57 protein-coding genes (1 of these 57 only partly in view) are annotated in these 54,387 nt (G+C 68.8%); 33 read left to right on the top strand and 24 right to left on the bottom strand.

The window, feature by feature from the left end:
* Positions 1-375: the 3' portion of a response regulator FixJ gene (gene fixJ / locus PQI07_RS06345; RefSeq protein ID WP_274926278.1), read on the top strand. It extends 243 nt beyond the left edge of the window; only the last 375 of its 618 coding nucleotides appear in the window; the start codon falls outside the window, past its left edge; the stop codon is at positions 373-375.
* A 162-nt stretch (positions 376-537) separates the two neighbouring features.
* On the top strand, positions 538-1,479 hold the full coding sequence (locus PQI07_RS06350; protein ID WP_274926279.1) for a cyclic nucleotide-binding domain-containing protein: 942 nt from the start codon (positions 538-540) through the stop codon (positions 1,477-1,479).
* A gap of 138 nt (positions 1,480-1,617) precedes the next feature.
* Here PQI07_RS06350 and hmpA read toward each other — a convergent pair whose 3' ends face one another.
* Entirely contained in the window at positions 1,618-2,862 is a 1,245-nt protein-coding gene (hmpA, locus tag PQI07_RS06355) for an NO-inducible flavohemoprotein (RefSeq protein ID WP_182591222.1), read from the bottom strand.
* A gap of 94 nt (positions 2,863-2,956) precedes the next feature.
* Between hmpA and PQI07_RS06360 the strand changes: the two genes are divergently transcribed.
* Positions 2,957-3,454 carry an Rrf2 family transcriptional regulator gene (locus tag PQI07_RS06360; protein ID WP_043386753.1) on the top strand — a complete coding sequence of 166 codons (498 nt, stop codon included), beginning with the start codon at positions 2,957-2,959 and terminating at the stop codon, positions 3,452-3,454.
* 313 nt (positions 3,455-3,767) lie between these two features.
* Positions 3,768-4,034 (top strand): hypothetical protein, encoded by a 267-nt coding sequence (locus PQI07_RS06365; RefSeq protein ID WP_043345609.1) that lies wholly within the window; start codon positions 3,768-3,770, stop codon positions 4,032-4,034.
* Positions 4,035-4,307: 273 nt separating this feature from the next.
* On the opposite strand, the gene PQI07_RS06370 is transcribed toward PQI07_RS06365, so the two are convergent.
* The 3 genes from PQI07_RS06370 to PQI07_RS06380 all read right to left on the bottom strand — a co-directional run bounded on the left by PQI07_RS06370 (position 4,308) and on the right by PQI07_RS06380 (position 7,932).
* Positions 4,308-5,060, bottom strand: coding sequence for a helix-turn-helix domain-containing protein (locus tag PQI07_RS06370; RefSeq protein ID WP_053611092.1), 753 nt, complete (start codon positions 5,058-5,060; stop codon positions 4,308-4,310).
* Between the two features lie 92 nt (positions 5,061-5,152).
* Positions 5,153-5,743 (bottom strand): class GN sortase, encoded by a 591-nt coding sequence (locus PQI07_RS06375; protein WP_043353988.1) that lies wholly within the window; start codon positions 5,741-5,743, stop codon positions 5,153-5,155.
* Positions 5,740-7,932, bottom strand: a complete 2,193-nt coding sequence (locus tag PQI07_RS06380; protein WP_274926280.1) for a marine proteobacterial sortase target protein — start codon at positions 7,930-7,932, stop codon at positions 5,740-5,742. Before PQI07_RS06380 ends, PQI07_RS06375 begins: the two co-directional genes overlap by 4 nt.
* A 251-nt stretch (positions 7,933-8,183) precedes the next feature.
* On the opposite strand from PQI07_RS06380, the gene PQI07_RS06385 reads away from it, so the two are divergent.
* The 8 genes from PQI07_RS06385 (at position 8,184) to PQI07_RS06420 (ending at position 16,194) form a co-directional block, all read left to right on the top strand.
* Positions 8,184-8,915, top strand: a complete 732-nt coding sequence (locus PQI07_RS06385) for an NUDIX hydrolase (RefSeq protein ID WP_179697679.1) — start codon at positions 8,184-8,186, stop codon at positions 8,913-8,915.
* A 10-nt stretch (positions 8,916-8,925) separates the two neighbouring features.
* Complete coding sequence (locus PQI07_RS06390; RefSeq protein ID WP_043760252.1) at positions 8,926-9,912, top strand: SPFH domain-containing protein; 987 nt, start codon at positions 8,926-8,928, stop codon at positions 9,910-9,912.
* An 11-nt stretch (positions 9,913-9,923) separates the two neighbouring features.
* Positions 9,924-10,817, top strand: coding sequence for an NAD(+)/NADH kinase (locus tag PQI07_RS06395; RefSeq protein WP_274926281.1), 894 nt, complete (start codon positions 9,924-9,926; stop codon positions 10,815-10,817).
* 22 nt (positions 10,818-10,839) lie between these two features.
* Complete coding sequence (locus PQI07_RS06400) at positions 10,840-11,385, top strand: GNAT family N-acetyltransferase (protein ID WP_274926282.1); 546 nt, start codon at positions 10,840-10,842, stop codon at positions 11,383-11,385.
* Positions 11,386-11,846: 461 nt separating this feature from the next.
* Positions 11,847-12,899 carry an ABC transporter substrate-binding protein gene (locus tag PQI07_RS06405; protein WP_043760248.1) on the top strand — a complete coding sequence of 351 codons (1,053 nt, stop codon included), beginning with the start codon at positions 11,847-11,849 and terminating at the stop codon, positions 12,897-12,899.
* Between the two features lie 4 nt (positions 12,900-12,903).
* Complete coding sequence (locus tag PQI07_RS06410) at positions 12,904-13,830, top strand: ABC transporter permease (protein ID WP_274926283.1); 927 nt, start codon at positions 12,904-12,906, stop codon at positions 13,828-13,830.
* Positions 13,820-14,626 (top strand): ABC transporter ATP-binding protein, encoded by an 807-nt coding sequence (locus PQI07_RS06415; protein ID WP_274926284.1) that lies wholly within the window; start codon positions 13,820-13,822, stop codon positions 14,624-14,626. The genes PQI07_RS06410 and PQI07_RS06415 overlap by 11 nt, the downstream gene beginning before the upstream one ends.
* A gap of 26 nt (positions 14,627-14,652) precedes the next feature.
* Positions 14,653-16,194: an amidohydrolase family protein gene (locus PQI07_RS06420; protein WP_274926285.1), complete on the top strand. Its 1,542-nt coding sequence runs from the start codon at positions 14,653-14,655 to the stop codon at positions 16,192-16,194.
* 22 nt (positions 16,195-16,216) lie between these two features.
* On the opposite strand, the gene gudD is transcribed toward PQI07_RS06420, so the two are convergent.
* From gudD to kdgD, 3 genes are all read right to left on the bottom strand, one after another.
* Entirely contained in the window at positions 16,217-17,566 is a 1,350-nt protein-coding gene (gene gudD, locus PQI07_RS06425) for a glucarate dehydratase (protein WP_043386727.1), read from the bottom strand.
* Positions 17,567-17,645: 79 nt separating this feature from the next.
* Positions 17,646-19,001: an MFS transporter gene (locus tag PQI07_RS06430; RefSeq protein WP_043386722.1), complete on the bottom strand. Its 1,356-nt coding sequence runs from the start codon at positions 18,999-19,001 to the stop codon at positions 17,646-17,648.
* A 98-nt stretch (positions 19,002-19,099) separates the two neighbouring features.
* Entirely contained in the window at positions 19,100-20,014 is a 915-nt protein-coding gene (gene kdgD, locus PQI07_RS06435) for a 5-dehydro-4-deoxyglucarate dehydratase (protein ID WP_274926286.1), read from the bottom strand.
* A gap of 108 nt (positions 20,015-20,122) precedes the next feature.
* On the opposite strand from kdgD, the gene PQI07_RS06440 reads away from it, so the two are divergent.
* A complete protein-coding gene (locus PQI07_RS06440; RefSeq protein ID WP_043357021.1) occupies positions 20,123-21,025 on the top strand; it encodes a LysR family transcriptional regulator in 903 nt (300 codons plus the stop codon).
* Between the two features lie 115 nt (positions 21,026-21,140).
* A complete protein-coding gene (locus PQI07_RS06445; RefSeq protein WP_043357022.1) occupies positions 21,141-21,428 on the top strand; it encodes an MTH1187 family thiamine-binding protein in 288 nt (95 codons plus the stop codon).
* Positions 21,429-21,677: 249 nt separating this feature from the next.
* Here the strand turns inward: PQI07_RS06445 and PQI07_RS06450 are convergent, their stop codons facing one another.
* Complete coding sequence (locus PQI07_RS06450; RefSeq protein ID WP_043357024.1) at positions 21,678-21,851, bottom strand: metallothionein; 174 nt, start codon at positions 21,849-21,851, stop codon at positions 21,678-21,680.
* A gap of 156 nt (positions 21,852-22,007) precedes the next feature.
* On the opposite strand from PQI07_RS06450, the gene PQI07_RS06455 reads away from it, so the two are divergent.
* Both PQI07_RS06455 and PQI07_RS06460 read left to right on the top strand, forming a co-directional pair.
* A complete protein-coding gene (locus PQI07_RS06455) occupies positions 22,008-24,326 on the top strand; it encodes an FdhF/YdeP family oxidoreductase (protein ID WP_043357026.1) in 2,319 nt (772 codons plus the stop codon).
* Between the two features lie 45 nt (positions 24,327-24,371).
* Positions 24,372-25,742, top strand: a complete 1,371-nt coding sequence (locus tag PQI07_RS06460; protein WP_274926287.1) for a pentapeptide repeat-containing protein — start codon at positions 24,372-24,374, stop codon at positions 25,740-25,742.
* A 62-nt stretch (positions 25,743-25,804) separates the two neighbouring features.
* Here PQI07_RS06460 and PQI07_RS06465 read toward each other — a convergent pair whose 3' ends face one another.
* Both PQI07_RS06465 and selA read right to left on the bottom strand, forming a co-directional pair.
* Positions 25,805-26,275 carry a MarR family winged helix-turn-helix transcriptional regulator gene (locus tag PQI07_RS06465; RefSeq protein WP_043357030.1) on the bottom strand — a complete coding sequence of 157 codons (471 nt, stop codon included), beginning with the start codon at positions 26,273-26,275 and terminating at the stop codon, positions 25,805-25,807.
* A gap of 123 nt (positions 26,276-26,398) precedes the next feature.
* Positions 26,399-27,841, bottom strand: a complete 1,443-nt coding sequence (gene selA / locus PQI07_RS06470) for an L-seryl-tRNA(Sec) selenium transferase (RefSeq protein ID WP_274926288.1) — start codon at positions 27,839-27,841, stop codon at positions 26,399-26,401.
* Positions 27,842-28,028: 187 nt separating this feature from the next.
* Between selA and PQI07_RS06475 the strand changes: the two genes are divergently transcribed.
* The 4 genes from PQI07_RS06475 to PQI07_RS06490 all read left to right on the top strand — a co-directional run bounded on the left by PQI07_RS06475 (position 28,029) and on the right by PQI07_RS06490 (position 33,631).
* Positions 28,029-29,459 (top strand): mannose-1-phosphate guanylyltransferase/mannose-6-phosphate isomerase, encoded by a 1,431-nt coding sequence (locus PQI07_RS06475; protein WP_274926289.1) that lies wholly within the window; start codon positions 28,029-28,031, stop codon positions 29,457-29,459.
* A gap of 130 nt (positions 29,460-29,589) precedes the next feature.
* Complete coding sequence (locus PQI07_RS06480) at positions 29,590-30,603, top strand: SDR family oxidoreductase (RefSeq protein ID WP_274926290.1); 1,014 nt, start codon at positions 29,590-29,592, stop codon at positions 30,601-30,603.
* 72 nt (positions 30,604-30,675) lie between these two features.
* A complete protein-coding gene (locus PQI07_RS06485) occupies positions 30,676-31,515 on the top strand; it encodes an alpha/beta fold hydrolase (protein ID WP_274926291.1) in 840 nt (279 codons plus the stop codon).
* 427 nt (positions 31,516-31,942) lie between these two features.
* The gene (locus PQI07_RS06490) at positions 31,943-33,631 is read left to right on the top strand and encodes a methyl-accepting chemotaxis protein (protein ID WP_274926292.1); all 1,689 of its coding nucleotides are present in this window, start codon (positions 31,943-31,945) and stop codon (positions 33,629-33,631) included.
* Between the two features lie 753 nt (positions 33,632-34,384).
* Here the strand turns inward: PQI07_RS06490 and PQI07_RS06495 are convergent.
* The 8 genes from PQI07_RS06495 to PQI07_RS06530 form a co-directional block, all read right to left on the bottom strand.
* Complete coding sequence (locus tag PQI07_RS06495) at positions 34,385-35,164, bottom strand: DUF4145 domain-containing protein (RefSeq protein ID WP_274926293.1); 780 nt, start codon at positions 35,162-35,164, stop codon at positions 34,385-34,387.
* Positions 35,165-35,259: 95 nt separating this feature from the next.
* The gene (locus PQI07_RS06500) at positions 35,260-35,547 is read right to left on the bottom strand and encodes a hypothetical protein (protein ID WP_274926294.1); all 288 of its coding nucleotides are present in this window, start codon (positions 35,545-35,547) and stop codon (positions 35,260-35,262) included.
* Between the two features lie 16 nt (positions 35,548-35,563).
* Positions 35,564-36,652 (bottom strand): helix-turn-helix domain-containing protein, encoded by a 1,089-nt coding sequence (locus PQI07_RS06505; RefSeq protein ID WP_274926295.1) that lies wholly within the window; start codon positions 36,650-36,652, stop codon positions 35,564-35,566.
* Between the two features lies 1 nt (position 36,653).
* Positions 36,654-37,295, bottom strand: a complete 642-nt coding sequence (locus PQI07_RS06510) for a hypothetical protein (RefSeq protein ID WP_274926296.1) — start codon at positions 37,293-37,295, stop codon at positions 36,654-36,656.
* A gap of 297 nt (positions 37,296-37,592) precedes the next feature.
* Entirely contained in the window at positions 37,593-37,970 is a 378-nt protein-coding gene (locus tag PQI07_RS06515; protein ID WP_274926297.1) for a hypothetical protein, read from the bottom strand.
* Positions 37,967-38,185 (bottom strand): hypothetical protein, encoded by a 219-nt coding sequence (locus PQI07_RS06520; RefSeq protein ID WP_274926298.1) that lies wholly within the window; start codon positions 38,183-38,185, stop codon positions 37,967-37,969. The genes PQI07_RS06515 and PQI07_RS06520 overlap by 4 nt, the downstream gene beginning before the upstream one ends.
* A 2-nt stretch (positions 38,186-38,187) precedes the next feature.
* Positions 38,188-38,562: a helix-turn-helix domain-containing protein gene (locus tag PQI07_RS06525; RefSeq protein ID WP_274926299.1), complete on the bottom strand. Its 375-nt coding sequence runs from the start codon at positions 38,560-38,562 to the stop codon at positions 38,188-38,190.
* Positions 38,563-38,655: 93 nt separating this feature from the next.
* Positions 38,656-38,868 carry a hypothetical protein gene (locus PQI07_RS06530; protein WP_274926300.1) on the bottom strand — a complete coding sequence of 71 codons (213 nt, stop codon included), beginning with the start codon at positions 38,866-38,868 and terminating at the stop codon, positions 38,656-38,658.
* Between the two features lie 185 nt (positions 38,869-39,053).
* On the opposite strand from PQI07_RS06530, the gene PQI07_RS06535 reads away from it, so the two are divergent.
* A complete protein-coding gene (locus PQI07_RS06535) occupies positions 39,054-39,311 on the top strand; it encodes a hypothetical protein (RefSeq protein WP_274926301.1) in 258 nt (85 codons plus the stop codon).
* Between the two features lies 1 nt (position 39,312).
* On the opposite strand, the gene PQI07_RS06540 is transcribed toward PQI07_RS06535, so the two are convergent.
* A complete protein-coding gene (locus PQI07_RS06540; protein WP_274926302.1) occupies positions 39,313-39,885 on the bottom strand; it encodes an XRE family transcriptional regulator in 573 nt (190 codons plus the stop codon).
* Positions 39,886-39,983: 98 nt separating this feature from the next.
* Between PQI07_RS06540 and PQI07_RS06545 the strand changes: the two genes are divergently transcribed.
* The 4 genes from PQI07_RS06545 (at position 39,984) to PQI07_RS06560 (ending at position 45,160) form a co-directional block, all read left to right on the top strand.
* A complete protein-coding gene (locus PQI07_RS06545; RefSeq protein ID WP_274926303.1) occupies positions 39,984-40,250 on the top strand; it encodes a helix-turn-helix domain-containing protein in 267 nt (88 codons plus the stop codon).
* Positions 40,250-40,516 carry a hypothetical protein gene (locus tag PQI07_RS06550; RefSeq protein ID WP_274926304.1) on the top strand — a complete coding sequence of 89 codons (267 nt, stop codon included), beginning with the start codon at positions 40,250-40,252 and terminating at the stop codon, positions 40,514-40,516. The genes PQI07_RS06545 and PQI07_RS06550 overlap by 1 nt, the downstream gene beginning before the upstream one ends.
* A gap of 499 nt (positions 40,517-41,015) precedes the next feature.
* Complete coding sequence (locus PQI07_RS06555) at positions 41,016-41,924, top strand: hypothetical protein (RefSeq protein WP_274926305.1); 909 nt, start codon at positions 41,016-41,018, stop codon at positions 41,922-41,924.
* Positions 41,924-45,160: a hypothetical protein gene (locus tag PQI07_RS06560; RefSeq protein WP_274926306.1), complete on the top strand. Its 3,237-nt coding sequence runs from the start codon at positions 41,924-41,926 to the stop codon at positions 45,158-45,160. The genes PQI07_RS06555 and PQI07_RS06560 overlap by 1 nt, the downstream gene beginning before the upstream one ends.
* Here PQI07_RS06560 and PQI07_RS06565 read toward each other — a convergent pair.
* From PQI07_RS06565 to PQI07_RS06575, 3 genes are all read right to left on the bottom strand, one after another.
* Complete coding sequence (locus PQI07_RS06565) at positions 45,050-45,391, bottom strand: hypothetical protein (protein ID WP_274926307.1); 342 nt, start codon at positions 45,389-45,391, stop codon at positions 45,050-45,052. The genes PQI07_RS06560 and PQI07_RS06565 overlap by 111 nt on opposite strands.
* A 2-nt stretch (positions 45,392-45,393) precedes the next feature.
* Entirely contained in the window at positions 45,394-45,624 is a 231-nt protein-coding gene (locus PQI07_RS06570) for a hypothetical protein (protein ID WP_274926308.1), read from the bottom strand.
* A gap of 143 nt (positions 45,625-45,767) precedes the next feature.
* A complete protein-coding gene (locus PQI07_RS06575; protein WP_274926309.1) occupies positions 45,768-46,565 on the bottom strand; it encodes a toll/interleukin-1 receptor domain-containing protein in 798 nt (265 codons plus the stop codon).
* A 1,246-nt stretch (positions 46,566-47,811) separates the two neighbouring features.
* On the opposite strand from PQI07_RS06575, the gene PQI07_RS06580 reads away from it, so the two are divergent.
* The 8 genes from PQI07_RS06580 (at position 47,812) to PQI07_RS06615 (ending at position 53,280) form a co-directional block, all read left to right on the top strand.
* On the top strand, positions 47,812-48,987 hold the full coding sequence (locus PQI07_RS06580) for a hypothetical protein (RefSeq protein WP_274926310.1): 1,176 nt from the start codon (positions 47,812-47,814) through the stop codon (positions 48,985-48,987).
* Between the two features lie 10 nt (positions 48,988-48,997).
* A complete protein-coding gene (locus PQI07_RS06585) occupies positions 48,998-49,606 on the top strand; it encodes a hypothetical protein (RefSeq protein WP_274926311.1) in 609 nt (202 codons plus the stop codon).
* A gap of 23 nt (positions 49,607-49,629) precedes the next feature.
* The gene (locus PQI07_RS06590) at positions 49,630-50,988 is read left to right on the top strand and encodes a hypothetical protein (RefSeq protein WP_274926312.1); all 1,359 of its coding nucleotides are present in this window, start codon (positions 49,630-49,632) and stop codon (positions 50,986-50,988) included.
* 66 nt (positions 50,989-51,054) lie between these two features.
* Positions 51,055-51,384: a septal ring lytic transglycosylase RlpA family protein gene (locus PQI07_RS06595; protein WP_274926313.1), complete on the top strand. Its 330-nt coding sequence runs from the start codon at positions 51,055-51,057 to the stop codon at positions 51,382-51,384.
* A gap of 14 nt (positions 51,385-51,398) precedes the next feature.
* Positions 51,399-52,025, top strand: a complete 627-nt coding sequence (locus PQI07_RS06600) for a lysozyme (RefSeq protein WP_274926314.1) — start codon at positions 51,399-51,401, stop codon at positions 52,023-52,025.
* Positions 52,025-52,300: a hypothetical protein gene (locus PQI07_RS06605; protein ID WP_274926315.1), complete on the top strand. Its 276-nt coding sequence runs from the start codon at positions 52,025-52,027 to the stop codon at positions 52,298-52,300. The genes PQI07_RS06600 and PQI07_RS06605 overlap by 1 nt, the downstream gene beginning before the upstream one ends.
* A complete protein-coding gene (locus PQI07_RS06610) occupies positions 52,300-52,728 on the top strand; it encodes a hypothetical protein (RefSeq protein ID WP_274926316.1) in 429 nt (142 codons plus the stop codon). Before PQI07_RS06605 ends, PQI07_RS06610 begins: the two co-directional genes overlap by 1 nt.
* A gap of 45 nt (positions 52,729-52,773) precedes the next feature.
* Positions 52,774-53,280, top strand: a complete 507-nt coding sequence (locus tag PQI07_RS06615; protein WP_274926317.1) for a hypothetical protein — start codon at positions 52,774-52,776, stop codon at positions 53,278-53,280.
* Between the two features lie 100 nt (positions 53,281-53,380).
* On the opposite strand, the gene PQI07_RS06620 is transcribed toward PQI07_RS06615, so the two are convergent.
* A complete protein-coding gene (locus PQI07_RS06620) occupies positions 53,381-53,617 on the bottom strand; it encodes a hypothetical protein (RefSeq protein ID WP_274926318.1) in 237 nt (78 codons plus the stop codon).
* Between the two features lie 320 nt (positions 53,618-53,937).
* Complete coding sequence (locus PQI07_RS06625) at positions 53,938-54,261, bottom strand: polyhydroxyalkanoic acid system family protein (RefSeq protein WP_274926319.1); 324 nt, start codon at positions 54,259-54,261, stop codon at positions 53,938-53,940.
* Positions 54,262-54,387 lie beyond the last annotated feature (126 nt).

Here is a 54,387-nt window from a genome sequence, read left to right on the forward strand (position 1 = left end):
ACAGGCCATGCGGACGTCGCGCTCGCGGTCGAAGCGATGAAGGCCGGCGCGGTGGACTTCATCGAGAAGCCCTTCGACGACGACGTTCTTCTCGCCAGCATCCGATCGGCCTTGGCGCGGGCGGATCGCGCCCGGACGCGCGACGCCAATGGGGACGCGGTGCGGGCGCGCTTGGCCGCACTCAGCGAGCGCGAGCGCCAGGTCCTGGAGGGACTGGTCGCCGGCAAGGCCAACAAGGTCATCGGGCTCGATCTCGGCATCAGCCCGCGGACCGTCGAGATCTACCGGGCCAACGTCATGTCCAAGATGCAGGCGGGCAGCCTGTCCGAGCTGGTGCGCATGGCACTGATCGCAGAAAGCCTGGAGGGCGACTGAAGACCGACGCGCGTTGCGTCCCGTCGAGATGCCGATTCCGGGATGCCTCAGCGGACGGGCTTCGACGCAGGGGCTCGCTCTTCGAAGGCATCCCCAATGCCCTCTCGGCGCCCGCCCACAGCCGGGCGCATGACTGCAGGCCCGCCTCCGCGCCGACATCGGGTGGATCGGCGCACGGCAGTCACTTCCGACCCCAGGGCGCTTGCCGGCTCCGGCGGTTCGCGTTCGCCGCGGATCGGCGGCGCGCGGTCGATGCCGGATCGGGATCGGGGTTGGGCCAAATCTGCAGTTGATATGCATCAAGGCCGGAATGCGCCCCGGTTCTCACGATGCCGAGGTCGAGTGGAAGCGCAGCTTGCCATGCGCGGAGAAGCGAACACCGATCCCGGAACGGGTGACAGCAGCAAGGAGGCACCGCGCATCCGCACCATGTTCCAGCACACGCTCGAGCACGAAGTGCCGGCGGGGACGATCCTTTTCGCGCAAGGCGAGGTCCCGACCTTCCAGATCGTCGTCCTGTCGGGATCGGTTCAGCTCTTCGGACGATCCCGCGATGGCCGCGAGGTGCTCATCGAAGTCGTGAGGGCGCCGGACCTGTTGATCCCTGCCGCCGTCGTGACCGCATCGCCGTATCTGATGCAGGGGCGGGCTCCGGAGCCGACCCGCTTCCTGCTCATTCCGGCCGATGCGTTCCGCGACGCGGTGGAACGCAACCCGCATCTGGCGAAGGCGGTTCTGGAAACGCTCGCCGAGCAGTTCCGTCGGATGGTGCGGCAGACCAAGAATCTGAAGCTGCGCTCCGCGGCCGAGCGCGTCGGATGCCATATCCTCGTCCTATCCGAACGGCAGGGCACGCCGGACCGCGCGATCCTGCCCTATGAGAAGCACATGATCGCGTCCGAACTCGGGATGACGCGCGAGTCCTTCTCCCGCGCCCTCAAAGCCCTCACCAAGATCGGCATCGGCGTTGCGGGCCAGGAGATCGTCATCCGCGACCGCGCGCGACTGACCGCCGTCGCCAAGCCCGACCCCATGATCGATCTGCCTGCCTTCGACGACACCGGTCGCCGGACCCTGGCCCTGATCGAGCGGCTGAAGGGATAGGGGCGGCAGGGCGGCCCGCGGCGCTCGACGGCGGGCGCCCGTTCCGTCGGCACCGGGCGGTCCGGCCCCCGTACGCGCGATCACGGGAGGCGGCAGCGCCGTTCGCGGCGCCGCCGACACCCGGCCGTGGCGCCACGATCAGGCGACGCGCCGCACCTCGTCCTCCAGCAATTCGTCCGCCGGCCCGAAGAATTCGAAGCGGACCCGCTCGGCCGGGACGCCGTGGCGCTGCAGGCCGTTCACGAGCGCGGCCAGAAACGGCTTGGGACCGCAGAGGTAGTAGACCGCTTCGGCCTGCGGCGTGTTCGCGACGAGCCAATCCGCCGTGATGAGACCCGCCTCGTCGTAATGTTCGCCACGCCGGTCCTGCGCGTCCGGCTGGGCGTAGAAGGTCCGGACGCGGATATGCGCGCGCCCCGAGGCTGCGGCGGCCGTCGCGTCCCGCAGCGCATGGACACGGCCGTTGAGGGCTCCGTGGACATACCAAGTCGGGCGCTCGGGCATCTCATCCGCGATGGCGGCCAGCATGCTCACCATCGGCGTCAGTCCGACGCCGCCGCTGACCAGGACCACCGGGCCGTTCGTCGACCGGTCGAGGAAGAAGTCGCCCGACGGCGGTGCCACGCGCAGGATCGTGCCGATGCCGGCCGCGTCGTGCAGCCAGTTCGAGACGACACCGGCCGGCGCACCGGGCGCGTTCTCGCGCTTGACGGTGATGCGGTAGACGCGGTCGTTCGGGGCACACGAGACCGAGTAATTGCGTTTCAGAACGCCCTGGCCTGGCAGGTCGAAGAGGAAGCCGAGGTACTGACCGGGCTGGTGGCGCAGCACGGGCCCCCCATCGACCGGCGCCAGCACGAAGGAGCGGATCGTCTCGCTCTCCTGGGTCACGCTCTCGACCTGGAACGCGCGCCAGCCGGTCCAGCCTCCAGGCTTTGCGGCGTGGTCGCGGTAGATGGCCGCCTCGCGCCCGATCAGGATCTCCGCCAGGAGCCAGTACGCGTCTCCCCAGGCCGCGCAGATCTCGGACGTCGCCGCATCGCCCAGAATGTCGCCGATCGCGCCGAGCAGCGCATCCGCGACGTGCGGATAGTGCTCGGGGAGGATGTTGAGCGCGACATGCTTCTGCGCGATGCGCTCCACCGCCCCGCCGAGAACGCTCAGATTGTCGATGTTGCGGGCATAGGCCAGCACGGCTTGCGCGAGGGCCTTCGGCTGCGAGCCCGCTGCCCCATGGTGCGACTGGTTGAAGAGGTCGCGCATCTCGGCGTTCTCGAACAGGCGCTCGTACATGCGCCGCGTGATGTCCAGGCCTCGCGCCTCCAGGGCGGGAATCGTGGCTTTGATGAGGGCGACGGTGGAGGGACTCAGCGGGGCAGGCATGGCGGTCCTCAAGATGCATATTACATGCACCTTATGACGGCCCATTTTTAAAGGTGCAATCGTCATGCACCTTAAGGGCTGTTACGGAGTTGACATGCGGCTGACCCGCTTCACCGATTACGGCCTGCGCACTCTGATCTATCTCGGCTCGCTGGGCCCCCGGCAGGGCTCCATAGCCGGCGTCGCGGCGGCCTACGGGATATCCGAGCATCACTTGGTGAAGGTGGTGCATCAGCTGGGCCGGCTGGGATTGATCCGGACGACGCGTGGCCGGGGCGGCGGCTTGCTTCTGGGCCGGCCTGCGGACCAGATCCGCGTCGGAGACGTCGTGCGGGCCATGGAGGAGGATCTGGCGCTGGTCCCCTGCTTCGCCGGTGCGGCCTGTGCGATCACGCCCGCGTGCCGCCTCAAGGGTGTCTTGAACGAAGCGCTCGCCGCGTTCCTCGCGGTCCTCGACCGACATACCCTCGCCGACCTGCTGGAGCCGAATGCCGGGCCGGATCTCGCAGCCCTCCTGGGCATCGATCCCATGCCGTCGATCGACGAGCCCGCCTCGCGCATGCCTCGACGCCCCGTCGACCCGGTGCGTTGATCGACGGTTGCTCAGCCTCGACGCCGCGATGTGATCACCAACGCCATCGCAAGGCCGGACGCCCGCAGCATCGGAGCATGGGCGAGCGTCGGCGCGCTCCGGACGCGGGCTCGGAGCCCCACCGGATGCCGACTCGCCTCGGTGATCGCGGCGCAGTCGTCGCGATCGAAGCGGCAGGTCTTCACCTCTGCCGTCGCGGCTCCGGAGCCCAGGGCAGGACCGCACCGGCGATAGGACCTCGCCCGGACGCAGGCTATAGTGCTTCTATACGATTTGATCTCTCGAACGCTTTGGGGCTGCCTGCGCGACGCCGATGGATAATTCGGCATTCAACCATCGATATCGAAAGGTCGCGATGATGAAGAATGTGCCAGAGATCCGCGAATTGACGGATGAAGAGATCGATTGTGTCGCCGGCGGCGTGAGCGACGACGCACTGTACGGGGCAGCGATCGGCCTCGCCGTGGCCAGCGTCGGCGCGCTGATCGCGGTGCCGACCATGGGAACGAGCACGACGCTCTGCGTGTGGGGGGCCTCCCTCGCCTCGTCGGCGCTCGCCTACAACATCGCGGCCCAGTAGCGCGGCCTGAACCCGGCGGCCCGCGGGGTCCGGAGAGGGTCTGCTCACGGAGCGGCCCTCTCCAAGGACGGAGGCTTCGACGGGCACCCGAACGGGCGCAGGGTCTTCGGCCGGCCGGCCGGCGCCTGCGCGAGCGCGAGGGGGCCGATCCGGCGGGGGACGCCTCCTGTCCGCAGCCGGCGCAACGCGCGGTCGGCCGAACGCGTCGGCTGCTGTGTCGACCGGCCCATCACGGCCAGGGGCGCCGGCCCATCCGCATCGCGCCCGGCCCCGTCAGGCGACACCCGTGAAGAAGGTGGCGTAGCCGTCCTCGTGCACGCGGGCGAGATAGGCGCGGTACGGTGCGAAGCCCGGCTCCTCGGGTCCGATGCGCCCGTAGCCGAACGCGCCGGCCTGCTCCGGAAGCAGCGCCAGGGGCGCCGCGGCGGGGGTCAGCTGGGTGCCGCGCCCCGCATGGAGCGTGGTTAGGACCCCGTACATCTCGCCCTGGATGTTCGGGCGGCACAGGACCGCCAGGCGGTGCTGCCCGTGCCAGTTGGTCACCAGATAGATCATGCCCGACTGGCTCGGCACGGCGACGCTGCCGGATTGCGCGAAGGGGGCGTCGAGCCGCTCGGCCTCGCGGAACACGAGGCGGGCCGACTCCGCGTCCCACGCGATCTCGGTACGGTAGGCGAAGATCGCCCCGGCCGTCCCGAAGGAGGGCCGCAGGGTGAGATAGCGGCCCTCGATCCAGGCCACGCTCTCCCGGGAGTAGGAGCCGAGTTCGTCGGGCGCGTGACGGGCCGTCTCCGGAGCCGGTCGCCCCGGTTCCTGGCGGAGGGATTGGCCCAGGGCCTCCTCCAGCCGGATCGTCGTCGCCAGGGTGAAGGGCCGGCGGCCGGAGAGCGCCTTCTCCAGGGTCGAAATGCTGATCCGGGCCTCCTCGGCCAGCGTCTGCCGGGAGATGCGCCGGCGGGCCAGCGCCTCGCGCACGGTCTGGGCAATGGCGCGGCTCTGCGCCTCGGACAGTTCGATCTCGCTCACAGGCACGGCTCGCGCGGGCTTGATCCGGACAGATCCGCACGAAACCGCACAATTGCGCAAGCGCGGCCAAGCTGGCCATCCACGGCGGCCCGTCAGGAACGCCCCGCCTCCGACGCCAGCTCCGTCTCGACGATCAGCCGGAGCGGTCCGGCCCGCAGCGCCTCCAGGGGCCAGCAGGTGACGAGGTCGAGATGCCGGCCGGCCGCCTGCGGGTCGATGCCCGAGGCGTCCCACCGCGCCACCCGCGTGCCGGTGACGCGGAAATGCCGGGTCCGGCCGTCGCGGCCCGTCACCGTGACGGGATCGCCGGGCCCGAGGCGCCCCAGCACCGCGAACTGCGTGTCGCGGTGGGCGGCGAAGATTGCGGTGCCGGGCGCGCCGGCCTCCGGCGTACCGTCCAGATGGCCCGGGCCGAAGGCCAGGGCCTGGCCGCTCCCGCCCCGCAGCACCACGAAGCTGCGGCCCGCGACCGTGAGCCGGGCGACCGGCTCGGTGTCGGCCCAGGGCCAGGGCTTGGCGGGGTGCCCCTCGGCCAGCGTGCGGGCGAAAGCGCGCTCCAGCAGCACCTGCGCCAGGGCGGCCTTGGCAGGGATCCAGGCGGCCTGCGCCGCCAGCCCGAGCCCCCCGAGGGTGAGGAGGGCCGCGAGGGCCCTCCCCAGTCCGGATACCGGGGAGCGGCTCATCGCGCGTCCCCGATCAGCCGGACGCCGCGCCGCTGCAGGCCAGCGCCCAGCAGGAGGCCCAGGAGGGCGAGGAGCAGGCCCAGGCCGAGCTGCGCCAGGATCCCGGCCCCGGTCTGCGGCAGGTCGACGCCCGCCTCGCCGGCATGGATCGGCACGATCCGGGCGGCCTTGTCGTCGGCGGGCGCTTCGCCGGTCCGGTCCGTGCCGAACACCTTGGCGAAGTCCCAGCCCGCCGGCAGGTTCAGCGGCAGGTCGGCGGCGACGAGAGGCGTGCCCGGCGCCCGGCGGGGCGTGGCGTCGATGGCCACGAGGCTGGTCAGCCGCGTCGTCAGGCCGTGCTCCAGGGCCAGCGCCAGGATGGTGGCGTCGGCCGCCTCCGCGCCGAGGCGTCCGGTAATCCGCGCGGTCTCGGTCTCGCCGATCCGGGAGCGCGCCCAGACCTTGGAGATGCCGGCGCCCGTGCCGGCCGCGGCGAGGGGCAGGGTCCGGGTCCAGGTCCGGCCGCCCACCCGGCCCGAGACGGTCACGGTCCCGTGGGCGATCCCCTCGGCCGCCTCCGGCAGCTGCGCGGCGAAGACCAGCGGCTCGCCGCGATACAGATCGGGCAGCGCGCCCGGCGTGACGGCGACGCCCGGGACCGAGAAGGTCGCGGTCAGGTCGGTGACGGCGGGGGATTCCAGCTTCTCGTAGAGCGCGCGGGTCCGTTCGCCGACCAGGGCGAGGTCGCGGATCTCCGTGAAGCTGCCGCGGCCGATCTCGGCGGCGTGGCGCATCAGGTGGCCGTTGGGCGCCGAGCCGATGCCGACCATGAACAGGCGCGTGCGCCCGAGATTGGCGTGGATCGCCGCGAAGATCCGCTCCTCGTCGCCGACGGCCCCGTCGGTGAGGAACACGACCTGGCGCACGCGCCCGTCCTCCGGATGGGGATCGGCCAGGGCCGCCTTGAGCGGCGCCAGCATCTCGGTGCCGCCGCGGGCCTCCAGGGCGGCGACGAAGCGCTCGGCTTCCGCCAGGTCCGCCCGCGTCGCCGGGACCGGCTCGGGATGCAGCGCGTCCCAGGTGTCGTCGAAGCGGATGACGTTGAAGCGGTCCTGCGGCGTCAGACGCGCGAGGCCGGCCAGCAGCCCGGCCTTGGCCTGCCGCATCGAGGCGCCGGACATCGAGCCGGAATTGTCGATCACGAAGGTGACGTCGCGCGCCGGCCGGGTGGCCGCGTCGGCCTCGAGCGCCGGCGGGTTCACGGCGGCCAGCAGGTAGGTCCGGCCGGCCACGGTCTCGCGGAACAGGCCGAGGCCGGGCACCCGGCTCGGAGCGGGCTCCCAGGTCAGCTCGAGGTCGCGGTCGGCCGGCACGACGCCGTCGGCCAGCGTGACGGTGCGCGCCTCCGAGCCGGTCTCGGTCACGCGGATCGCGTGGGTGGCGCTGCGGACGGCGCCGACGGCGAAGCCCGCCTGGAGCCGCACGGTGACGGCGACCGGGTTGGTCGGCGGGGACAGGGCCGGGTCGAGCACCGGCGGGCTGATCCGGGCGCGATCCGGAACCGGGTCGCGGGCCGCCTCGGCCACGCCGTCGAGGGAGACCGCGTCCACCGCGGCGGGGGCGGGAGTGTAGCGGGGCGCGACGACCAGCGGCAGGCGCAGCGTCCTCGTCTCGCCGGAGACGGGGATCGTCTGCTGATAGGTGATCTGGACCACCACCGTCTCGCCGGGGCCGATATTGGCGACCGCGTTGGTGAAGATGTTGGGCCGCTCCTGCGCGGTCAGGGCCGCCGACTGCCCGGCCGCCTTCGCGACCTCGTAGGCGCGCTTGGCCGCCGCCCGCTCGCGGATGTCGGCCACGATCACGCGGTTGCCGACGACGAGCTTCATCCCGTCGACGGCCGCGTCCTCCGGCAGGGGGTACACGTAGGTGCCCTCGACCCACTCCGCCGTGGTGTTGCGGAAGGCCTGGGTGACGGTGGCCCGGGCGGTCGGGCCGCTGACATCGACGCTGATGTCGGTGGCAAGCTGGACGGCCTCGGCCGGCGCGGTGCCGGCCGGCCCGCGCAGCATCAGGCCGCCCCGCGCCGTCCCCGGCGCCGCGTGGGCCGAGGCGAGCATGATGAGGAGCGCCAGCAGCGCGAGGAAGAGCGGTGACAACGCGGCGTTGCGGGGGGGCTCGACCGCGGATCGTGGAGCGAAGAACGGCATCGGGGAAACCTCCTGCGCCGGCGGATCGGGGCCGGCTCGCCGCTGAAGCTCCCGCGCCCGCCCTTCTGCCGCCACGAGAAGCTTCGCCCTTTTCCAGGCTCGGCCCGCACCCGCCGGCCGCGCCGCGGCGGATCTGTGCGGAGCCGGTGCGGAGCTGTGCGCACGGCGGCGCGTCCTGACGGATCCGCCACCGCCTTGACATATGCGCAACCTGCGTCTTAGTTATGCTCAACCTGAGTAGAAATCGAGCGATGACCGAATCCGAGTTCCTGGCAGGCTACGATCCTGCGGCCTACGAGCGGCCCGCCCTGGCGGTGGATCTCGTCCTGCTGGGGATCCGGGCGGGGCGGCTCGCCGCTCTCCTGCTGCGGCGGAGCCAGCAGCCGCAGGCGGGCCTCTGGGCCCTGCCGGGCGGGTTCGTGGGCATCGCCGAAACCCTCGACGCCGCCGCGGAGCGCGTCCTGCGCGACAAGGCCGGGATCGGGCGGGCGCGGCTCGAACAGCTCTACACCTTCGGTGGCGTGGACCGGGATCCGCGGATGCGTATCGTCTCGGTCGCCTACCTGGCGCTGCTGCCGGAGGCGGCCTTCGCCGAGGCCCTGGCGGGCGGCGCCGCGCTGACGGCGGCGACGCTGGTCGTGCCCTGGGCGGGCGAGGCCGGCGGTCCGGTCTCGGCCGTCACGGAGGACGGCGCCCCCCTCGCCCTCGCCTTCGACCACGCCGACATCCTGGCGCTCGCCGTGAAGCGGCTGCGCGGCAAGCTCGACTACACGGATGTCGGCTTCGCGCTGCTCCCGGAGCACTTCACCCTCCGCCAGCTCCAGGACGTGCACGCGGCGATCCGCGGCGCGCCCCTCAACAAATCCGCCTTCCGCCGCCGCATGCGCGACCGGGGCTGGATCGCGCCGACGGGCGCCCGCGAGGCCGGGACGGCGTTCCGCCCCGCCGAACTCTTCCGCTTCGACAGGTCGGGTCAGTTTTGAGGAGACCATCATGGCCACGGTCCGCAACATCGGTGTGATCGCCCAGCTCCGGAGCGAGGCGAGCAGCCACATCATCCGCTTCCGCAACGGCCGGGTCCGGCAGAGCGGGCGGGGGCTGGTCTTCTGGTTCCGGCCCGAGACCGCCAGCATCAGCGAGGTGCCGGTGGACGACCGCGAGATGACCCTGTTCGTCCGCGGCCGCAGCCGGGACTTCCAGACCGTCGTGGTCCAGGGGACGATCGGCTGGCACGTCGTCGATCCCGAGCTGCTGGCGAGCCGGGTCGACTTCTCGATCGACCTCCGCACCGGGCGCCTGCAGGGCGAGCCGATCGAGCGGATCGAGGCGCGCCTCGGCGGCATCGCCGGCCAGGCGGTGCTGCAATATCTCGGGGCGAGCCCGATCGGCGCCCTCCTCGACGCGGGGCCGGAGCCGCTGCGCGCCGTTCTGGAACGGGTGCTCTTCGCCGCCCCGGCGCTGGCCGAGATCGGCATCGCGGCCGTGGCGGTGCGGCTCACCAACCTCGCGCCGACCAGCGAGCTGGAGCGCGCCCTGCAGACGCCGACCTTCGAGGCCCTGCAGCAGAAGGCCGACGAGGCGACCTTCGCCCGGCGCGCGCTCGCGGTCGAGAAGGAGCGCGCCATCGCGGAGAACGAGCTCGCGACCAAGACCGAGCTGGCCCGGCGCGAGACCGTGCTGATCGCGCAAGAAGCCGAGAACGCCCGCGACCGCGCCGCCGGCGTCGCGGAGGCCCGCGGCCTGGAGGCCGCCGCGGAGGCCGAGCGGATCCGGCTCGTCGAGGGGGCCCGGGCCGAGGCGGAGCAGCGCCGCGCCGCAATCTACCGGGACATGCCGCCCGCCGTCCTGCTCGGTCTGGCGGCCCGGGAACTCGCCGGCAAGCTGGAGACCATCGAGCACGTCAACGTCACGCCCGACCTGCTGGCGGCCGTCCTCGGGGAGTTCCGCGGCGCATTGCCCGCGCGACTCGCGCCGCGCTGAGGAGGCCCGTCATGCCGGCCATCACCCCCCGGGTCGTCTTCGTGATCCGCGACACGGATTACGAGCTGCTCATCGCCCGGCACGCGACCCGCGGCCAGGTCCGGTTCTTCCTGGAGAGCCGGGGCCAGACGCTCGCGGAGGTCGAGGCGCGCCACGCCCAATTCCAGGCCGTGCTCGCCGAGGCGCGGTCCGCCGTGCCCCTGGACTGGCGGCAGGCCCTGGTGCGGCGCCCCGACCTCGACCGCTTCCTCTTCGCCCCCGAGGACGTGGTCGTGGCCGTGGGGCAGGACGGGCTCGTGGCCAACGTCGCCAAATACCTCGACGGGCAGCCGGTGGTCGGCGTCAACCCGGCGCCCGACCTCTACGACGGCGTGCTGACCCGGGCCCGGGTCGAGGCCCTGCGTGGCCTGCTGCCCGCCAGCGCGGCCGGCGCCGCGCCCCTGCAGCGGCGCACCATGGTGCAGGCGACCTTCGATGGCGGCGAGCGGCTGCTCGCCCTGAACGAGATCTTCGTCGGCCACCGCAGCCACCAATCCGCGCGCTACCGCATCGACGACGGGGCGCGGGCGGAGGACCAATCGTCGAGCGGGCTGATCGTGGCCTCGGGCACGGGCCTGACCGGCTGGGCGCGCTCGATCAGCGAGGCGACGCACCTCACCGTTGAGGTGGGCATCGAGGAGGCGGCCTTCGGCTACTGGGTGCGCGAGCCGTTCCCGAGCGTCGCCACCGGCACCGACCTGCGCGGCGGCAAGTTCGCCGGATCGCCCCTCACCGTCGTGTCGCGGATGAACGAGGGCGGCGTGGTGTTCTCGGACGGGATCGAGCAGGATTTCGTCGCCTTCGACTGGGGGCGGCGGGTGAGCCTCGCGCCGGCCGACCGCACCTTCAACCTCGTGGCCGCGTAGGGCGGCGCCGACCGGGAGCCCGATGATCGCCATCCGGACCGACCGCCTCATCCTGCGGCGCTTCAGGCCGGACGACGCCGCCGACCTGTTCGCCTACCTGCACCGGCCGCGGGCACGCTGCTTCCTGAGCAGCCGCCTCGATACGCCGGCGGACGCGGAGGCGGAGGCCGAGCGGCGCGCCAGCGACGACGAGCACGTGGCCGTGTGCCTGACCGCGTCCGGCCGGCTGATCGGCGACCTGTTCTGCCTCCCCGAACCGCCCGACACCTTCTCGGTCGGCTGGAACTTCAACGCCGCGTATGGCGGCGCGGGCTACGCCCATGAGGCCGCGGCCGCTCTGTTCGGGCACCTGTTCTCCGAGCGGCAAGCGCGGCGCCTCTACGCCTATGTCGAGGAGGACAACGCCGCCTCGCACCGCCTGTGCGCGACGCTGGGAATGCGCCTCGAGGGCCTGTTCCGCGAGTTCGTCTCCTTCGTGGACGACGATCAGGGCAACCCGATCTTCGAGAACACGATGCAGTACGCCATCCTGCGCCGGGAATGGGCAGAGCGCTCCGCGCGCGGCTGAGGCCGGTCCGGCACTGTCCGAGGACCCCGGCTGAATACGCCGGCGGCATTCAGCTGCTTTCGCGGGCGTCGGACCGGTCGAATCGCGGCGCGAAGACGGTGTCCGTCATCACGAGCGCAGCGAAGTGACCCAGGGCAGCGCGACGTTCGGAGGCCTGGCGCTGCTGGATTGCTTCGCTCCGCTCGCAATGACGGCGGTGCAGTTCTTCGACAGCGCCGACGGGCAAGGCGCGCCGCCAATACGGTCGGTCCCTGCATCTGGCACGCTTCTTGGTTCGTCTTCACCAGCGCAGCGTCGCCCCGGCGGCGGCTAGAGGTTGGCGTGCCGTCGATGTGGTGAGGTGCCGGGCGACCGGATCTCCGCGACTGCCTTGAGCCTGTCCCGAGCTCCGATCCCTCCGTTTCAGCACCGGCACGCGCCGTCCGGCGGATCGCACGATCCGCCCTCTGAGGAGAGTCGATATGTGCGACCGTCACGGCGATTATCGCGTCCCGGATTTCACGCGGTTCAAGCCCAGCCGCAGGCGCTTCCTCGGCGGGACCGCCGCCGCGCTGACCCTGGCGGTGGGTCCGGGCCTGACCGGCCCGGCCGCGGCGGCCACCGGCATCCGTGCGACCCACGGCACCGGCTTCTGCAACCTGAACTTCTTCCTCGCCGAGGCGATGCAGCTCGCCAAGGATGACGGCCTGACCATCGACTTCGTCAACACGCCGACCTTCTCGGATCAGGTCACCTTCCTCGGCATGGGGCAGGTCGATGCCGGCGTGATGCCCTACACGAGCTTCATGGCGCTCTACGACGCGGGGGCCCCCGTGAAGATCGTGGCCGGCGGCGGCATCGAGGGCTGCGTGCTGGTCGCCCAGCCCGGCCTCGACAGCCCGGAGAAGCTCAAGGGCAAGACGCTCGGCACCTTCCAGCTCGATACGCTGGAGGTGCTGCCCTACGACTGGCTGAAGAAGAACGGCGTCGCCTTCAAGGACATCACGGTCCGCTACATGGGCTCGACCCCGGAGGCCGTGGAGGCGTTCCGCGCCGGGGCGCTGGACATCATCTCGACCATCGAGCCCTACGGCACCGCGCTCCTCACCGACGTGAAGGGCGCCGTGAAGCTCTCCGACGGCACCGACATCTACGGCAAGGGCTACACCGACTGCGTGCTGGCGGTCCGCAATGAGCTGATCGCCAAGAACCCGGCCGCCGTGAAGGCGCTGATCAAGGGCATGATGAAGGCCCAGGCCCTGGCCGAGGGCGATCCCCAGGCCGCCCTGAACAAGCTCGTCGGCTCCTACTACAAGACCTCGATGAGCAACGCCCAGCTCGCCATGGGCCGGCAGCCCTCGGTGGTGGACGCCCGCAACCAGACGCAGTTCATCCTCGACCGGACCGATTCCGTCGCCGAGATGGGCTACATCAAGAAGAAGCCCGGCCGCGACGCGATCGACTGGACCCTGCTGGAGCAGGTCATCGCCGAGAACCCGGATCTCTACGGCAAGCTCAAGCTGAAGTCGGCCTGAGCGGATGGCCGTCGATCTCGCCCGCGCCGCCGTCCCGCACATCCGGCCGCGCGTGCCCTTCGGTCAGCGCCTCGCGCTGCCCGACGGGCTCGTCCCGCTCCTGCAACGGACCGGCTGGATGCTGGTCTCGGTCGGCTGCTTCGCCGGCCTCTGGGAGCTGCTCTGGGCGCTCGGCATCGCCGACGCCAAGCTCCTGCCGCCGCCGCACATCTTCCTCGGCAACCTCGCCGAGCAGGCGCGCTTCTTCAACACCGCGCAACGCTGGCAGATCGGCACCGGGATGAATGCCGGCCCGAGCCCCGCCATGGCGGTGCTGATCACCGTGCTCGCCTCCACGGGCCGGGTTCTGGCGGGCCTCGCCCTGGCCGCGACCCTGTCGATCCTCGTCGGCGTGGCGATCCGCTACGTCGTGCTGTTCGAGCGGCTGACCCTGCCGACCATCACGCTGCTGGCCCCGGTCTCGCCGATCGCGTGGCTGCCGGTGGCGATCTTCATGTTCGGGATCGGCAACGCCCCGGCGATCTTCATGGTGTTCATCGCCCTGTTCTTCACGATGGTCCTCTCGACCATCCACCAGATCGACGGGGTCAACCGGAACTACATCAACGTCGCCCGGACCATGGGGGCGACGAAGCGCCAGATCTACGTGCGGGTGATCGTGCCGGCGATCCTGCCGGGGCTGCTCGCGGTTTTGCGCCTCAACCTGTTCGGCGCCTGGATGGTGGTGCTCGTCGCCGAAGCGACCGGCGTCGGCTACGGGCTCGGCCAGGTGATCATGCTGGCGCGCAACACCTTCAACCCGTCGCTCGTCTTCTTCACCATCACGCTGATCGGCCTCCTGGGCTTCGCCTTCGACCTGCTGTTCCGGCTGGTCCAGCGGCGGATGCTCTACTGGCTGCCGCGCGACGCGGGGTCCTCCCTTGGCCTCTGATCCCGCATCCCAGGACGCCGTCTCCTGCCGGGGCGTCGCCAAGGTCTGGGCGGCCGGCACCGCTCGCGCCCACGAGGCCCTGCGCGACATCGACCTCACCGTGCGGCCCGGCGAGTTCGTGGTGTTTCTCGGCCCCTCGGGCTGCGGGAAGAGCACGCTGCTCTACCTGATCGCCGGGCTCGAACCCGCCTCCGGGGGCGCGCTCCTGGCCTTCGGCGAGGCCGTCACCGGCCCGTCGCCGGAGCGCAGCCTGATCTTCCAGGAGACCTCGCTGCTGCCCTGGCTCAGCGTCTGGCAGAACGTCAGCTTCGGCCTGTCGCTGAAAGGCGTGCCGGAGGTCGAGCGCCGGAGTATCGCGCGGGCCGCCCTCCAGCGGGTCGGCCTCGCCGAGGCCTTCGACAAGCGGCCGGACGAATTGTCCGGCGGCATGCGCCAGCGCGTGGCCGTGGCCCGGGCGCTCGCCATGCGTCCCAAGGTCCTGCTGATGGACGAGCCCTTCGCGGCGCTCGACGTCCAGACCCGCCAGAAGATGCAGGACTTCCTGCTCGACGTCTGGCGCGACAGCGGCGCCTCGGTGCTGTTCGTGACCCACCACATCGACGAGGCGGTGGCGCTCGCCGACCGGGTGGTGGTGTTCACGGCCCGGCCCGGGCGGATCAAGACCATCGTCCGCAACGACCTGCCCCGCCCGCGCGACCCGTTCTCCCTCGAGGCCGAGGCGATGCGGCGGCACCTCACCGAGCTTCTGCGCGACGAGGTCGACCGGGCCTTCGCCGAGCAGGAAGCGCTCGTCTGACCCCCTCCCCCAACACGGACACGACCATGGCCACATCGCTGATCCGCAGCCGGCGGATGATCACCCGTACCCTCGATCACGACCGCTGGGAGGAGATCGCCGACGGCGCGGTCCTGCAGAAGGACGGCGTGATCGAGGCGGTCGGCACCTACGCGGACCTGCATGCCCGCTATCCCGACGCCCCCGTGATCGGCTCCGGCCGCGAGATCCTGCTGCCGGGCTTCGTCAACGGCCACCACCATGTCGGCCTCACGCCGGTGCAGCTCGGCTCCCCCGACATGCCGCTGGAACTGTGGTTCGTCACCCGCATGGTGGCGCGCAACCTGAACCTCTACCTCGACACCCTGTACTCGGCCTTCGAGATGGTCGGCTCCGGGATCACCACGGTCCAGCACATCCACGGCTGGATGCCCGGCAGCCTGGAGGAGGTCGAGGCGCGCTCCAACGAGGTGCTGCGCGCCTATCGCGACATCGGCATGCGGGTTTCGTACTGCTTCGCGGTCCGCGACCAGAACCGCCTCGTCTATCAGGCCGACATGGATTTCGTGGCGAGCCTGCCGGCGCCGCTGCAGGACCCGATGAAGCGCTGGTTCGAGCGCTTCCAGATGTCCCTGGAGGACAACTTCTCCCTGTTCCGCAGCCTGCATGCCGGACAGGCCGGGGCGTCGCGGTCCAAGATCCAGCTCGCGCCCGCCAACCTGCACTGGTGCTCGGACGCGGCCCTCGAAGGGCTCGCCGGCCTGTCCGAATCCTACGACGTGCCGATGCACATGCACCTCGTCGAGACCGCCTACCAGAAAGCCTACGCGGAGAAGCGCGGCGGCGGCACCGCCCTGGAGTATCTCGACCGGTTCGGCATGCTCGGTCCGCGCCTGACGCTCGGCCACGGGGTCTGGCTGAACGAATCCGACATCGAGCGGGTCGCGGCGACCGGCACCTGCATCTGCCACAATTGTTCGTCGAACTTCCGGCTGCGCTCCGGCGTGGCGGCGCTCAACCGGTTCGAGGCGAAGGGGATCAACACGGCGATCGGCCTCGACGAGGCCGGCATCAACGACGACCGCGACATGCTCCAGGAGATGCGCCTCGTGCTCCGCGCCCACCGGGTGCCCGGCATGGACGAGGCCGACGTGCCGAGCATGGCGCAGGTGTTGCGCATGGCGACCGTCGGCGGCGCCCGCACCACGCCCTATGGCGATAGCCTGGGCACGATCGAGGTCGGCAAGGGCGCCGACCTCGTCCTGATCGACTGGGACCAGATCGCCTACCCGTATCTCGACCCGGAGACGCCGCTCCTCGACGCCGTGATCCAGCGGGCCAAGACCGGCGGCGTGACCACGGTGCTGTGCGAGGGCGAGGTGCTCTACGCCGACGGCCGCTTCACCCGGGTCGACAAGGATGCCGCCCTGAAGGCGCTCCACGACGACCTGTCGCGGGCGCTGTCGGACGACGAGGTCGAGCGGCGCCAGCTCTCGAAGGCGCTGCTGCCCCACGCGCGGCGCTTCTACGCCGATTACATCGACCCGTCGCGGCACGAGCCGTTCTACCGCCCGAGCTCGCGCGTCTGACGGCGCGGGCCCGGGCCGGGCTTCAGCGGACCAGGCAGGGCTTCTTGTTGTCGAAGCTCCAGCCTGGGATCAGGAACTGCATGGCGGCCGCGTCGTCGCGGGCGCCGAGGCCGTGGTCGCGGTAGAGGGCGTGCGCCTCCTCCACCGCCGCCATGTCGAGCTCGATGCCGAGGCCCGGCCGCTCCGGCACCCGCACGAGGCCGCCGCGGATCGCCAGCGGCTCCTTGGTCAGGCGCTCGCCGTCCTGCCAGATCCAGTGGGTGTCGATCGCCGTGACGTTGCCCGGGGCCGCCGCGGCCACGTGAGTGAACATGGCGAGCGACACGTCGAAATGGTTGTTCGAGTGCGAGCCCCAGGTCAGGCCGTGGTCGCGGCACAGCTGGGCCACCCGGACCGAGCCGGCGAGCGTCCAGAAATGCGGGTCGGCGAGCGGGATGTCGACGGCGCCGAGCTGGATCGCGTGGTTCATCTGCCGCCAGTCGGTGGCGATCATGTTGGTGGCGGTGGGCAGGCCGGTGGCGCGGCGGAACTCGGCCATGATCTCGCGGCCCGAGAACCCGCCCTCGGCGCCGCAGGGATCCTCCGCGTAGGCCAGCACGTGGCCCTGGCCCTTGCAGAGGCGGATCGCCTCGTCGAGGGACCACGCGCCGTTCGGGTCCAGCGTCACCCGAGCCTTGGGGAAGCGCGCGTGGATCGCGGTGACGGCGGCGATCTCCTCCTCGCCCCGCAGCACGCCGCCCTTCAGCTTGAAATCGTTGAAGCCGTACTGGTCGTAGGCGGCCTCGGCGAGCCGGGCGACGGCCTCCGGTGTCAGCGCCTCCTCGTCGCGCAGGCGGAACCAGCCGTCGCGGGCGGTCGGTGCGCGATAATCGAGATCGGTGCGGGTGCGGTCGCCGACGTAGAACAGGTAGCCCAGCATCTCGACGGCGTCGCGCTGCTGGCCCTCGCCCAGGAGGGCGGCCACCGGCACGTCGAGGTACTGGCCGAGCAGGTCGAGGAAGGCGGATTCGACCGCCGTCACCGCGTGGATGGTGATGCGCAGGTCGAAGGTCTGCAGCCCGCGCCCGCCGGAATCGCGATCCGCGAAGCGCGTCCGCATGGCGTTCAGCACCGCGTTCCAGGCGCCGAGCGGCTGCCCGACCACGAGGTCCCGGGCATCCTCCAGGGTCTTGCGGATGCCCTCGCCGCCGGGGACTTCGCCGAGGCCGGTGGCGCCGGTGGAGTCCGTGAGGATCACGAGGTTGCGGGTGAAGTACGGTCCGTGCGCGCCCGAGAGGTTGAGGAGCATGCTGTCGTGGCCGGCGACCGGCACGACCTTCATCTCGGTCACGGTGGGCGTGTTGCGCGCGGCATGACGGCTGTCGTTCGGCATGGCGTCCTCCTCGAAGATCCCCGGCCGGCCTGAGCCGGGCGCGGGGCGGGTTCGGAACGGGGCCGGCCCGGCCCGCGGGTCAGTGGGCCTTCAGCTCGACGCGGCGGATCTCGCCGACCACCACGAGGTAACAGAAGCAGGCGACGAGGGCGTTCAGGCCCACGAAGACCAGGGCGCCGTTGAACGAGCCCGTGCTCTGGACGATGTAGCCGATGGCGATCGGCGTGGTGATGCCGGCGGTGTTGCCGAAGGTGTTGAACAGGCCGCCCGAAAGGCCGCCGCTCTCCCGCGGGGAGGTGTCGGCGACGACCGCCCAGCCGAGCGCGCCGATGCCCTTGCCGAAGAAGGCGAGCGCCATCAGCCCGACCACGAGGGCATCCGCCTGGACGTAGTTGCAGCCGATGATGCTCATCGACAGCAGCATGCCGCCGACGATCGGGATCTTGCGGGCCGCCGTCAGGGAAAAGCCGCGGCGCAGGAGCAGGTCGGAGATCACGCCCCCGAGGATGCCGCCGATGAAGCCGCAGAGCGCCGGCAGCACCGCGGCGAAGCCGGCCTGGAGGATCGACAGGCCGCGCTCCTTGACGAGGTAGACCGGGAACCACGTCAGGAAGAAGTAGGTCAGCACGGTGATGCAGTACTGGCCGATATAGATCCCGAGCAGCATGCGGTTGGCGAGCAGCTGGCGCAGCGTCCGGCCGGCATCGCCCTGCCTGGTCCGGCTCTGCCCGTCCATGTCGAGCAGGGCGCCGCCGGCCTCGATGTAGTCCCGCTCCGCCTGATTCATGGACGGGTGGTTCTTCGGGCTGTCGACGACGCGCAGCCACACCACCGCGAAGGCGAGGCCGAGCAGGCCCATGCTGGTGAAGACGTGGTGCCAGCCGAAATTGTGGACGATCCACGCCATCAGCGGCGTGAACAGCACCGTGGCGAAGTACTGCGCCGAGTTGAAGAACGCCGACGCCATGCCGCGCTCCCGGGTCGGGAACCACGCGGCGACGATCCGGGCATTGGCGGGGAAGACCGGCGCCTCGGTGAGGCCGACGGCGAGCCGCAGGGCGAACAGCAGCACCACGGCGGTGAGGCCGGAGAAGAAGCCGACGGCCCCCTGGACCAGGGTGAAGCCGGACCAGAGGGCGACGGCGGCGGCGTAGACCCATTTGACGCTGTAGCGGTCGAGGAGCCAGCCGCCCGGAATCTGGGCCAGAACGTAGGACCACGCGAAGGCCGAGAAGACGTAGCCCATCTGGACCGGAGACAGGCCGAGTTCCTTGGCCATGTCGGGTCCGGCGATCGAGATGGTCGCGCGGTCGGCGTAGTTGATCGTCGTGGCGGCGAACAGCATCGCGACGATCAGCAGGCGGACGCGGGTGCGGCGACCCGCATCGGCGGCGTCGAGCAGGGTGCTCGCCGCGCCGCTCGAACTGGCACTCATGGACGTTCTCCCTGGCTCGTCGCCGCCCGGTTGATCCAGGAGGCGGGTCGTGGCCGCCGTTGGCTCGGCGGGTCTGTCGTTGGTCGTCTCGTGGGGGCTCAGCGGCGGTCGCCGATCAGCGCCGTCAGCTCGGCGCGCTCGGCCGCGTCCAATTCGGTCAGCGGCGGCCGGACCGGGCCGGCGTGGCGGCCGACGGCGCTCATCCCCGCCTTGACGATCGAGACCGCGTAGCCGCGCTTGCGGTTGCGGATCGCGATGTAGGGGAGGACGAAGTCGCGCAGCTCCCGGTAGACGGCATCGCGGTCCCGGCGGCGCACGCTGTCGTAGAAGGACAGCGCCCATTCGGGCAGGAAGTTGAAGATCGCCGAGGAGTAGGTGGTGACGCCCATCTCCAGATACGGCAGCGCGAAGGTCTCGGCGGTGGGCAGGCCGCCGACATAGGTCAGGCGGTCGCCCAAAGCGGCGTAGATCCGGGTCATCAGCTCGACATCGCCGACGCCGTCCTTGAAGCCGACGAGGTTCGGGCAGCGCTCGCACAGGCCGGCGAGCGTCTGCTCGTTGAGCTGGGCGTTGGCGCGGTTGTAGACGATGATCCCGAGAGAGGTCGCGCGGCAGACCGCCTCGATATGGGCGGCGAGACCGGCCTGCTCGGAGCCGACGAGGTAGGGCGGCAGCAGCAGAATTCCGTCCGCGCCGGCGGCCTCGGCGGCCCGGGCCATCTCGACCGCCTGGGCGGTGCCCTGGCCGGCGGGGGCGATGACCGGCGTGCGGCCGCGGGTCTCCGCGACGGCGGCGCGCAGGACCCGGTCGATCTCGGCGGGCGTCAGCGAGAAGAACTCGCCGGTGCCGCCGGCCGCGAACAGGCCCGAGACCTTGTAGTCGGCCAGCCGCCCGAGATTGTCCCGATAGGCGGTCTCGTCGAAGCCGAGATCGTCGCGGAAATGCGTGACCGGGAAGGACAGCAGGCCGGAGCCCAACACGCGCGCCATCTCGGCCGGGGTCATCCGCGCCATCGATTCCTCTCCCTGATGCGCACCGTTCGGTGTCGCGTCCGGGGTTAGGCGCAGGCTTTCGATGCGTCCAACGTTGATTTTGGCTGGATTATCCCGGATCCTGCATCAATGTTCGATCTCGGCCACGCCCGCAGCTTCATCGCCGTCGCCGAGGAGATGCATTTCGGCCGGGCCGCGGCACGGCTGAACCTGACCCAGTCGCCCCTGTCGCGGCAGATCCAGATGCTGGAGCAGACGCTGGGCGTGACGCTGCTCGAGCGGACCACCCGGGCGGTGCGCCTGACCCCGGCGGGCCGGACCTTCCTGGCGGAGGCCCACCGGGTGCTGGCGGCGGCCGAGAACGCCGCGCGCATCACGCAGCGTGCCGACCGGGGCGAGAGCGGGGTGCTGCGCCTCAGCTTCACCGCCGCCTCGGCCTACCGGACGCTGCCCCAGGTCGTCGCCCATGTCCGCCGAACCCTGCCCGAGGTCGACCTCGTGCTGGAGGAGATGGTCTCGGACGAGCAGATCCTGGCTTTGGGCGAGAACCGCACCGATCTCGCGATCCTGCGGCCAAGTCCGGTCCTGCAGGATCCGAAATCCGCGATCGCGACGGCGCCGCTCGCACGGGAACGGCTGCTGCTCGCGGTCCCGCGCGGACACCGCCTGGCGACCGCCCGCACCCCGACCCTGCGGGATCTCGACGGCGAGGCCTTCGTGACGTGGTCGCCCCGGGGTGGCCGCTACTTCATCGACCTCCTCGACAGGCTGTTCGAGGCCGGGGGCGTGCAGCCGCGGATCGTGCAGCGGGTGAATCAGGTCCACGCGATGCTGGCGCTCGTCGGCGCGGGCATCGGCGTCGCGCTGGTGCCGGGCAGTGCCCGGGGCAACAGCATGGCCGATATCCGGCTCCGGCCGATCGCCCTGCCCGCCACGACCGGGCCGGAGCTGTGGCTCGCGTGGCGCACCGACAATGCCAATCCGTGCCTGCCTTCCGTGCGCGCCGCCGCGCTCGAAACCGGCGAGGCGTGACGGCCGGCTCGGCAGCGCCCTGGAAAGTCGATGCGGCCGGCGATAGCCTGCCGGCCCGCCCCGCGTCCGGTCGCAGAACCGTGCGGGGCCGCTTCCCCCGGATCAGGCAGGCACCATGAAAGTTTCGGCCGACCTCTGCATCGTGCCGATGGGCGTCGGCCCGTCGGTCTCGCCCTACGTCCGGGCGATCAAGGACATCATCGAGGCGAGCGGGCTCACCGCCACGATGCATCCCAACGGCACGAACATCGAGGGTGAGCTGTCGGAGATTTGCGCGCTGGCCGAGCGATGCGAGGCGAAGCTCGCAGAACTCGGCGTCCAGCGGACCTTCTTCACGCTGATCTTCTCGACGCGCCGCGACAAGGACCAGTCGATGGCAGACAAGCTCGCGGCGGTCTCCTGACCGCGAGGTCGGGCACGGACGCAGAGCCGCGGCCGATCAGGTCGGCAGGGTGACGACAGCCGAGCCCGCGCCGAGCGAGGCGCGAATCCCCTCTCCCGTGCGGGAGGAGGACAGGATGAGGGGCGAGAGCTTTCCGGAAAGACCTGATCCCTCACCCCAACCCTCTCCCGCACGGGAGAGGGGGCGCGTCGCGGCTGTCTCGGCCAAAGATGCCTTCTCCAGACCGTCGCAGCGCGATTGCGAGCGGCCCTAGCCGTGGCAGGCGCAGCCGGCGTGCTCGCAGCCGGCGTGATTCTTGTGGCCGTCCGCGCAGTCGTCGCAGCAATAGGCCTTGCCGTCCCGCGACACGGCCTTGGAGACCGGAATCACGCAGACGCAATCCTGGCACGCACACTTCACCATCTCGACGTCGACGCTGGCCATGGTTTCCTCCTCCGGCGGTCGGTCCGCACGTCGACGTTAGATCCGCGCCATCGGCAAGGAAAGCCGTCCAAGAACGCGGTGACGCGCCCGTGATCCCATTCGCCCCCTCGTGCGTTCCCTTCGTCCGGTGATCGATGCGCCGGATGGGAGGACGGCATGGCCGATCAGAAGACCGACGACGTCCGGATCGAGCCCTATGACGGCCCGGCGGGCGGCTGGGGCTCGGCCCGCTCCCTCGTCGAGATCCTGACCCGTGAGGGCGTGCCGATCACCGGCTCGGCGATGCTGCTGAAGCAGAACAAGCCGGACGGCTACATGTGCACGTCCTGCGCCTGGGCGAAGCCCGCCAAGCCCCTCGCCTTCGAGTATTGCGAGAACGGCGCCAAGGCGACTGCCTGGGAGCAGACGCGGCGGCGGGCGACCCCGGACTTCTTCGCCGAACACACGGTGACCGAACTCCTCGGCTGGAGCGACTACGCCCTCGAAGAGCAGGGACGCCTCACCCATCCGATGCGGTACGATCCGGAGACGGACCGCTACCGGCCCGTCGCCTGGGCGGAGGCCCTCGCGGAGATCGGCCGGGAGCTGAAGGACCTGCGCGCGCAGGACCCGAAATCGGTGGTGTTCTACGCCTCGGGACGGGCCTCCCTCGAGACCAGCTACATGTGGGCGCTGCTCGCCCGGCTCTACGGCAACAACAACCTGCCGGATTCCTCCAACATGTGCCACGAGCCGACCTCGGTGGCGCTGCCGCAATCGATCGGCGCCCCGGTGGGCACGGTGCTGCTGGAGGACTTCGAGACCACCGATCTGATCTTCTTCTTCGGCCAGAATGTCGGGTCGAATTCGCCGCGGATGCTGCACCCGCTCCAGGAGGCGCGGCGCCGGGGCGCGCAGATCATCACCTTCAACCCCCTCCGGGAACGCGGGCTGGAGCGCTTCACCGACCCGCAATCGCCGGTGGAGATGCTGACGCGCTCCTCCACCAAGATTTCGACGCAGTATCACCAAGTGAAAGCCGGCGGGGATCTCGCGGCGCTCACCGGCCTGTGCAAGGCGCTGCTCGCCCTCGACCGGGCGGCGGACGCCGCCGGCCGGCCGGGGGTCCTCGATCGCGCCTTCATCACCGAGCACACCCACGGCTTCGAGGCCTTCGTCCGCTTCTGCGACGGGCAGGATTGGGCCGCCCTGGAGCGGCGCTCCGGCCTGACCCGGACGGCGCTGGAGGCGGCCGCCGGCGTCTACGCCCGCGCGAAGGCGGTGATCGGCATCTACGGGATGGGCCTGACCCAGCACCGCAAGGGCACCGAGACCGTCCGGATGCTCGTCAACCTGCTGCTTCTGCGCGGCAATATCGGAAAGCCCGGCGCCGGGATCTGCCCGGTGCGGGGCCACTCGAACGTGCAGGGCCAGCGCACCGTCGGCATCACCGAGAAGCCCGAACTGGCACCGCTCGACCGGCTGAAGGAACTCTACGACTTCGAGCCGCCGCGGGAGAAGGGGCTCAACACGGTGGAGACCTGCGAGGGTCTCCTCGATGGACGCGTGAAGGCGTTCATCGGGCTTGGCGGCAACTTCCTGCGGGCGATCCCCGATACCGGCCGGATGGAGCCGGCCTGGCGCCGGCAACGGCTCACGGTGCAGGTCTCGACCAAGCTCAACCGCTCCCACCTCGTGAACGGCGCCGTCGCCTACATCCTGCCGTGCCTCGGCCGGATCGAGATCGACCGGCAGGCGAGCGGCCCGCAGGCCGTGTCGATCGAGAGCTCCACCGCGCAGTTCCATGGCTCGCGGGGGGTGGCCGATCCGGTCGGTCCGCATGTGCGCGCCGAACCCTGGATCGTGGCGGAGATCGCCAAGGCGACCCTGCCGCCGAATCCCCGCATCGACTGGGATGCCTGGGTCGCCGATTACGCGCGGGTGCGCGACGCGATCGAAGCGACCTACCCGAGCGTGTTCCACGACCTGAACGGTCGGATGTTCCAGCCCGGCGGCCTGCTGAAACCGCTGGGCGCCCGCGACCGCAAGTGGGAGACCGAGACCGGGAAGGCGAATTTCGCGGTCCCCGAGGGCCTCGAGGCCGATCCGGACCTTCCAGCCCGCGGCCCGGACGTGCTCGACCTGATCACCCTGCGGTCGAACGATCAGTTCAACACCACGGTCTACGGCTACGACGACCGCTTCCGCGGGGTGAAGGGCACCCGCGACGTGCTGTTCATGAACCGGCGGGACATCGCCCGGCTGGGGCTGAGGGACGGCCTCACCGTCGCCGTGGAGACCGAGGCCGAGGACCAAGTGCCGCGGCGCGTCGGCGGCCTGCGCGTGGTGGCCTACGACATCCCGGAGGGCAACTGCGCCGGGTATTATCCGGAGCTGAACGTGCTGCTGCCGCTCTGGCACCATGACGAGCAGTCCAAGACGCCGGCCGCCAAGGCGATCGCCGTGCGGGTGGCGGCCGCGACCCAGGGCCCGTGAGCGTCGTGTCTGGCGTCCGGTCGCGCGTTCCGGCAAGGAACGACCATGGACCAAGCGACCCCACCCGATGCACGACCGGACGCTCCGGTGGAGTCGCGGCTGCGCACCCTCCTCGACCGGATCGCCGGCGGGGCGCCCCTGCATGAGCCAGGCGCGGACCTGTCGCAACTGAGCGCCGGGCCGGACGCGCTCGCCGCACAGCCGGACGCCGGCATCGGCACGGACATCGAGTCCGGCGGATTGGCGCTGGCCGGTGCGGACCTGTCCCGGGCCCGCATGGAGCAGGCCGACCTCTCCGGCGCCAACCTGCGCCGGGCACGCCTCGCCGGCGCCGTCGGACGCTCGACGCGCTTCACCGGCGCAATCCTGGAGGAGGCCGACCTGTCCGAGGCCGACCTCTCGGGGGCGGACTTCACCGGCATCGTCGCCGGTCAGGTGAAGTTCGCCGGGGCGATGCTGGAGGATGCCCGCTTCGGGCACGCCGCGATGCGCTTCGCCGACCTGTCCGGCGCCCTCCTGGACGGGACCGATTTCGCCGAGGCCGACCTCTGGGGGGCGGATTTCTCCGGGGCGGATGCGGACGACACGGTCTTCCGCGGGGCGCGTCTCGACGAGGCCAAGCTCGCCGACGCCAATCTGACCCATGCGGATTTCGCCGAGGCGAGCCTGACCAAGGCGTCGCTCGCCGGCTCGCGGCTGCGGGGGGCGCATTTCACCGGGGCGAAGCTCGACGGTGCCGATCTCTCGGGCGCGGATCTCTCGGACACCGACCTCGTGCGGCTGAACCTCGGCACCTGCCGCCTGCGGCATGCCCGCTTCGCCGGCGCCTGGCTCAACGGAACGCGGATGAGCGTGGAGCAGCTCGGCGGGGCGGTGGGCGAGGAAGTGGCCGGCGCCTACGAAGCCGCCCAGGCGAGCTACCTCGCGCTGGAGCAGAACTGGAAGAGCATCGGAAGCCACGACGCGGCGAGCTGGGCCTACAAGCGCGGCCGGCGGATGGGCCGCTTCCATGCCGGCCAGCAGGCCCGCGCCGCCTGGGGCGCCCGGGACGGGGCCGGCTTCCTGCGCCACGGCTATCGCTGGACCGCGGACCGCTTCGTCGAGTGGCTGTGCGATTACGGCGAGAGCCTGTCGCGCATCGCCCGGGCCTTCGCCCTGCTGATCGTGGTGTTCGCGGGCCTCTTCGGGCTCACCGGCGGCCTGTTCATCCTGGAGGGGCCGGAGGCGGGGCCGACCTACAATCCCCTCGACCTCCTGAGCTACAGCGCGCTCAACATGATGACCGCCAACCCGCCGGAGATCGGCCTCAAGCCCACCGGCCGCGTCACCAACCTGCTGGTCGGCATCGAGGGCGGCGTCGGCATCATCCTGATGGGGCTCTACGGCTTCGTCCTGGGCAACCGCCTGCGGCGGTGAGGCCGATCGCTCCGGCGCGGCGCAAGCGGCTCATCGCGGCTCATCGCGGCTCCGAGGGCGCCTCAGTCGCTCACGCTGAGCCGCTCGATGACGAGGCTGAGATCCTTGCGGAGGGCGCGGATCTCCGGCTCGCTGAGTTCGAGCTGGCACATCACGCTCTCGCGGACGGAGACCGCGTCGGCGCGCAAAGCGGCGCCCTCGGGCGTCAGGGCGATCTCGACCTCGCGCTCGTCGGACTGGCGGCGGGTCCGGAGCAGGAAGCCCGCGTTCTCCAGGCGCTTCAGCACCGGTGTCAGCGTGCCGGAATCCAGACGCAGGCGCCGGCCGATCTCCGACACGGTGACGCCGTCCTGCTCCCACAGCACCAGCAGGACCAGATATTGCGGGTATGTCAGTCCGAGCCGCTCGAGCAAGGGCCGGTACGACTTGGTCATTCGATGCGCGGCAGCATAGAGCGCGTAGCAAAGCTGGTTATCGAGAAGCAGCGGATCCGTCTCCGGCTCCGCCTCAGCCGTATCGGCAATATACGCCATATCGTTCGCCCATCGCGGTCCACGCACCGCCACTCTCGACCGCGACCGCAGGTCCGTCATTATACCATAACACGGGATGCCGGCGCGCAAGATCCAGACGTGTGATCCGTTCTCTCAACAACCCTATGTGGTTCGTCGCCCGTCTTCGGCGCGCGTCAGCGCCGCCAGGGCGGCGAGGAAGCCGGCCTCGTCCTCCAGGGTCCGGAGGTCGAGGCGGACGGCCTCGTCGCTGATGCGGCCGATCACCGGTACCGGAAGCCGGCGCAGATCCTCGGCGAGCCGCCGGCACCGTCCGCCGCCGCCCCGTCCCCCCGGGGCGTTCGGCGTCAGGACCAGGGCGGCGCTGGGGAGCGTCTCCACAGGCAGGGCGCCGGATCCGATCTGGCTGATGCAGTCGGCGACCGAGACCGTGGCCCGGCCGGCGAGCCGCTCCGCCACCGCGGGGGCGAGGCGCTCGGCCTGTGCGGCGATCGCGTCCCGCTCGCGGGTGAGGAGCCGCAGGGTCGGCAGCTCCGCACGCAGCCGCTCGGGATACAGATAGAGCCGCAGCACGGCTTCGAGGGCCGCGTAGGTCATCTTGTCGACGCGCAGGGCGCGCTTCAGGGGGTTCTTGCGCACGCGGGCGATCAGATCCTTCCGGCCGGCGACGATGCCGCACTGAACCGCGCCGAGCAGCTTGTCGCCGCTGAAGGTCACGACATCCGCCCGCTCCAGGGCGGCCCGGACCGTGGGCTCGGGGGGCAGGCCGTAGGCCGCGAGGTCGACGAGGCTGCCGCTGCCGAGGTCGTCCGCCAGCGGCACGCCCCGCTCCCGGCAGAGGGCGTGGAGGGCGACGGGATCCGCCGCCGCGGTGAAGCCCGCGATGGCGTAGTTGCTCGGATGCACCTTCATCACGAGGCCGGTGCGGGGCCCGAGGGCCTCGGCGTAGTCGCGCAGGTGGGTGCGGTTGGTGGTGCCGACCTCGCGCAGGCGGCAGCCGGCCCGCACCATCACGTCCGGCACCCGGAATGAGCCGCCGATCTCCACGAGCTCGCCGCGGGAGACCACCACCTCCTTGCGCATGGCGAGCGCGTTCAGCACCAGCAGGACCGCCGCCGCGTTGTTGTTGACGACCACCGCGGCCTCGGCGCCGGTCAGCCGGCAGATCAGCGCCTCGACATGGTCGTCGCGCTCGCTGCGGGCGCCGGTCGCCAGATCGAATTCGAGGTTGCTCGCCTGCACCATCACGGCGGCCACCGCCTCCGCGGCCGAGCGGGGCAGCAGGGCGCGACCGAGATTGGTGTGGAGCACCGTCCCGGTCAGGTTGAAGACCGGCCGCAGGGACGGGCGGCGCTCGGCGGCGAGCCGCGCGGACGCTTCGGCCCGGATCGCCGCCGCGTCCGGGACGGGGCGGCCCCCGGCCCGGATCCCGGCCAGAACCGTCCGGATGGCATCCGTGAAGGCCGTCCGTCCGTAGGTCTCGAGTTCCGCGGGCGACGCGGCGCCGACGAGGCGCTCCACCGAGGGGATCCGGCGCGGGGACGGCACCGGATCGTCGGCCGGGGGGGTGGGGACAGGCGCATTCATGTCAGCTCAGAGATAACCATCCCCCGGCACGGAGCCAGTCCGTTCCGGCGCGGATAATGCGCGCAGGTTGTTCAGTCTCCGCCCCGACGGTAAGGGCAGATCTGGAAATCGGCGGCCGAGAGTCCATCGCACCCGCGCGGGGCGGGCTCGGCCGCGCCCCCGCCGAGCCCTCTCGGGAGACGCCGCCATGTCCCGATCTTCGATCCAGATCCACCCGATGATCCTGTGCGGGGGGACGGGGACGCGGCTGTGGCCGGCGTCGCGGGAGAGCATGCCCAAGCAGTTCGCCCGGCTGGTGGATGCCGAGCGCTCGACCTTCCAGGCGACGCTGGCGCGGGTGTCGGACGCGTCCGTCTTCGCCAGGCCCACGGTCATCGCCTCGGCCGAGGCCCGCTTCATCGTCGCCGAGCAGCGCGACCAGCTGGGTCTTGCCGCCGACATCCTGCTGGAGCCGCAGGGCCGCGACTCGGCCGCCGCCGTGGCGGTGGCCGCGCTGCACGCCGCCGCCGCCGACCCGCAGGCCGTGGTGCTGATCCTGGCCGCCGACCACGTCGTGCCCGACACGGAGGCCTTCGTCGACGCGGTGCGGCGCGCGGCCGCCGGCGCCCAGGCCGGCTACACCATGACGCTCGGCATCGAGCCGGACCGGCCCGCCACCGATTACGGCTACATCCGCCGGGGCGAGCCGATCGCCGAGGCGCCCGGCGCGGCCCGGGTCGCCCGCTTCGTCGAGAAGCCCGACCGGGCCGGCGCCGAGGCGCTGATCACGGACGGGGCCCTTTGGAACTCGGGCTACTTCCTGTTCCGCGCCGACCTGATGCTGGCCGAGCTGGAGGCGTTCGTCCCCGAGGTGCTGGCGGCCGCGCGCGCGGCGCTGGAGGCGGCGGTGACCGACCTCGACTTCGTGCGCCTCGATGCGGCGGCCTTCGCCCAGGCACCCAAGATCTCGATCGACTACGCGGTGATGGAGCGGACCGCCCGGGCCGGGGTGCTGCCGGTGTCGTTCTCGTGGTCGGATGTCGGCACCTGGGACGCGGTCTGGCAGGTGCTGGACCACGACGCGGAAGGCAATGCCGTGCGGGGCCGGGTGTCGCTGATCGGCACGAAGAACAGCCTCGTGCACAGCCAGGGCGAGGGCCTGACCGCGGTGGTCGGGCTGGAGGACGTGGTGGTGGTCTCCACCCCCGACGCGGTGCTGGTGGCCTCCAAGGCGCATTCGGGTCAGGTGAAGGATCTGGTCAACGCCCTGCGGGCCTCGGGCGCACCGGAGGCGGACGCGCATCTGCGGATGTACCGGCCCTGGGGCTGGTACCAGCGCATCGACATCGGCGAGCGCTTCCAGGTGAAGCGGATCCAGGTGGTGCCGGGCGGGCGCCTGTCGCTGCAGAAGCACTACCACCGGGCGGAGCACTGGGTCGTGGTGCGCGGCACCGCCGAGGTGACGATCGACGACCGGGTGGTGCTGGTCCACGAGAACGAGGCGGTCTACCTGCCGATCGGCTCGATGCACCGGCTGGCCAATCCGGGGAAGATCCCGCTGGAGCTGATCGAGGTCCAGGTCGGCTCCTATACCGGCGAGGACGACATCATCCGCGTGGAGGACATCTACGGACGCTGAGCGCGCAGGACCCGACGTCCCTGCGACCCGATCGCCCGCAGACGCGCTCGGAACATGCGGCCTCCCCGATCGATAGCAAAGCGTGTGGCCGCTTCCGTGCGGCCGCGCCGGGCAGCATCGGGGATACCGCATGACGCATAAGCCGCTCCGCGCGCAGGTGATCGTGATCACCGGCGCCTCGTCGGGCATCGGCCTCGCCACGGCCCGTATGGCGGCCGAACGCGGCGCCCGGGTGGTGCTGGCGGCGCGCAGCGGCGACGCCCTGGCGCGCATCCGGGCCGAGATCGAGGGCGTCGGCGGCAAGGCGATCGACGTCGTGGCCGATGTCGGCCGGCGGGCCGACGTGCAGGCGGTCGCCGACCGGGCCGTGGCGACCTTCGGCGGTTTCGACACCTGGGTGAACGTCGCGGGCGGCTCGATCTACGGCCGGCTGCGCGAGATCAGCGACGCAGACCATGAGCGCCTGATCCAGACCAACTTCTGGGGCACCGTCTACGGGTCCCTGGTGGCGACCGAGCACCTGCGGCAGCACGGTGGCGCCCTCATCAACGTCGGCAGCATCGCCTCGGATCTCGCCTTCCCGTACCAAGGCATGTACGCGGCCTCGAAACACGCCGTGAAGGGCTTCACCGATGCCCTGCGCATGGAGCTGATGGACGAGAAGGCGCCGGTCTCGGTGACGCTGATCAAGCCGGCCTCGATCGACACGCCCCTGCCCCAGCGGGCGCGCAACTACATGGACCGCGAACCGAGCCTGCCGCCTCCGATCTACCCGCCGGAGGAGGTCGCCAACGCCATCCTGCACGCGGCCGTGCACCCGCAGCGCGACATCATCGTGGGCGGGGCCGGCAAGGCCTTCGTGGCCGGCAAGGAATTCGCACCCGGGGCCTACGACCACCTCAGCTCGGCGATCATCGCCCTGCAGAAGCGGACGGACGCGCCGCGCAATCCGGATGGCGCCCTGCATGCGCCGGTGGCGGCCGGCGAGACGCGGGGCGACCCGCCCGTCCCGGTCATGCGGACCAGCGCCTATACCCGTGCGAGCCTGCACCCCCTCGCCGCCGCGGTCGGTCTCCTCGGCGTCGGCGCGGTCACGGCCTTCGCGGTGCTCGGCCCATCGTCCGGGCGCCGGCGGCGCCTGTAAGTGGCCGCTGCCACGGAAGCTCTACCCGGCGCCGCTCGGCCGGCGCAGGGAGCCGGGGCCGATCCCCGGATCGTGCCGCGCCGGATCGTCGCTTTGGCGCAGGACCGGACGATCGCCTACGCGGAGACCGGCACCGGACCGGATCTCGTGGCGATCCACGGCACGTTGATGTGCCTGGAGGACGTCTGGCTCGGCCCCGTGCCGGCACTGGCCGAGCATTTCCGCGTGGTCGCCGTCGACCGACCGGGCCACGGCTTCAGCCGACGCCCGCGGGGCGCCGCCGCCGACATCTGGGATCAGGCCGCGAGCATCCGGGAAGCCGTGCAGCGCCTCGGCCTGCGGCGGCCGGTGATCCTGGGTCACTCGTTCGGCGGGGCCGTCGCCCTGGCGTACGGGATGCTCCATCCGGAGGAGATTGCCGGCGTCGTGGCCCTGGCGCCGATCTGCTTTCCGGAGCCGCGGCTGGAGCAGGTGCTGTTCGGGCCGCGGGCGCTGCCGTTCGGCGGCGACGCTCTGTCGGCCCTCCTGGCCGCGAGCAGCGACCGGATGCTCCTGCCGCTCCTGTGGAACGCGATGTTCTTTCCCGAGGCGATGCCGCCGCGCTTCGCCCGGGACTTCCCGTTCGATCTCGCGGGTCGCCCGGGGCAGATCACCGCCGAGGGGGAGGATGCCGGCTGGCTCTGGCCGGCGCTGACCCGCAGCGTCCTCGGCTACCCGTCGCTGCACCGGCCCGTCCGCATCCTGGGCGGCAGCGCCGACCTGGTGGTGAACACCACCCTGCACGGAATGCGGGCGGCCGGGATGATCCCCGGCGCGCTGTTCGAACGTCTGCCGGACGCCGGCCACATGCTCCATCATTTCCAGGCCGCTGCGGTCGTGCGCGCGGCCTGCGCGGTGCAAGCCTGCGCCTGACGCGTCCGGCGGCCCCGCGCGTGGCGAGGGTGCTTGAAGATGCTGCCCCGTGCAGATCCCGATCAGTCCACCGGACATGGCCCGATCACGGCCCGATCACGGCCTGCGACGGGAATGTTCCGATCCAACGACGCGCCGTTCACCTCGATCCAGCCCGTTATCGCTGCCCGTCGCCGCCGCCGTCGCTTTGACCGCCCGGTTTCCCGCGCAATAAATCTCAGCCGGCCCGGAACTTTTCGCCTTCGCATGCGTCGGGCACGCGGATGCGGTGCCGCCAATCCCTGCGCGCGCCCGAAACCTCTTGCGCACACAAGTCGAAAATCGCGACACCAAGGAAAAAAACGCGCGATTAGGATTTTCTTTATCCGATACCCCGAAGATTGAGCACGTAATTCCAGCTCAATCACCTCGGATACTGGCGATCCACATGCCCCGCCTGACAATCGGCCGCAAACTGATTTTGTCGTCCGCCGTGACGGCCTTGTTCGCTACTGGCGTGATCTACAACCAATGGAACAGCGACCGTCGGATCGCGGAAGCGACCGACGCCGTCGCCCGGGAGCAGACGATCCTGACCGGGATCTCGCAGGCGCAGGTCGCCCTGAACCGGATTCAGCTGAGCCTCAAGGCCGTCGATCTGGCTCGGACCGCTCCCGAGGCCGACGCGGCCGTCACCCGGGCGGCCAAGGAAGCCGAGCAGGCGTCACGCGGCCTCGAGCGCCCGATCGCCATCGCGTTGAAGCCGCAGATCCTGCGTGACAGCGGGACGGCGTTGCAGGATCTGGCCGGCGCCGTGAGGACCTATGCCGACGCCGGACGGACGGACCTGCGCGGCGGCGCGGTCGATCCGGACGCGGCGAACGCGGCACGACGGTCGATCACGGAGCAGATCGCCCGGGCCGAGGGCATGATCGATCAGGCCGTGGCCAACGCGCGCGGCTTCACCGACAAGGCCATGGAGACCACGACCGAGCAGGTCAGCGCGGCGACGCGCTTCGGCCTCTTGGCGGGTGCGGCCATGCTGCTGAGCCTGCTCACGGCCGCGATCCTGCTGATGCTCAACATCCAGCGCCCGATCACCCGCTTGGTGGCGGTGCTGGAGCGCATGGCCGCCGGCGAGATCGACGCGGAGATCCCCGAAAGCCAGCGGGGCGACGAGATCGGCGCGCTCGGCCGCGCCGTCGACAACATCAAGACCATGGTCGCCCGCAAAGCCGCCGAGGAAGCGGAACTCCGGCAGATCGCCGATGCGGCCGCCGCGGCGGAGCGCCGGCGCACGATGGTCGAACTGGCCGACAGCTTCGAGCGGGCGGTCGGCGGCATCGTCAGCATGGTCTCTTCGTCCTCCACGGAGTTGCAGGCCACGGCGGAGCAGATGACCGCCAATGCGAGCCAGACGGCCGCGCAATCGACCACGGTCGCCGCGGCGGCCGAGGAGGCGGCGGCCAATGTCGGGACCGTGGCGGCAGCCGCCGAGGAATTGGGGACCTCCGTGCAGGAGATCGGCCGGCAGGTGGCCGGCTCGGCCGGGCTCGCCCAGGCTGCGGTGGCGGAGGCGGACCAGACCACGCGCCTCGTGCAGGAACTCAGCCAGGCCGCCGAGCAGATCGGCGCGATGGTGGGAATGATCTCGAACATCGCCGGCCAGACCAACCTGTTGGCCCTCAATGCGACGATCGAGGCCGCCCGGGCGGGAGAGTCGGGCCGCGGCTTCGCCGTGGTGGCGGCCGAGGTGAAGGAGCTTGCCAATCAGACGGCACGGGCCACCGAGGAGATCGGCCGGCGGATCGGGCAGGTGCAGGGCGTGACCGACCAGGCCGTTTCGGCCATCGGTGGGATCACGGGGCGGATCCGCGAGATCAACGACGTGGCCTCCAGCATCGCGGCGGCCGTCGAGCAGCAGAGCGCCGCCACGCAGGAGATCGTGCGCAACGTGGCGCAGGCTTCGAGCGGCACGGCCGAAGTGACCGGCAACATTGCGGGTGTGGCCCGCGCCTCCGAAGAGACGGGCGCAGCCGCCGCGCACGTCCTCACCTCGGCGTCCGAGCTGTCTCAGCAATCCGAACATCTGTCGGCCGAGGTGCGACGCTTCCTGACCACCGTCCGGGCGGCCTGAGCCCGCCCGGCAGGCCTCCTCGCGATGCCCGATCGGGTCGCGCCTGGCGGTGCGACCTAATCGGCCGAAGCATAGGCCGGCCTCGAGGCCGCGATTCACACGACGTGCGCCGATCGGCCCTCGATACGCCAGACCGGCACATGGCTCTCAAACGGTTGCAATCATTGACGTTCGGAGGCGCGGCCGCTCAGCCCACAGATCGATGCTCCACCCCGGGCCATGTGGCGCGCGGACAGATGCGCAGGATCGAAAGGTACGCATTGGCCCTCGGTCCTGCCGCAGAAGACGCCGTCGAAACCGACGCGCCACCGGACCGCGCGTGATCCCCTCCGGGACCTCGTAACGAGGCCGGCTCGCCCCCTGGCGCGCTTTACCGGCTCGGTGGCGTGGCGGTGCCGTCAGAACGGTCCCCGTGCAGGACGTGCGACCGGTGGACCGGCCAGCTCCGCGAAAGAGGGAGGTTTCTGGTGGGCGGTGAGGGACTCGAACCCCCGACCCTCTCCGTGTAAAGGATTGGCGTTCCCAAGCTGTAGAGTGCCGGCAGAGGGGGAAAGTGCCTTAGCGGGCCTTCCGAGATCCTTTTAGGCCCTCGTTTCCGGAGAATAACCGGAGACCTGTTCCGGGCTCGTTCGCAGCGGCCGGTCGGCAGTGGATCAGTTTGAACTGACTGACTGGCTGTGGGAGATTGGCAACATCATCTCGCTGGCCGAGGTCGCGGACGCAAAGCTGGGCTAGCGAAAGCCATAGATAAAGCTACTTCGCTGCTGGATCGGCGGGCGCCGGATCAGTAGGCTTCAGTGCCTTGGCGATTTTCTCTCTTGTTGGCACCTTATTTTTGATTGCCGTTGCTTTTTCGTCGAGTTTGCGCCTCTTGATTGGTGTAATGAATGTGTGCTCGATAAAATACTCCAAAATATCCGCAATTATTTGTAGATCTTTGTTTCTAGGGCTCCAGCCTCGGTGAGCTGATGCATTGCCAGCTTCAACAAGTAGTTCTAGCCGACCTCGATCCACCTCTGCGATATGCCCAGCGGCTTGCAAGGCTTTCATTTTCTCTTGGAAATTGTTGCCTTTGACATTTAGCAGCTCAGATGCAACGTCAAATGAAGTTCGTAGCGCAATGGCGCTCAAAATGTGTAAACCTGCGTCTAGAGCATTATATAGTTCGTTCAATACTTCCTCAAGCCTTTGAGAATTTTCAATATCATTCGATATGTCTTTGAGCCAGGTCGGCTGGGGACGAGATGATAGGGCAGGCCAATACTGCTTGTATTCGTCATATTCTATAGTCTGATGTCCGTCATATTCTCCATATGAATAGGACTCTGAGTCTGTATTTATAGTTTGACAGAACACGTAGTCGCAGCCGCGACAACGTAGAATATACCAATTCTTGGCCCAATCGACGGTGTCTACGGTGCCGCTTTCTTTGTGCTGGCCGAGAACATCGCAATTTCTTTCACCGCCGCATTGCGCGCATTCTGCTCGCCTATGCTCAGATGGCATAGGCGATGCCTCTAGCTGCTCATCCATGCTGCGCCGCCCCCTCGTCCTTCGCGAGAGGATAACGGGCGATGTTTGGCCTCGCAAATTCTCATATCGACCCACTACCGGCTGGGCCGATCCGCTCACCGAGCGCTCGGATTTGCAGCGCAGCCCAGTGCGAACGGGCGCAGATCCTTCGGCCAGTTCACCGGCAGGTCCGCCGCATCCTCAAGGCATCGGGTCAGCTCCGAGAGCCGCAAGTGCGGGTATTTCGCGCTGAGCCCCTCCGCCAGACCGATGAGGAAGGCGCGCTTCCTCTCCGGGTTCTCGATCATGACCGAGCCCAGCGTTCGCGGCTTCTCGGGCGCCTGGGCGAGCACGGGGCCGACGGCGCAGAGCGTGCCGAAGATGGCTGTCGCGATGGCTCGCATGTCCATTATGCGCGCGCTACCCGACCAGCTTGAGGCCGGGGGGCGGCCCGTTCTCTATTCTATGCTCAGGATTTACGCCCTTTCTGACGATGAGCCCAAATATAAGATTTTCTATCTCAGCAATCGGAACGTGAAGTTGCTTTGCAATCGTATCTTTGGTGATTTTCTTCGCCCAAAGATCACTAAAAACCTTTTGCCAAAGCACGGATTCCTCACGTTCCATCTCATTCGGCTCTTTTGTTCGGTAGTCTCGCCGGTCCATTTCAATGACCATACCTCGGTAAAGCCAATCAGATAGTATGCCGAGCTTGTTGAGCCTGTATGCTAGCGCAGATGCCGATACGCCCCACCTGCGCTTGGCAACAACAACCTGATCTATAGTAATTGCGCGAGGGATCTTGGCCTCAATATCAGACTGAGGCATCAGAAAAGAAGCGGCGAATAGCTGGGCTTCGAACTCAGCGGACTTACCCTGTTGAGGGCCGCCGTGCCTATGCATGACGAGATGCCCTAACTCATGTGCCGCGTCGAACCTACTGCGTTCTGCCGATTTCGCGGTATTTAAAAAGATGTAAGGCGTATCACCTCGCCAGCATGAGAAAGCATCCAGGGTCCTTGTGTTCTCGGCGAGAGAGAAAACGCGGACGCCCTTCGCCTCCAACATTTTTATCATGTGCTTGATAGGCTGCTCACCTAGCCCCCAATGCTGGCGAAGCCATCGGGAGGCGCGAGCGGGATCTCGCTCCTGAGACGCGTCGATTAGATCAGAACTAGGCAGGTTGTATCTAGCCGTCGTCCAATCGTCCAACAGATACGCGATATGGCCAGCTGCAATAGCTGCGTCCCGATCCGCTGCCCGCATGGCAGTGAGGCTGCGGAAGCTTACGGCCTCTCGCGTGACCGGGTCGATATCGTCGCCGTGGAAGAACTCGACCGGAAAGTTCAGCGCCTTTGCAATGACCGCTAGAGTGCTTTCTTCCGGGTCGTGATAGCCATTCTCAAGACGTGAAACATGGACCGGCGTGAGGCCAACGGCCTCCGCCAGCTTTTTGCTCGACATCCGACGCCGATGCCGAGCGATCACCATTCTTGAAGGATTGAACATCTTACTTGCTTGTCACAACCACGTCGAATTCGATCTCCGGGCCGTCGTCAGAGAGATCAAGGATCTCGATCGGATCCATGTCGCCCGGATTGACGATGAAAATCCGCTCGTGGAAACCGCGAAACTGTCCGCCTTCAATCGCCCGCGGCGAGGAAAGCTCAGCCGTTACAATTCCGTCCGGGCGGACAGCCACAAAGTAGTAGTACGCCGTGCTGGGAATGTCGGCAAACTCCTCACCGTCCCGCTCAGCTTCCGGGAACTCGAAGGACATCTGAGCCGCAGCCACCAACCGTTCGGATGCCTTCTTCTTGTCCGAGATGGCCTTCGGGTCACGGAGCACGTCGCACGCGCTGTCCGCGTTCTGGAAGATGAACTTGATTCCGGTGTCCCGGTTGACGACGGACGGGATGTTATCGGCGCTGTTGCGCTTCCAGCCCTTGGCCCGAAACGTCCTCCGCATCGCGCGCGATCCATAGATCCACGACAGCAGCCCCGGTCCCGAGATCGGATCGTCCTCCGTCGAGTCCGCCCGCGCCGCAACCGCCCGCCGGGCGATGTCGATCATCTCGGCCTTGTTGGTCCCTAACTCGGCCAAGCGCTGCTCGACCTCCCATTCCTCTTTCGCGATGCGGGTGGCGGGCATAATTGGTGAGCCTCACGTTAATTTCTGCTCCCTCGATCGTGGCAGAGAAAATTAACGTCCGCAAGGGGTCGGCGGTCTAATGCTAGCCATCAGCCGGGTGAGCTTGCCACCTAACCCGGGGCAAGTCGGCCGCTCTCCCGGTTAACGGATGGCCTTTCCAAGTCACGATCTGCCGCCACGCGATACGGTCTCCACTACGCCGCGCAGATGCTCCGGCAGGTGGTGGCCATAGACCTGCTCCACGACCTGCTCGGTGGTCCGGGCGCAGGAACGCCGCGTCTGAGGTGCGGGCTGGCCTCATCGCGCACCCGCCAGCTTCGCGGTGAGCCGGCCGGCCGACATGTCGAGCTTCTGGTGAACCTCGGCGAGCCGGCCCTTGATGCGCTCCAGCTTGTCGAGGTCGTAGGCCTGACCGGCACCGCGCTCGACAGCACGCTCGACGTGCCACGCCATCATGGCGAGGGACTCGATCAAGCCGTCCAGCCCGGAGATGCCGACGCCGAGCTCGCCCACCGAGTGGGCCCGATCGAAGTCCGAGACTCGTGTCTCGATCTCATCGACGGTGACGCTGGCCGCGAGCCGGACGATGGGTTGGTCCTCCGACACCCTCTCGACGAGGTGCGGGGCGACCTTGGGCAGGTGGCCGAAGGCGGCGCGGATCGGGTGGGCGTTCATGCTGCCTCGCGGAGCTGGTCAGCTTCGAAATCCGCGATGGCGGCCAGCTCGTCGGCGGCCTCCAGCGCGAGGGAATCGGCGTGGTCCTGGGCGGCGAAACAGGCCGCGGCCCAGCAGTCGAAGTCGTCGCCGAGGAGGCCGTAGGGGCTGTGTGCGGCGTAGCCGGCGGAGGAGCCGGTGATCCGGTAGCCGGCAGGGAGGTCGAGGCGCGCCATGGTCAGGCGGCCTCGGGGACGAGGTTGAGCGCGCGCCGACTGGCGACTTCACCGGCCACCAAGCGAGCCTCGACGTAGAGGTCGGCAGCTCGCAGCAGATGCTCACGAGCCCTGTCGACGGTCTGCGGGGCTGTCAGCGGCGCGGGCGTCTCCGGCACGTCGAAGAATGACGCGATTGGTGCCCCGGTGAGCTGGGCGATGATGCTCAGCGCGACGCCGCTGATGCGGTTCGTGCCCTTCTCGTACTTTTGGAGCTGGGCGGCCGAGACGCCGATCGCGGTGGCCACGGTGCGCTGGGTGAGGCGAGCCCGGATCCGAGCGGCGCAGATGCGCTCGCCGATCCGGACGTCGACGTCGGTCGCAGGCTGGCCGGCCATGTCAGCGCCCCCATCCGAGAGCGTTGCCGCCAAGTGCGAAGGTCCCGACGATCAGCGCCGGGACGACGAGGCCGAGGATGACGACGGCGCCCATCACGCGGCCTGCGCGGTGAGCGTGGCGACGACCCGGCAGCTAAGTCGGCGGATCAGGCCCTCGCGGGCGCCCTTCTTCGGCTCGTAGGCGCCGCGGACCCGTTTGACTGGGAGAGCCCGGAAAACGTGGGCGAGTTCGGTCGAACCGGCATCACGAACAGCGAAGAGCTGGTTCGCGCTGTCTTCGACGATGTGGGTGTAGGCGGTGAGCATCTGCGGCTCCATCGGCTCGGTGAGCGGCGATGGGCATAACGTGCCCTATGTGGGCACGAATGACAAGCCCATAATGGGCACAAACAAATTTTTGTTATCCGCTTCGATCCACAGAGTGTGCCCAGGTCTCTTGACCTGTTCATGTTTCGTTCTCCACCTTAGGGTGGAACGACTGGAGGCTATTTGTGGCGCTTACATCCGAACATGCAGTTCAGCCCTATGTGCGCACGAAGAAGGGACGTGTGGGGGCCGACCACATGCGCAAATGCTCCAGCGCGGATGCTGCGCGGGCTCTGGCTGAGAGGCTGGTTGCCGATGGGATCGCGATAGGCGCAGTCGCGCTGACCCGCACCTGCGATCCGGTGTTGGGCGAATACGAGGATCCGGAAATCTTGGTCCGGGTCGGCGCCGTGCCTGGCAACGAGACGGACCTGCCGTTCTAGTTCAGCGCTGCTGCGTAAAACGGACGATCGCCGAGTATGCGACCTCCTCGTCCCTCATCGGGTCGTAAGACCCGGTGGAGACCAGGTCGAAAGTTCCGGGATCACGTCCGCGATAGATCCTCTTCACGAAGACTCGATCATCTGGCAGCCAAACGACGCAAACCTTTCCGAGCCACTCGTCCGGCACGCCATGGACGCGTTCGTCATAGTAGATCAGCCACTGGTCCTCGGCGACGCCCGGCATGGAGTCGCCCTGCACGCGCACCGCGACTAGTCCGCTGGACGACCTCGGCGGCCGTTCCGCCCGGTCAGAGCCGCCCTGCTCTTCCCCGTGGTAGATGACGCGGCCGCCAGCGCCGACGTCCCCCACTACTGTCACTTCGTCGAGCGTGGTCACCAGCGCGCCGGCATCCACGCCGAGCGCCTTGGCCGCGCGCTCGATCCAGACGTCGGACAGACGCCGCGATCCGCCTTCGAGCTTCGCGAGCTGATTGCGTGTCGTACCCATGAGGCCTGCGAGATAGTCCTGCGACCACCCGCGATCCTGCCGCAGCCGTGCGAGGTTATTCGCCATGTGGCGATGAGTGCCCAAAGTGGGCCCTCGGGGACAGAGCACAAGGTGGGCACAGTTCCCGATTGACGTTGTGCCCATCATGGGCATATATCTTCGGCATGCAGCTGGACGCCTTCATTCGCGAGAGATCGCTGTCCGACGAGGGGTTCGCCCAGATCCTCGGGGACGACGTGTCGGAGTGGGCGGTTCGGAAGTGGCGGTACGGCCAGCGCATTCCGCGCCCTGCCATGCAGCAGCGCATCGCGAAGGCGACCGAGGGCAAAGTAACGCCCAACGACTTCCTCGAAGCAGTCATGGCCTCGGACCAGCGCCGTGAAGAGGCGGCTGCGAAGCGCGCAGCGGCGCTGCCGGAGCAGGCCGCGTGATGGGCGCCGATCGCAACTTCCCGCTCGACGCCGAGCAGATCGTGCGGCTGGCCGGATCGATGCTCGCCGAGATCCTCAACGCATCCCGGCATCCAGATAGCCGCCCGGTCGATGCCGAGCAGCTGACGATGAAGTTCGGAGCCGCGACCGGCGTGCCCCTCCCGATCGTGGGGGAAGGCTACGGGCGCGTGCTCCTGCCCTACGGCGTCACGCCTTCCACTGACCAGCTCGAGCGGTGGCCTGCTGGAGGACCTCATGCACTCTAGCGTGCGCCTTGGCGACCACGTCCTCTTCCCTCGTGTTCCCGGGGAGTTTGACGGTGACGCGGAAGCTCCAGCCCGTCTCCCAGAACACGAATTCGGCGAGCCATTCACCGAGCGATCCGCTTCCGGCGCTGGGCCTCTCCAGCTTGGCCAGCGCTGCGCTGACCGGCTTTTCCTCGGACATCTGAGCTCCTTGGTTCGTGTCGCAACGACCAAGGTAGCGGCGCGGGCGGTGGGCGTCACCGCGACGGTGATGGGTGGCACCGCCCGCGCTCGTACGATCGCAGGGAGCGCCGGGTGATGCGCCGCGCGCTGTTCCTCGCCGCGACGCTCGTCCTGGCCGGCTGCCAGGACGACCGCGGGTCGCTGAAACAGGTCGACACCGGAAATCCGGACGCTCCCGCATTCCTGCTGGGCACGGTCGACGGTTGCCGCGTCTGGCGCCTGCGCGATCGCGGGGCCGCCCGACAAGGAGAAGGACGACAAGTTCACGTACCAATCCATGCCCGGCGTCGGCATGGTGGCGCTGCACCCGACCGATCCGGACAAGTCCCGGGTCATCATCGCAGGACAGCAGCCGCGGCCGATGACAGCCGAGGAATCGGAGCAGTTCGGCAAGGGCTTCTACGACGCGAATGGAACGCCGCACGTCCCGAAGGCGGGTGTCAGCGTCAACGTCGACACGAAGGGCGCGGGCAAGTTCACGGAGAAGGCGAACGAGCTCCAGGCCAAGCGGTACGCCGAGATGGTTGAAGCCGCTGACAACGCGGTTCCGCTGCGGTCGGACATCGACGCCATGGCCAACCTCGCCGGGCAGATCAACACGGGCAAGCTGGCGGAGGCCCGCCTTGGCCTCGCGCAGTACGCCCAGGCGGCCGGGCTCGACAGCGTCGCGGCCGGACTGACCGGCGGGAAGATGGGCGAAATGGAGGCCTTCACGGCGCTCGCGGACAAGCTCACCCCGCGGATGCGCGTGCCGGGTTCGGGCTCGACCTCGGACAGTGAGGGACGGGCCTTCCGCAACTCGCTGCCGTCGCTCCTGAAGACCCCGGGGGGCAACGCGATTATTGCCGACACCTTCCGCGGGCTGGCCGACTATCAGGCCCAAGCCGGGGAGATCGCCGGGAAGGCGCTGCGCGGTGAAATCAGCCAGGGCGAGGCTGATCAGGCGATCCGTGCGCTGCCGAGCCCGTATGCGCGGCTGAAGGCCTTCCGGTCCGAGGCTGGGACATCCGCCCCGGCGCCCACTGATCAGGTCGCCCGCGGCGCTGATCGCATCGCGCTGCCGCAGGGGTATACTGCGGCCCGGGCGCTCGCCGAAGCCAGGTCGGCGATCGCGGCCGGGAAGGACAAGGCCGTCATCGCGCAGCGCATGCGCGCCTACGGCATCGACCCCGCAAGGCTTGATTGATGGCCGGTCTCTTCGACGACGTCCCCGACGCTGCTCCGGTCGCCGCAGCGGCGCCGGCCGCTAAGGGCGGTGGCCTGTTCGATGATGTGCCGGACGCTGCCCCGGCCTCCGCCGCCTCACCGTCCGTGGCCGCCGACGTTGCACAGTCTGCCGGGGCGGGCATCATCCGGGGCGCCGCCGGTCTCGCCGATCTGCCGCAGACCCTCTACGGCCTTGCCGACGCGGGAGCCGGGTATCTCGCCAAGCAGACGGCGCGCGGGTTGACCTATGTCGGTCTCCCGGAGCCGGCTTCGGACCGCGGTGTGGACACGCGCATACACGGCGCGGTCCCGTCGCCGGCCGACCTTCCGCATCCGGGCGCAACAGCCGTCCAGGCGCTCGAAGATGCCACCGGCAAGCTGTATCAGCCCCAGACGGCTGCCGGTCGCTACGCCGGTACCATCACCGAGTTCGTTCCGGGTGCCGGTGGCGCGAAGCTTCTGGAGGGTGGAGCAGCTGCCGCGGCGAAGGCCGTCGGCTCGCGCGTGGTCGCTCCCGCCGTCGTGAGCGAGACAGCAGGCGAGGCGACCAAGGGGACCGCGGCCGAACCGTGGGCCCGCGCCATTGGTGCGCTGGTCACGGGAGCCGGACTGCACGCGATGCAGCGGGAAGGTTCTGCGGAACGGGCTTTCGATCGCGCGGCCGGCACGATCACACCCGAGGAGTTCGGGCGCGTGCAGTCCCTGGTGTCCGACGCCAAGGGTCGCGGTGTCGATCTCACGTGGCCGGAGGCGTTGCAGCAGGTGGTCGGCCCGCGCCGGATCGGCGACCTGTTGCGCGTCGTCGAGGGACAGGGCGGCCTCCAGGACTTCTTCGCCGCCCGCCCAGATCAGATCAAGGCGGCCGGGCAAGCCGGGCTAGATACGGTGGGACCGGTCGCGGCAAGCCCGACACGCCTCGCCGACGATGTCCACGCAGCTGCGACCGCCGGTGTCGCGAGCACTCCCGAGGGTCAGGGCGTCATTCGGGCGACCCAGGCTGCCGGACCGCGCGTGACGCCCGACCAAGCCGGACAGGTGATCCAGCGCCAGATGCGCGGCGTCGCGGACGCGCGCGAGGCGACGCGGGCGCAGCAGGCCGCCACGGATTATGATGCGGCCCGCGCGGCGCCGGAGCGCGTCGGCATTGACCGCACCGTGACCGTGGAGCGTCCGGGTGAGCCGGTTGTGACGCCCGCGCAGTACAGCCGCCCGCAGTTCACCGACGCCGCGCCTCGTCCGCTTGATCCGCCGCCGACCGTGGAGTCGCAGGCCTCGGCCGGCCCCGAGAGTCTCGGCCGGTTCATCGCCCGCAACGGCGGCTTGCCGCTCGAAGGCGACGTGACCGCGACCGACCTGCACCGGTTCAACATCCCGGGCCTGGGCAACGTGGCCCGGTCGGGCGGCAAATCGATCGACAACTTCTGGCGCGAGCGCCTGATCGAGGAGGGCTACTTCCGGCCGGACGCCGACGGTGGCATGGCGCGGGACATCTCCTCCGAGCTGCTGCGCAAGCTTCAGAACGAGCAGCGCGGCTATCCCTCGTATCCGATGGGTGCCGAGCGCGTGGCGGCGGCCGAGCGATCGCGCCCCGGGCAGGTGCAGGACGAGTATCGGGTAGCGTTGTCGGAGGCGGAGAGCCGGCTGGACGCGGACCTGCAGAAGTCCGGCGTCGATCCGGGATCGTTGCACCCCGACGTGCGCTCCCGGACGCTCGGCGCCATGATGCGCGGCGAGACCGCCGATCCGCTCGATGCCTACGAGCGGGTCGTGAACGGGATGCGCGAGGGGCCCGAGCCCTTCGTGAAGGGCACGACGGTGCAGGAGGAGATCTCCGCGCCGCGGTTCGGGCAAGTCGATCCCCAGCCGGCGCTCGACGCGCTCGACCGGCAGATCCGGACGGCCAAGGGTGACGTTCGCTCCTCGCTGGAAGGCATCCGTCGCGACCTCTACGAGAACGGCACCGATCCCACCTCAGGCGTGCGCGAGACCGATCTGAGCGTCGAGGGTCTGCTGCACGCCCGCGAGCGCATCGACCAGCACATCGAGGCCGCCCGCACGGACGGCGATGCGACGAAGGTCCGCGATCTCACCGTGGTGCGCTCGGCCCTGGATGGCCAGCTCAAGCAGGCGCCAGAGGTTGCTACGGCGGACGCGAACTTCGCGGCTAACTCGCGCCCGCTGGACGCCTTCGGCGGAGACACGCCGCTCGGGCAGGTCACGGCCCGCAACGATTTGACGGGCCGCATGGGTGTGCCCGCCGAGCAGGTGCCTGGCCGCCTTGAGGGCGCGACGGCGACGCGCGAGCTACTGGCGAACGCCACCCCGGCGGCCCGGCGCGCCTTCCAGGACCGCGAGGTGACCCGGATCCTCGACACGGCCGGACGGTCCGAAGGTGGCCTGTCGGTCGAGGCGCTCCGGCGCGGCATCCGTGACAACGAAGATGTCCTCGCGCAGCTGCCGGAGGCGCGTGGCCGGTTGAGCCGTCTCGCGCATGCCTATGCTGCACGTGAGACGATCATGAACTCGCCACTCGGGCGCCTCGCGAAGCGGCCGGACCTGAAGGGTGCGTTCGACGTCCTGTTCCCGACGAAGCCCGTCGAAGGCACGGCGGCCGAGATCGGCGAAGCGGTGAGCACCATCGCCCGGAGCAACCCGGTCGCGGCGCGGCAGGTCGTGCGATCCTACCTCGGGACCGAGTTCGCCGAGGCGACGCAGCGGCTCCAGTCCGGTCCGAACCAGGCGGGCGGGGCTAAGTTCGCGGCCAAGGTCCAGGCCAATGGATTGCAGTCGGACGGGCTGCGGGCCGCGATCCAGGCGTTGCCGAACGGTGCCGCGATCGACCGAGGGTTCTCCCGGCTGATGGAGATCTTCGAGGCGACGGGCCAGAGGCAAGTTGTAGGGTCGCGGACGAGTTTCAACAACGAAGCGTTGGCCGAGCTGAAGAACGGCGGCGCAACTGATGAGGTAGCTCGCGCCGCGCTCACTGGCGGCTTCAAGATCCCGACACGCGTGCTGGATCAGATGCAGGCGTGGCGGCTCGGCAAGAACCTCGACAGGCTGGCAGAGCTGATGACCTCGGTGGAAGGCGGGCGGCGCCTCGCCCAGCTATCCGAGGCGAAGCCCGGCGCTGCCACCATCGCCCTGCTCGATCGCATGGTGCGGCTGACGGCGCACGGCGCGCAGTCGGGCGAAGCGTCGGCCGGCCCGGTACGGTAGCCCTGAAAAGCGACCGCGTAGCACCGAGCGGATGCGTCCAAGCCGATCGGCGATCCGGGTGAGAACGGCAGTGCCGAACGCCACCAGGATGGTCGCGAAGACGGGCATCACCACGTAGGCGATCGGCTGTTGCACCTCGGCGGGACGGTTCGGATCACCTATGCCCAGCATGACGTACGACAGCCACGTGATGGCGGCGATCTGGCCGAGCTTCCACGCCGCCTGCGTCATCGTCAGCTCCGACGCAGCTCGGCCTTGAAGGCGTCGCGGCGCTGATCCTGGGTCGTCCGGCACTGAATATAGGCTGGGCTGCCGGGCTCAGCACCGTAGCTCTTGCAGATCGCGTCGTCTTTCGCCGCGATCTCGGCGGGCTCCATCAGAAACTCTCCTCGCCCCGGCTGGCGGGCAGAGTTGCAGGCGCCCAGCACGGCACAGGCGGCGATCAGGATGGCGATGCGTGTCATGGTCTCGTCCTCGCGGCGACGTGACCATGGCGGACGGCGCGTGTCGATGTCCGGCGGGACACAACCTCGTTAAATTGCAGCTACGAACCGCGATTCTTCAGTCAGAATGTTAACCATTCTTGCGGCGGATCGTCAGCAACGTATTAGCTTTTCTCCAGATCCAAAAGATTTTTAGTGCTGATAACAATATTGTAATTAGAGCCTTTGAAGCCACCAAAATCGGAAAATCTAGATATCGTGCCCCCGAGAGAAATCCTTACCACGGACTGCGTAAGTTCTTCTGCTAATTTTCGAAATTCGACCTCGTGTATATCTTCAATAGTTATCGATCCGATGCTTATGATCGAATGATGAGAATTTTCACGACAAAGATCAATCAGCTTTTTTTCATTTAGGCCAATCATTTGTATAAGTTTTCTCAATTTGTCAGATACCGTGTATTTCAATTCAAATCTTGAAATATCGAGCGCGAGTTGATCGAAATTGGTCCTCAATGAGCCGCGCCCTCCCACTGCTCTTTGCAACGACGTGAAGGCAAATCTTAATTGAGAGGGCTGTGACGCTATGATGGCGTTTAGATTGCCAATAGGCTGTGGTAAGTTTCTGAAACCCATATTAGAGTGACAGATGGGCAGTACCGGTATTTCTGCTGCGCCGCTTCTTTGTGCTATGGCATTTCTTATCCAGACGGCTCCTAATTCAAAGTTGATCCAAGGCCTCTTTACAGATATTGGGCTAATCAGATACGCGGCTCCAATGCAATCTATAAGACCTTCTTCGATTTTCTGCAAAAAATTGGTCCCAGCGGGTATACTAAGGCCATCGGATGAGACGAAAACTTTGACAAAACCGCTAAATTCATTTTCAATTGCTTCTTGAAATAGGGTGGCGAGCTCCTTTTCCTCTGTTATATGTGAAAGAAATATAGTTTTTTCGGCCATTTTGTTATCCGGTTTGCGTTACAAGATTACCTGAGCCGTTCCACTTCGGTGGAGGAGTTGGAATTCGCCATCTTTCTTACTGAAGGAAGCTGCTCATCACTTCCTGCCTGCGCTCGCTGATGGTTTGCCTGACCGCGGTCAGCCAAGCCTCGGCCTGTTTCTGTCGCGCGACCACTCGGCGATACCGCCTTGCGGCGTCCGGCTCGTTTGGCTCGTCGGACACGCGAACATCGGCCGCGTCGTCGGGAACGGGCTGAGGTTTTGGGACCCTCTGCGCACCGAGGCATGTTTCCGCCTGTTTGAATGCGCTGGCGAGGATAGTTGTTACGTCAGGTGGGCCAAGTCCGCGGGAGGGTGGCGAGCCTGGCAGTGCTGTTACTATAGCTGCGTCTCTGATAGTCCTCTCGCTTACCGAGCCCGAAACTATTGGCAGACTTTGGGCGCACGCGTCGAGCTTCACAAGCTCTGACAAGCTACCGACGCGCTTGCGAAGGCTATCAATCTCAGCCTGCGCTTCTGGAGGAAATTGGGCCGCAGCACCGGGAGGGCCTTGCGGGCCGACGTCGCCCTTCGTCCCAGGATCGCCCTTTGGCCCGGGCAGCCCCGCGCTGCCGGCAGATGGCGCTTGCGGAACCGGTGCCAGGGCCGCCACGATGCGCGGGGGCCAGTAGAGTAGCGCCACAAAAATAAACGCAAGAATGTATATGCGGCTAGCATATTTGTTTAATCCGAACGGCGCACTAGCTTCCGCTGAATTTCGCGAGCCTGCCAAAGATATAAGATTGTACAGCATAGCCCACAAGCACAATGCTATTGATAGAAATACCGACAACTCTATCGGTATATATGAGAAATATCCGAACGCCCATTGGAGTGGTGAAAAGATAGCAGAACTAACGGTTGCGTAGAAAGAGATCGTGTCACGTGACACATCAAGGTTCCTGCGCCAGGAGCGTCCCGAACGTGGACGAGCGCAGCCGTTCCGTGTAGCGTCAGCGACACGACGGGTCCGACCGTTGCTCTACAGCCCCCGCAGAGCTGGCACTCTGCGGGGGCGCCCCACTCTACAGAAACGTGGCCGCTCCACCAGAGCGCTGCCGCAGTGTTCCCACCGGCGACTGGCCCCTTGACCTGACAGGCGAACGGCCGCAAAAGCCGAGCGTCCAGACAAGCGCGCGAGCGATCGGCAGCGCTGCCCACGAGCCCCGCCCCGAGCGGGGCTTTTTCGTTTCCGGACCCCGACAGCATGACGATTTCCTGGCCGCTCTCGCGGCAGCAGGTGCTCGACCAGAACGGGCGCCCGATCCTCGACGTGCGCGCCTTCTTCTACGAGGCTGGCACGACGGCGGTGATGCCGGTCTACGCCGACCCCGGCCTGGTCCAGCCGCTGCCGTCGCCTGTCGTTCCAGATGCAACCGGTCGCTTCCCGCGCGTCTACCTGCCGGTTGGGCTCTACCGCGAGGTCGTGTTCTCGCTCTCGATCGGGACGTTCTGGGACGACAATGGGCTCGGCGTGGCCCCGCCGGAGGACGGTGAGGTTGGGTCCGGCAGTGGTGGCTCGACCCCGCCGACCGACATGTCGGTCTACTTCTCGACCGGCGACGTGAAGTGGCGCGTCGACAACGGACTGTATCCCGGCTTCGTCCGGATGAACGGCAAGACGATCGGCGGCGTCGGGTCGGGCGCCACGGAGTTCGCGGACGTCTCGACCAAGGCGCTGTTCCTGTACCTGTGGAACAGCTTCCCCGATTCCATCGCGCCGGTCGTCGGCGGGCGCGGCTCGACGGCGGGGGGCGATTTCGAGGCCGGGCGCCAGATCACGCTCCCGGACATGCGCGGCACGGTCCAGGCCGGCCTTGACGACATGGGCGCGTCGGCCTCGCTCCGGCTGCAGGTGGCGGTCGCCCTCCAGATCTCCGCCGGATCGAATGATGCCTCGGTCGCGGCGCCCGACGGGCTCGCGATCGGCATGGGGGTGTACGGCGACGGCGTCGCCAAGGGCAGCACGATCCTCGACATCGAGGGGACGTCGGTCACGCTCTCGGTGCCGGCGACGTTGAGCGGGACCGTGATCGCCCGCTTCGGCGCCATGGATGCACAGCAGCCGGGTGCCAGCGGCGGCAAGCAGGAGCAGACGCTCGAGAACCGCAACCTGCCGGTGAACATGCCGGATGGCGTGGCGGCCGTGACCTTCCCGTCCCAGACCTACGCGCGCAACGCGAACATCGCCACGGCATCGCTCACGACGGCCAGCGGCGCGAGCCCGGTCCAGAACCTGCTCCAGGATCTAAAGACCGACCAGACCACGCCGCCGTCGGTCAACCCGCAGAACAACCCGGTCACGACGGTGAACGCCAACGGCGGCGTTCCGGTGATGACCGTGCAGCCGACCTGCGTCGGCACGTTCTACATGAAGCTCTGAGGCGGCGGCGATGGGCTTCCTCAACGCGCTAGGCACCGTCTCACGGCGGAGCCGCTGGCGGCGCCCGCTGCTGTTCTACGATTTCGACGCGGGCGGCCTTCACGACGTCACCGACGCCACGCTCAGCCTGACGCTGTTTCGCGAGGATCCGAACCGGGTGCCGCACCGCTTCGGCCCCGAGCACGCTGTCGGGTGCTGGCCAGGTTCGACGCCTCCGCTCGTCGTCACCTCCGACGACGGCAACAGCTACCTGCTCCCCGACGGCGCGAACCGGGGCAAGCTCGACGTCCCCGCCACCCTCGTCGCTACGGTGCCCGAGGGTCTGTACTGGGCCAGCATCATCGCGACCTTCCCCGACGGCTCGTTCGTCGAGGTGCTGTGCGAGGCGGTGCGGTTTGCCGGCCCTGCTCTGCCGCCGCCGCCGCTGAGCCCGTTCCTGACCGCCGATTCCGGATTGGGATCGGACACGGGCGAGCCTGGCAATGGCGCCGTGCTCGGCGGCCTCGCGGTCCAGCTCGACCCGACGCTCACCGCCGATTCCGGCCTCGCGATCGACAGCCCGACGCCGGTGAACGGCTTGGGCGCCGACGATCCCCCGATCAACGCCCCCCTGACCTAACTGAACAGGAGCGCACCGTGCGCATGTCCCGTTTCCTCCTGGCCGCCCTGGCCGGGCTCTCCCTGGCTGCCGGTATCCAGCGTGCCGAGGCGGCGCCGGCACCCTGCAACCCGTTCACCGCGTTCCCGCTCGCCTTCAACCTCGGATCGGGACTGAACACGGGCGACGGCGAGACGGTGCGGTGCTCGCTCGGTAAGATCGGGCTGGCCATGGCGGCCTCGCAGGCCTCGATCGCCGCCGTCCAGTCCAGCGCGCAACAGGCGCTCACGACCAGGCTGGCCAACACCGCCAACGACCTGTCGGCCGGCTCCTTCGCGGGTCTCGGGAGCCACATCCCGTTCGGCAACACGGACGCCAAGCACTACGTCTACTCGCACCGCGACGACAATCAGCCGTCCCTGCTCGGGACAGCGGCGTCCGTGCGCAACACGCCCGGCTCCGGCACGTTCGGGCCCGGCGCGGCCGATTTCGCGCACTTCTTCTCGGCCACCAAGGACGGCTGGTCGACGAGCATCGGCTCCTCGGCTGGCGAGGGCGAGATCGATACGATCTACGTCATCAACCGGCAGGGTAAGAAGGGTGACGCAGCCGGCGTGCTAGTCGACGTGGCCAAGCGGCGCGATCTTCTGAGCCAGCAGGGCGCCGACGAGAACGGCGGCCTCCTCGGCTACGAGCTCGGCGCCGCGCTCTACAACGCCGGCGGCCAGCCCTATCACGAGGTGCACAATTACGGCGCGTTCATCGAGGGGCCGGGCGGCATCTCGCAGGGCGCTGGCTACGGCAACCTGTCGACCTCGTTCCGCGGTCGGCAGTTCGCCGCGTTCGGAGCCTCCGTACTGCCCGGCGCCGCCCCGAACGCAGGCTTCCAGCGCTTCGGCTTCCTCGACACGACGGGTGCAGCCGACGGCTCGGGCATCATCTGGCAGGTGGACAGCCTCGGGCGCGGCTACTCGGGCCTTCCGAACTCGCGAGTGACCTACGGCTACCAGCCCGGCATCGACACCTTCACCTTCACGGACGAGAACAATGCCGTTTTGGCCGCGGTCGGGCGCACGTCGAAGGTGCTCACGGGCGTTGGCGGACTCCAGGTCGGCAGCGGTTCGATCACAAGCTTCACCAACGCCGTGACTGCCAGTGCGACGGTGCCGAATCTAACCTCGCTCGGCGTGACGGATCTCACTGCGCTGTCGATCACGGGCGCCCAGCCTGGCGACATGGTCACTGTCTCGACCGTCGCCGCGGATAGTGGCCTTTCGGGCTACCGCCTCTCTGGCGTGGTGACCGCCGCGAACGCTGTGACCATTCGAGTGCAGAACCTCAACAGCGTCACAGCGGGTGGCGCGAACATCCAGTTCACCGCGAAAGTCGAGCGGTTCCGGTAACCGCCCCACACGTCCGAGCCGACCGCGCCGCCTCCGGGCGGTTTTTTTACGCCCGAAGGACACCGGATGATCCTGCGCCGCTCCGCGCGGGCCGCTCTCGCCTGGCTCGCGCTGGTGGGATCGGCCTCGCTCGCCCAGGCCGAGACAGCCTCCTGGTACGGCTCCGGCCACCGCACCGCGAACGGCGAGCGGTTCGCGGCCGACGGCCTGACCGCGGCGCATCGCTCTCTCCCCTTCGGCACCCGAGTGCGTGTGACCTACGGCGCCCGCTCGGTGGTCGTGCGGATCAACGACCGCGGGCCCTTCGTCGCCGGCCGGGCGATCGACCTCTCGCGCGGCGCGGCCCGGGCCATCGGCCTGTCGGGCGTCGGCCGCGTCCACCTCGCCATCCTCTGATCCGGAGATCCGCCGTGGACGTCTCGCCCATCGGACGCGCCGCCCTGGAGGGGCGCGAAGGCACCCGGCTGACCGCCTACAAGGACAGCGTCGGCGTCTGGACGATCGGGACCGGGATTACGACCGCCTCCGGGCTGATCAAGGTCGTGGCCGGCCTCAAGATCACGCCGCTCCAGTCCGATGCGCTTTTTGCCGCCGCGCTGGAGAAGTACGCGGCCCCGGTACGCGCCGCCCTGGCCAAGCCCGTCCCGCAGCCGTTCTTCGATGCCTGCGTGAGCCTCGCCTACAACATCGGCCCGATCGGCTTCGCGCACTCGACTGTGGTCCGGCGCGCCAATGCCGGCGATCTCGCGGGCGCCGTCGAGGCGTTCCTGATGTGGAACAAGCCGGCCGCAATCATCCCCCGCCGGCAAGGCGAGCGCGATCAGGCCGCCCTCGCCTCCTACGATGGCGCCAAGGTGTACGCGCGTCGTGGCGACCGCTCGCCCGTGAAGGCGCTGGCCGGCTCGCTGCCGGCGCCGGTGAGCGTGCCCGACCCGCTGGCCCCGATGACGGGCACGAAGCCGCCGGCCGCCACGTCCGCGCGTCCCAGCCTCTTCACCCGCCTGGTGGATCTCTTCCTCGGACGAAAGGCCTCCTGATGTCGCCCGCCCGCTTCCACCGCGTCCGCGTGATGTGGCGCCGCCTCCGGGGCTGGCGCACCTTCATCTTCTTCACACCCGCGTTCCTGCTGACGCTGCTCGACGCGCTTCACGCCGTCGACTTCCGCCAGCTCCTACTCGACATGGGCGCGCCCGAGGGCACCGCGAAGATGATCGTCGCCGCGTGCTTCCTCCTCGGCATCGTGATGCGCGCCTACACCACCACCCCGCCGATGCGCGGCCTCGATCACGATGCGCCAGGAGCGCCCCGCTGATGCTCGGGATCCTCGGTACCATCTTCGGCTGGATCGGCGGTGGCCTGATCAAGGTCCTAGGCTCGAACGTCATCGGGCCGCTCGTCCAGACGATCCAGAACGGCCAAAACGCCAACCGCGACGTGGCGGTGCAGACGCTGCAGGCCGAGATCGCAGCGAACCAAGCGCGGGTCGCCATCGCGCCTGCCTTCAAGGGCCTGATCTACTGCATCGGCTTGCCGGCGGCGGTGCACTTCGGCGCGATCTGCGCTGACAGCATGCTGTGGTGGTTCCCGTTCTACGGCTGGCACCTCGTCGGATCCTGGAAGGTCGCCACGCTGCCCGGCGACTATGCGACGATCGAGGCGACGATCCTGACCGCCTTCTTCGTGTCCTCGCCCCTCACCACGCTGGCCCGGGCCGGCGCCGCCCGCCTGCTGAAGGCCTGACCCTCCCCTCTCCTGGGAGGGAGAGGGCATCCCGGGACCGCGACCATGTCCGACGAGAAGCCCCGCCGCGCACGTCGGCCGGCGGTCCCGCGCAAGGGGCTCGACCTGATCGGCGCGGGTCTCGACCGCCGTGTTCCGCCCCCCATCCCTCCAGGACTCGGCGAGGGGCTCCTCGAACGAGCGAGCCAAGAAGACGATCCCATGCACAATCCCCAGATCGGAGAATTGCTCGGCCGGCTCCTCGAACGGTCCGACGCGAATGGGCGCCAGCTCGACGACGTGCAGCGGAAGATGAGCCGCATGGACGAGCGCCTCGATGGTGTCGCCTACCGCCGGGACATCGAGACCTTTATGCACCGCGATGAGATCGAGCGGCGCATCGACAAGGCCGTCGAGGGTGCGAAGGCCGAAGCGAAGGAGGGGCTGGGCGAGGTCCGGAAGGACGTCGGGAAGCTCCAGAGCCTCGTGGTCTGGGGCAGCGGCGGCATCATCACTGCGTTCGGCGGCCTGCTGCTCAAGCTGATTTATTCGAGCGCGCACATCCCGATCTGACCGTCAGCCGTTAACATCCGTCAACGCCATGGGCGCCTTTTCGTCGTTTCAGCCCCGCCGGTACCGCCGCGCGGGGCCCTTTTTGTCTTTCGGCCCGGTCTCAGTTCTTTGGCCTCTTCCGCGCGATCTCTGCCTCAGCTACTTCCCGGACAAAGGCTAGCGCTTCGTCCAGCGTTGGCTTTTGCCCGGTGAGAGGGATCGAGGCGCCTACGACCAAGCCGAGCGCCATGTATGCCGCGGCTGCGCTGTGGCCGAGACAGACAGCCTGGATCGCCTGCGCAAGCGCAACTGCGCTATCGGCGGCGGCTTCGGCATTTGCTGATGCTGCTTCGGTCATATGTCTTCTTTGTGCTGCCCGCACAGCGCAGGTCAGCCAAAGTGTGGTATAATGCTGGTCAGAAGATACAAACCGCAAGTTGTAGTTTGCACATATGCCGATATCAGACCATCAAAACAGCGTGAGCTCTATGATTTTGCGTGCCACGACGAGCGCGGAGTGCCGACCAGTATAAATTAACCAGCTTATCAGTTAAAATTAGCATTGCGTTCTCTTGCGAGATGACAGAGACGCGCAACTTGTAGCCTCGCACCTCAATCGCATCGAGGCCCGCGTCACGATCTTCAGCCCGCCCCGTCCGCCGCGCGGGCTTTTTGGCGTCAGGATGCGCCTTCGTTCGAAAGCAATCGCCCGGCGTAGTGCCGTCCCACCGCTTCGATGACTGGCGCAAACATGCCCGCCATCCAGGGCACTAGCGCTTCGATCTGCAGCGCATCGTCAGCCACTTGGATCGCAACGCTGGCCTTCTGGCCGTAGCCTCGACCGGCGAAAGCGCGGCGATTGCCGAACCAGTCCTCGGCCTCGACCTGGATCTTCTCGGCCTCAAGGCGTCGGAGGGCCCAGTCCATGTGCAGATCGATGCGGCGCCGGACCTCCGCGGCTCCGAGATCGTGCGGGATCGTGATGGTCAGGCGCTTCGGCATCGGCGTCTCCTTGAAAACCGAGCCCGTCACGTGCCGCCGGTTGGTTAAGGCTTGGTGAGTATCGGTGCGCGCGGCTCGCTCGCCTGGGCCGCTTCCGATCGGGTCCCACCACGGGACGCGCGCTCG

The sequence above is a fragment of the Methylobacterium sp. 092160098-2 genome (genome assembly GCF_028920805.1).
GTDB classification, from domain to species: domain Bacteria; phylum Pseudomonadota; class Alphaproteobacteria; order Rhizobiales; family Beijerinckiaceae; genus Methylobacterium; species Methylobacterium fujisawaense.

Bases quoted from the DNA above. Each gene is read 5' to 3' on its own strand.
- PQI07_RS06625 (WP_274926319.1), bottom strand. From the start codon at position 54,261: ATGCCGAAGCGCCTGACCATCACGATCCCGCACGATCTCGGAGCCGCG.
- PQI07_RS06545 (WP_274926303.1), top strand. From the start codon at position 39,984: ATGCAGCTGGACGCCTTCATTCGCGAGAGATCGCTGTCCGACGAGGGG.
- PQI07_RS06465 (WP_043357030.1), bottom strand. From the start codon at position 26,275: ATGGCGTATATTGCCGATACGGCTGAGGCGGAGCCGGAGACGGATCCG.
- PQI07_RS06410 (WP_274926283.1), top strand. From the start codon at position 12,904: ATGGCCGTCGATCTCGCCCGCGCCGCCGTCCCGCACATCCGGCCGCGC.
- PQI07_RS06605 (WP_274926315.1), top strand. From the start codon at position 52,025: ATGTCGCCCGCCCGCTTCCACCGCGTCCGCGTGATGTGGCGCCGCCTC.
- PQI07_RS06530 (WP_274926300.1), bottom strand. From the start codon at position 38,868: ATGCTCACCGCCTACACCCACATCGTCGAAGACAGCGCGAACCAGCTC.
- selA (WP_274926288.1), bottom strand. From the start codon at position 27,841: ATGAATGCGCCTGTCCCCACCCCCCCGGCCGACGATCCGGTGCCGTCC.
- PQI07_RS06395 (WP_274926281.1), top strand. From the start codon at position 9,924: ATGCCGGCCATCACCCCCCGGGTCGTCTTCGTGATCCGCGACACGGAT.
- gudD (WP_043386727.1), bottom strand. From the start codon at position 17,566: ATGCCGAACGACAGCCGTCATGCCGCGCGCAACACGCCCACCGTGACC.
- PQI07_RS06570 (WP_274926308.1), bottom strand. From the start codon at position 45,624: ATGACACGCATCGCCATCCTGATCGCCGCCTGTGCCGTGCTGGGCGCC.
- PQI07_RS06445 (WP_043357022.1), top strand. From the start codon at position 21,141: ATGAAAGTTTCGGCCGACCTCTGCATCGTGCCGATGGGCGTCGGCCCG.
- PQI07_RS06620 (WP_274926318.1), bottom strand. From the start codon at position 53,617: ATGACCGAAGCAGCATCAGCAAATGCCGAAGCCGCCGCCGATAGCGCA.
- PQI07_RS06515 (WP_274926297.1), bottom strand. From the start codon at position 37,970: ATGAACGCCCACCCGATCCGCGCCGCCTTCGGCCACCTGCCCAAGGTC.
- PQI07_RS06580 (WP_274926310.1), top strand. From the start codon at position 47,812: ATGACGATTTCCTGGCCGCTCTCGCGGCAGCAGGTGCTCGACCAGAAC.
- PQI07_RS06380 (WP_274926280.1), bottom strand. From the start codon at position 7,932: ATGCCGTTCTTCGCTCCACGATCCGCGGTCGAGCCCCCCCGCAACGCC.
- PQI07_RS06610 (WP_274926316.1), top strand. From the start codon at position 52,300: ATGCTCGGGATCCTCGGTACCATCTTCGGCTGGATCGGCGGTGGCCTG.
- PQI07_RS06500 (WP_274926294.1), bottom strand. From the start codon at position 35,547: ATGCGAGCCATCGCGACAGCCATCTTCGGCACGCTCTGCGCCGTCGGC.
- PQI07_RS06525 (WP_274926299.1), bottom strand. From the start codon at position 38,562: ATGGCCGGCCAGCCTGCGACCGACGTCGACGTCCGGATCGGCGAGCGC.
- PQI07_RS06400 (WP_274926282.1), top strand. From the start codon at position 10,840: ATGATCGCCATCCGGACCGACCGCCTCATCCTGCGGCGCTTCAGGCCG.
- PQI07_RS06590 (WP_274926312.1), top strand. From the start codon at position 49,630: ATGTCCCGTTTCCTCCTGGCCGCCCTGGCCGGGCTCTCCCTGGCTGCC.
- PQI07_RS06505 (WP_274926295.1), bottom strand. From the start codon at position 36,652: ATGTTCAATCCTTCAAGAATGGTGATCGCTCGGCATCGGCGTCGGATG.
- PQI07_RS06555 (WP_274926305.1), top strand. From the start codon at position 41,016: ATGCCCGGCGTCGGCATGGTGGCGCTGCACCCGACCGATCCGGACAAG.
- PQI07_RS06450 (WP_043357024.1), bottom strand. From the start codon at position 21,851: ATGGCCAGCGTCGACGTCGAGATGGTGAAGTGTGCGTGCCAGGATTGC.
- PQI07_RS06585 (WP_274926311.1), top strand. From the start codon at position 48,998: ATGGGCTTCCTCAACGCGCTAGGCACCGTCTCACGGCGGAGCCGCTGG.
- PQI07_RS06550 (WP_274926304.1), top strand. From the start codon at position 40,250: ATGGGCGCCGATCGCAACTTCCCGCTCGACGCCGAGCAGATCGTGCGG.
- PQI07_RS06460 (WP_274926287.1), top strand. From the start codon at position 24,372: ATGGACCAAGCGACCCCACCCGATGCACGACCGGACGCTCCGGTGGAG.
- PQI07_RS06360 (WP_043386753.1), top strand. From the start codon at position 2,957: ATGCGGCTGACCCGCTTCACCGATTACGGCCTGCGCACTCTGATCTAT.
- PQI07_RS06495 (WP_274926293.1), bottom strand. From the start codon at position 35,164: ATGGATGAGCAGCTAGAGGCATCGCCTATGCCATCTGAGCATAGGCGA.
- PQI07_RS06365 (WP_043345609.1), top strand. From the start codon at position 3,768: ATGGATAATTCGGCATTCAACCATCGATATCGAAAGGTCGCGATGATG.
- PQI07_RS06375 (WP_043353988.1), bottom strand. From the start codon at position 5,743: ATGAGCCGCTCCCCGGTATCCGGACTGGGGAGGGCCCTCGCGGCCCTC.
- PQI07_RS06430 (WP_043386722.1), bottom strand. From the start codon at position 19,001: ATGAGTGCCAGTTCGAGCGGCGCGGCGAGCACCCTGCTCGACGCCGCC.
- PQI07_RS06455 (WP_043357026.1), top strand. From the start codon at position 22,008: ATGGCCGATCAGAAGACCGACGACGTCCGGATCGAGCCCTATGACGGC.
- PQI07_RS06575 (WP_274926309.1), bottom strand. From the start codon at position 46,565: ATGGCCGAAAAAACTATATTTCTTTCACATATAACAGAGGAAAAGGAG.
- PQI07_RS06595 (WP_274926313.1), top strand. From the start codon at position 51,055: ATGATCCTGCGCCGCTCCGCGCGGGCCGCTCTCGCCTGGCTCGCGCTG.
- PQI07_RS06385 (WP_179697679.1), top strand. From the start codon at position 8,184: ATGACCGAATCCGAGTTCCTGGCAGGCTACGATCCTGCGGCCTACGAG.
- kdgD (WP_274926286.1), bottom strand. From the start codon at position 20,014: ATGGCGCGGATGACCCCGGCCGAGATGGCGCGCGTGTTGGGCTCCGGC.
- PQI07_RS06510 (WP_274926296.1), bottom strand. From the start codon at position 37,295: ATGCCCGCCACCCGCATCGCGAAAGAGGAATGGGAGGTCGAGCAGCGC.
- hmpA (WP_182591222.1), bottom strand. From the start codon at position 2,862: ATGCCTGCCCCGCTGAGTCCCTCCACCGTCGCCCTCATCAAAGCCACG.
- PQI07_RS06540 (WP_274926302.1), bottom strand. From the start codon at position 39,885: ATGGCGAATAACCTCGCACGGCTGCGGCAGGATCGCGGGTGGTCGCAG.
- PQI07_RS06405 (WP_043760248.1), top strand. From the start codon at position 11,847: ATGTGCGACCGTCACGGCGATTATCGCGTCCCGGATTTCACGCGGTTC.
- PQI07_RS06490 (WP_274926292.1), top strand. From the start codon at position 31,943: ATGCCCCGCCTGACAATCGGCCGCAAACTGATTTTGTCGTCCGCCGTG.
- PQI07_RS06390 (WP_043760252.1), top strand. From the start codon at position 8,926: ATGGCCACGGTCCGCAACATCGGTGTGATCGCCCAGCTCCGGAGCGAG.
- PQI07_RS06475 (WP_274926289.1), top strand. From the start codon at position 28,029: ATGTCCCGATCTTCGATCCAGATCCACCCGATGATCCTGTGCGGGGGG.
- PQI07_RS06440 (WP_043357021.1), top strand. From the start codon at position 20,123: ATGTTCGATCTCGGCCACGCCCGCAGCTTCATCGCCGTCGCCGAGGAG.
- PQI07_RS06520 (WP_274926298.1), bottom strand. From the start codon at position 38,185: ATGGCGCGCCTCGACCTCCCTGCCGGCTACCGGATCACCGGCTCCTCC.
- PQI07_RS06615 (WP_274926317.1), top strand. From the start codon at position 52,774: ATGTCCGACGAGAAGCCCCGCCGCGCACGTCGGCCGGCGGTCCCGCGC.
- PQI07_RS06560 (WP_274926306.1), top strand. From the start codon at position 41,924: ATGGCCGGTCTCTTCGACGACGTCCCCGACGCTGCTCCGGTCGCCGCA.
- PQI07_RS06565 (WP_274926307.1), bottom strand. From the start codon at position 45,391: ATGACGCAGGCGGCGTGGAAGCTCGGCCAGATCGCCGCCATCACGTGG.
- PQI07_RS06420 (WP_274926285.1), top strand. From the start codon at position 14,653: ATGGCCACATCGCTGATCCGCAGCCGGCGGATGATCACCCGTACCCTC.
- PQI07_RS06480 (WP_274926290.1), top strand. From the start codon at position 29,590: ATGACGCATAAGCCGCTCCGCGCGCAGGTGATCGTGATCACCGGCGCC.